The following is a 53,086-nucleotide window of genomic DNA, read 5'->3' on the forward strand; positions in this document are numbered from 1 at the left end:
GAATTCTTTATAGTTTGGTGGCAGGCCTGGCAACCACTCTGGGAGCCCTGCCCTTTATGGCGATGAAGAAGGGTATATCCAGGCGAACCCTGGATATACTTCTAGGCTTTGCGGCCGGCGTGATGCTTGCGGCGACGGCCTTTTCTCTCGTCGTACCTTCGATAGAGCTGGGGGGACCGCTGAGATTTGTTATAGGGTTCGCCCTCGGAGGGATCTTCGTCGATATAATGGACAAGCTCGCTCCGCACGAGCATTTAATAAAGGGATACGAAGGACCTCTAGAACACTCGAAAGTCAGCAAGATATGGCTCTTCGTGATCGCCATAACGCTACACAACTTTCCGGAAGGAATGGCTGTTGGAGTCGGCGCCTTCACGGCTGAGGCTCTGGTCATCGCCGTGGCGATCGGTGTACAGAACATCCCCGAAGGGGCAGCAGTTATGGCCAGCCTGGTGGGAGCTGGTTACAAACCCACCCGCGCGCTCAAAATTTCCTTTCTCACCGGAATGGTAGAGGTTGTCGGAGGTCTTCTCGGAGCGATACTCATAAGTGTGGCGAGACCGCTTCTCCCTTACGCCATGGCCTTCGCGGGCGGCGCAATGCTCTTTGTAATAAGCGATGAAGTAGTGCCGGAGACCCACAGTGGCGGCTTTGAAAGAGCCTCTACCTTTTCGCTGATATTTGGCTTCATAGTGATGGCTCTACTTGACAATATTCTTGGGTGAGGTGAAAGATGATGAAAACGACGATGAAAAAGATGAATAAGGTGCTGGACTTCGAAATACTGGTATATCTGGTCATGACACTGCTAATACCTCTGTTCGTGACCAAGGGCTTCACCCACGAGCCTTCAACGGCTAAACATTTCTTCTACGTCGTTGGCTTTGCTCTGATACTTTTGAGTGTGTTGATAAGGAAGAAACGGGTGGACTTTGAATTCAATTACGTTCATATGGCGCTTCTGGGTATAGGGGTGGCGGCCCTGCTATCTCTGATAACCGTAGCCGTGGACAACCCCCAGTACATGAGATACACTCTCGAAGTCGCTCTTTATACACTCTTTCTAGGATTGACGGCGATATATATATCCAACAAGTTCGACACGATAGAAAAAATCGAGATAACGCTGCTTTTTTTCATCATAGGCGCTTCGGTAGTGTCGATCGACGCATTGCTCAATTTCTACGCGGGGTGGGATATCTTTCTGGGGAAGGTGGGCGAACCCTTTGCCAGGGCTTCGGCCAGATCGACGATTGGAAACCCGAACTTCGTTTCCGACTATATGGGAATGACGATACCGCTCGTTTTCTATTTCATAATATCGAGGAAACCTCTGGCCTTCTTTTTTAAAGGGTTTGGAGGTCAGCTGATCTTGAAGATAACGATGGCGACACTACTGGCCCCTATGGTGGCCGCCGTTTTCGTATCGCAGACCAGGACCGTCATTACCGCTATATTCGTTGGAAACGTCGTCTTCCTGCTCGCATATGTGTTTCTCAAAAAGAACAGAAAACCCGAATTGTCCGACGACCCGGCGGCAGGAAAATTCAGAAGACTGTCCTTAATCTTTCTAGCGATTGCCCTGATAATAGTCGCAGTGCTGGCCTTTCTTTACCTGACGCCTTCTTCGCTGACCGGTCAGGGTGACATCAATATCACCGCCAGACTTGAGTACGCCCTGACCTCTTCGGGCTCTTGGAAGGAACGTTTTTCGGCCTGGAAGAACTCGATCGTTCAGTGGCTCGATAGCAACAACAGACTCAGGATTCCTTTCGGTACGGGAATAGGAACTTTTCAGCTCTACCACCTGCTTTACAGTCCGCAGGTGCTCGACAGCAACCCCGACTATATGATCGTATGGAACAACTTCAAGAGAACCCACAACGATTATATTCAAGGCCTGGGTGAGATGGGTCTGATAGGTTTTGTCTTTATAATCGCGATGGTGGCCTTTCTGGTTTTGAAGTTTTTCAAAACTCTTCTCACAATAGACAACAAAAGAGATTTACTTTTGTACGGGGCGCTCGGTGCGGGGATTTTTTCCTTCGCCGCCCACAGTTTTTTCGAATTCCCCCTCCACATGCAGCCGAATCTTATGCTTGCGCTCTTCATATCGGCCCTGGCCATGGGAAAGTACTTCACCGGAGGTTCAAGGAAGCTCGACCTTTCCAGAACCCTTCTTGCAGGGCTGTTGATTCCACTGGCCGGAGTGATAATTTTTCTAAAAGCATCCGCTTTTCTGGGTGAAGGCTACTTCAGAATGGGGCAGACAGATCAGCAGTACTACCAGGCTTACTACAACCAGGCCCAGAGTCTTGATATAGAGGCGCTTCAGGAATTGCAAAATGGCATTGACTCTTTTTCCGGAAACTACAGCTACCTGGCCGACGTCGGTGCCTATATGGAAAAGAAGGGCAACGAGTTGAAGACCAAATACCCCGGGGCCAGTCCGATCGAGCTGCTCGAAGCGGCCGATCATGAAAGACTGAGCGAAATATCCAGATTGAAAACTGAGATCAACAACCGTCTTAGACAGTACGATACCTTAATGGACAGGGCGCTTCAGTATTACGAGGGAGCTATCGAAAATTTCAAAAGATCGAACAGGATATATCCGGTGCTTGGAAAACCGCTCTGGTATCTCGCCGGACTCGGTATGAAATCCAACCATCTCGAAGAAGCAAAAAACAATCCGGAGCTCATGTTCGACGTTCTCACGGGCGAGGGTGAATTCACATCCGACATAATCCCGGAATTCAAAGGCAGTTTGGAAGTGATTCCACTTCCGGAGAGAGAGATAAGGACCCTGCCGTTTAGGGAGATAGTATCGCATAATAAAGCCGCCTTCAGCAATCTCGAGCTTGCAAACGGACTCCAGCTGTACTTCATCACCCAGCTACAGATGATACTGGATGCAGCCGATTATTATGAATCGTCGGTGATACTCTTCAGCGAAAGGCAGACGCCCAGAATACTCGGGAGGCTTTACAGCAGCGTCAACAGCGAGCTTAAGAAATACTACAACTTCATAGACGCCCGAAACTCGCTCATTCAAAGCGCCTTTGGAAGTCCCCAAGAGTTCAAGAAGATAGTTTTCGACACCATAGACATGGCCGCCGAAAAGGCTTTATACTGGTTCGACCTGGCTGTCAGACTTCTTCCGGGAACCTGGAACCGTTACCCGGACTGGGAAAATGTATATCTCGAATACATGACATCTATAGAAACCGTAGGGCGTTCTCTCGCAGAGAAAAGCCGGTTGCTCCTCTCGGTGGCCGAAAGACATGTCTGGGCCGCCGAAAACATGGGACCTGATTCACCCAGTGACACCTTTCAATACGCCATCGCCTGGGGCAACAACTACCTGTCCGGTGAAGAGCTGAACGAATATAGATTGAAATTGAGGGAGATCTACGCCGGAGTGGTGGAGATGAACCGGGAACTCATCAAAAACGGCGATTCGATCCCGGAGACCAGGAAAGAGAAAATCAACACTCTTATCGGGCTTTATGAGTCGCTCCAGATGTAATTCTGGTATACATTCAAATAGATTAGTGCTATAATATTCGAGGAGGTGTCCTGTGAAAGGGAGATACTATGTAACCACGCCTATTTATTATATAAACAGCGAACCGCACATCGGTTCGGCGTACACCACCATAGTCGCCGACGTCGTATCAAGATACAGGAGGCTTTCAGACAGCGATGTTTTCTTTCTGACGGGGACCGATGAACATGGTCAGAAGGTCCTGAGCGAGGCCGTATCGAGGAAGATGGACACACAGAAATACTGTGATATTTTGGCCGGAAAGTTCAGGCAGCTGTGGAAAGAGCTTGAGATAAGTAACGACGGTTTCGTGAGGACTACTGATGACTACCATATGAAGGCCGTTCAGTTCTTCGTAAACAAAATGAAGGAAAAGGGAGACGTTTACAAAGGCAAGTACGAGGGATGGTACTGTGTTCCCGACGAGACTTTCTGGAACAGAGAAGATCTTAAGGAAGGAAACCTCTGCCCCGAGTGTGGAAGAGAAGTAAAATGGGTAAGCGAAGAGAATTACTTCTTCAGGCTTTCGAAATACAACCAGGCCCTCATAGATCTCTTCAACGAAAACCCGGAGTTCGTTCAACCCGATTTCAGAAGGAATGAAATGATGAGGATTCTGGAAGCCGGTCTCAAGGATCTGAGCATAACCAGGACCTCTTTCGATTGGGGCGTTCCCATGCCCGAAGATCCCGAGCACGTAATATACGTATGGGTTGACGCCCTGATAAACTATCTCAGCGCTATCGGCTATCCCGACAACATGGAGATGTTCCAGCGTTACTGGCCGGCCAACGTTCATCTAATAGGCAAAGAGATAAACAGGTTCCATTCGATAATCTGGCCGGCCATGCTGATGTCGGCAGATCTTCCGCTCCCCGGTCAAATCTACGCCCACGGATGGCTTACGATAAACGGTCAGAAGATATCCAAGTCGCTCGGAAACGCCGTCAGCCCCAGAGAGTTCATAAAGATCTACGGGAACGACGCTCTGAGGTATTATTTGCTAAGGGACATACAGTTCGGCAGAGATGGCGACTTCTCCGAAGATAACCTGATCGGGAGGATCAACGCAGATCTGGCGAACGATCTGGGAAATCTCCTTCATAGAACCGTCGTGATGATCGACAAGTTCAACGGCGGGCTGGTACCACGTCCAGCGGAGAGAAACGGGACCGATGACGAATTGATTGCCCTGGCCGAAAGGACTTTCGTTACATACAGAGAGTCTATGGACGGCCTGCGTTTCACACAGGCCCTGGAAGCGGTATGGGAGCTTATAAGATTCGCCAACAAATACATAGACCTCACCGAGCCGTGGAAGCTCGGAAAAGACCCCGCGATGAAGGGGAGGATAGACACCGTACTGCACAACCTGGCCTGCGCACTGAAAAATATCTCGCTGATGATAGAACCCGTGATGTTCCACACGGCCAGAGAAATAAGGTACAGACTCGGAATCTCAGGCGAGATGAACCTCGCCGATCTTTCGTGGAGCAAATTGCCTGGAGATATGAGGGTCAGTCACGGGGAGCCGATCTTCCCGAGGATAGATCTTACTACGCACAAGAAGGTGACGGAAATGGACGAAGAAAAGGGAAAATTACAGGAGCAGGAAGAGAGTTTGATCGACATAGAGAGTTTTTCGAAAGTCGAAATGAGGGTTGCACTGGTGGAAAGGGCGGAAAAGGTCGAAAAGTCCAAGAAACTGGTCAAATTGCAGCTGGATCTTGGAGAGCTTGGAAAAAGGCAGGTCGTCGCCGGCATAGCCCAGCATTATGGCCCGGAAGAACTGGTGGGTTTGAAAGTGATAGTGGTTGCCAATTTGAAGCCCGCAAAACTCATGGGGATCGAATCTCACGGTATGATACTCGCGGCCAAGGCCAACGATACACTGACGTTGCTTACGGTTCACAAAGATATGACTCCAGGAGCGAAGATTTCATGAGGAAAGAGGGAGGTCTTATCTTTGTCTGAAGAGATCATCCACAGAAATATAGACGATGAACTGATAAATTCATACATGCTCTACTCGATGAGCGTCATAGTGGGCAGGGCCATTCCCGACGTGAGGGACGGTCTGAAGCCCGTACAGCGCAGGATACTGTACGGAATGTCCGAGCTTGGACTCAGGCACAATCAGAGCTTCAAAAAGAGCGCCCGTATAGTTGGAGAAGTGATGGGAAAGTTCCACCCGCACGGGGATGCCGCCATATACGACGCCCTCGTTAGACTTGCCCAGGACTTCTCGATGCGTTATCCCCTGGTTGAAGGCCAGGGAAACTTCGGCTCCATAGACAGAGATCCCCCTGCCGCTATGAGGTACACCGAAGCACGCATGGAAACTCTTTCCGAAGAGCTCCTCCAGGACATAGACAAGAACACCGTTCCGATGCTTCCCAACTTTGACGGTTCTTTGCGCGAACCCGACGTTCTGCCGGCAAAAGTACCCAATCTCTTGCTGAACGGCACTTCGGGAATAGCCGTCGGCATGATGACCAGCATACCTCCACACAACCTGACGGAGGTAGTGAACGCTCTGGGACTTATGATAGAACAGCCTGATTGCGACATAGATGCCCTTCTTGCCCACATAAAAGGTCCAGACTTCCCCACAGGCGGAATGGTGATGGACGGTCGGACCATATCCTCCATATACCACGAAGGAAAGGGAAGGATCATTCTGAGAGGCGTTGCCGAGATAGAAGAGATCAAGGGGAATCAGTATATAGTCGTCCACGAGATCCCTTACAACATTTCCAAGGCCGATCTTATTCAGCAGATAGTCGTTGCGGCACAAAACGTGCGCGATATTCAGATCAGGAACATAAGAGACGAGTCGGACAGGAAAGGGCTCAGAGTCGTAATCGAGCTCAAACGGGGCGCCGATCCGAACGTCGTTCTAAATCTTCTCTTCAAACACACACAACTCCAGACGACTTTCAGCGTGAACATGCTGGTGATCGACGAGAAGAAACGGCCCAAGGTGATGAACCTTAAACAGATGTTACAGGCCTTCCTCACCCACAGGGTCAGCATAATTCGTGCGAGAGTTGAATACGAACTCGAGAGGGATTCCAAGAGGGCCCACATAGTGGAAGGTCTCACCAAGGCTTTGAGATCCATCGATACGGTGGTCGATATCATAAGGAATTCTTACGACGACGAAGCCACCAAAAACCTCATGGAAACGCTCGATATAACACAGGAACAGAGCGCCGCGATTCTAGATATGAAGATGGGAAAGCTCACCGGAATAGAGGTAGAGAAACTGCTCAAAGAATACCGTGAGCTCGTCGCAAGAATCAACGAATACAGGAAGATACTCTCAAACGAAACCGAGGTTTACTCGATCATAAAATCAGAACTTGAGGAGTTGAAGAATAAGTACGGAGATGCCCGCAGAACCAGAATAGACCTGGGAAACGGTACGGACTTCGATATCGAGGACGTGATACCCGACGAGGAGATAGTGGTTCTTGTCACGAAACGCGGTTACATAAAATCCACGCCTCTGGAGAATTATCGCAAGCAGGGAAGGGGCGGAAAAGGTGTAATCGGTGTCAGGACGAGCGAGGAGGACTTCGTGGTGAATATTCTGACCACCACCAGGCTCAGCAAGACCGTGATCATCACCTCGAAGGGGAAGGCCTATGTCTTGAGCAACTATCTGATAGACCATTCTTCGAGAGATGCCAAGGGAAAACTCCTTGCCAATTACATCAAGATAGAGTCCGACGAGTCCGTCCAGGCCGTTCTCTCCATAAGGAACGAAGAAGTCGAAGGCAAGTATCTGGTAATAACGACGAAATCAGGCAAAATAAAAAAGACGCCTTTTGAGGCCTTCCTGAACGTCCGCAGCTCCGGAATCAGGGCCATAGGTCTTGCCGAAGACGACAGAGTGATCGACGCATCTCTCACCGTTGAGGAAAGCGATACGATAATCATTTCCACCAGATACGGTATGGTCATAAGGTTCCCGCTGGAACAGGTCCGAACGATGGGAAGGAGCGCGGCCGGCGTTATGGGGATAAGACTCAAGAAGAGCGACGAAGTGGTCAGCGCTAACGTTGTCAGGGCCGACGACGACAGGTTCCTCTTCACGGCCACCGAAAAGGGCGGCGGCAAAAGAACCGATATCTCAGAATATAGATGTCAGAACCGCGGCGGCATGGGAGTGAAAAACATTTACGGCCTCGAGCGTATAGGAAACGTTATAGGAACGCTGGTCGTGACGGGCGAAGACGAAATCATACTCGCTACCCGCGGCGGAATGTCCATCAGGATTCCTATCGATCAGGTCAGATCTACCGGTAGAGTCACCAAAGGGGTGCGTATCGTAGATCTTAAAGAAGAGGATATAGTTGCCAGCATGGCCGTAGTTGTGGAATGAGGGTTTCAGAGAGAATAGGGGGTGTCTGGCATTGACATTGACAGAGAAGCAAAAGAAGATTCTTGAGTTTATCGAGAACTTTATCAAGCTTTACGGCTATCCGCCGAGCATAAGGGACATCTGTCGAGACTTCGATATTTCCTCTCCCAGAGGTGTGGCCAAACACCTTGAATCTCTGGAGAAGAAGGGTTACATCGAACGTACCGGTGTTTCGAGGGGAATAAGGGTCCTCAAAAGTCCGGACGGCACCTCGATAGAACCGGGTAGCGATGTCGTGATGCTTCCCGTGATCGGTACTATAGCAGCTGGAGAAGCAGTCCAGGCTATTCAGGCCGAAGAGGAGAACATACCTGTTCCACTGTGGATGATCCGGCGCGGCTTCGAGTACTATATGTTGAAAGTCACCGGCAACAGCATGATCGACTCACATATCATCAGCGGAGATTTCGTTATAATCAGAAAGCAGGAATGGGCTAACAACGGCGACATAGTCGTGGCGCTGATTGATGAAGAGTACGCCACTTTGAAGAGATACGAGAACGAAGGGCAGAAGATACGGCTAATACCATCCAATCCAGATATGCTGCCGATGGTTATAGAAACCAGCAGGGTGAAGATTCAGGGAAAACTGTCTGGAGTTCTCCGCTGGTACAAGTGATCATCACGTAATAAAAACCGACTCTGTCCCGACAAACCTGGAGGATATGATGAAGTTATCCATAGCATCTGACCACGCTGCTTTTGAGCTAAAATCCTTTATAGCTGAGTATTTGAAGAAGACCCACGAGGTCGTGGACCTCGGCCCCGAATCGTCGGAAAGTTCCGTCGATTATCCAGACTTCGCGCGTGGTGTCTGCAAATCTGTGTTGAGCGGTGAAACCGAACTCGGGATCCTTCTCTGCGGAACGGGTATTGGAATGTCGATGGCCGCGAACAAATACAGGGGAATCAGAGCGGCCCTCTGTCTCTTTCCGGAGATGGCTGCGCTGGCCAGAAGGCACAACCACGCCAACGTGCTGGTCCTCGGTGGACGACTCATGGGTTCTGAACTCGCCACATGGACGGTTGACACATTTCTTTCGACTGCTCAGGAGGGCGGCAGACACGCCAGAAGAGTCGAAAAGATCGAATCGCTCCCCGGCGAAGATCTGGAGCGATCGAAGTGAAGATCTATTACGATAGACGCCATCTCTTTCATCTTCCTATGAAGGAACTGGATAACGGCGAATGGATAGAGAATCCCGAAAAGCCCGAAAGGATAGAGACGATCCGGAGTGCCCTCGAAGAAAAGGGCTTTGTGATAAATGAACCGAAGGACTACCATGTCTCTCATGTGTTCGCTGTTCATACGTCCGAGTACGTTGAATGGCTCAAACAAAAGAGTATGACCGTTTCGCCAAAGAGGGAGTACTTCCCCGAAGTATTCGGATACGATAAGCTGTTCGATACAGGTACACCAGTCACGACAGGCTGTTATATCGCTTCGCTCGCCGGTGTCTCGACGGTCCTCAACTGTGTTGATTCATTACTGGATGACGAGACTGTCGCCTATGCGCTCTGCCGTCCGCCCGGTCATCACGCCGGGGTAGCCACCGGAGGCGGCTATTGTTACTTCAACAACGCCGCGATAGCAACGAAGTATTACCAGAAGCACACCAGAGGGTTCGTAGCCGTACTGGATCTAGATTTCCATCATGGTAACGGAACTCAGGAGATTTTCTACTACGACGATACCGTACTTTATGTCTCCATACACGGGGACCCCAGGGTCTTTTATCCGTGGATAAGCGGAAATTCCTGGGAGATAGGCGAAGATTCAGGTGAGGGTTTCAACGTGAACTTTCCGCTCGATGGGGACACCGAGGGACCCGAATACATGAGAACTCTGACCAAAGCGCTACAGGAGATCAACGATTTTTCACCGGACCTACTGGTGGTGTCTCTTGGGACGGATACACACGTAGCCGATGGAGTGGGCCATTTCAAGCTTATAGATTCGGATTTCTCCATGATGGGAAAACTGGTTGGAGAGATTGAAACACCCAAGCTGGTCATCCAGGAAGGAGGCTACAATCCACAGGCCAATGCTGTTTCCGTTTTGAATTTCCTCAAAGCTTTGAAATAGATTGTCTATTAATAAAGAACAGGTGCGACCGTCGGTCGCACCTGTTCTTTTGACTTTCCTATTCAAAAGGCCGGACCGAAACCAAAGAAGGGCGTCCCATAGTAAAGCTTCCCATCAGCGGCGCTTTTCCCGGCCAGATAGGAGTTGTATCCGTACCCGAGTCGCACCATTCCGATTATAGGAATGCTTATATCCAGACAGACACCGAAATCCGCCACGAAGTTGCCACCGATAATGTCTCCCGTACTGACCTGTCTAAAGAAGACGAGATCTCCGAATCCAACCAGGTCGACCGGAACCGAAGCCGTCTCAGGTGTAAGCGGGTATCGCAACTGCGCCGACCCCACCGTTACCCCGTAGGAGTTTTGACCGATACCTTGAGAGCCTCTGACTCTTATGTACATGTCCGGAGATAGGAGGTAACTTCTGTAAACTCCGTAGGGGGAGAGAGGAAAGAGCTGATCGGTCTTTATTCTAAAACCCAGAACGGGATCGCCTATAGACATGAAGTGTGTATATTCGCCGCTTACAGACAGGAAGAGCTTGTTGTCCTTTCCGAACAGCCCTCTAAGAGTCAAACCCGCCCCGAACTCCGTTCCCATGGTCGGGCGAAAGATGTCGTCTCTGGTGGAGAATTTGTAACTCAATCCTGTGAACATCCCGTCGAAACTCTGAAGAACGGTTCCAGTATCGATGGTTCCATCGATCTTAGTCTTGGTGGCGACATCGCTCGTCGATCTTATATACTCGTAACCGGCTGTCACACCTACACTTTGATCAGGCGAGATGTTGTATATGGGGGTCAGGGAAAAGAGGAACTCCGTTTCCTGTGATTTCGAAGTCACTATCGTGTCTGTTGAATCGACAGTGGTGGTGAAACCGGAAAACTTCAACTTGGCTGAAGTATCCAGATTCAGGTTGGTACCGCCGATCTTAGGGATCGAATAGCCGATCGTGGTATCCAGAGATGGACTTCTGGTGGTGGTTTCCGTTCCGTTCTTGGTTATAACTACCTCTTTGTTGTTTGGAAGAGGTAGCGTGACGCTGAGGTTCGTGGATATCTTCTGACCGTATCCCCAGACGTTTAGGAGACCAAGATCGAGATAAATGTTCAGACCGTTCTGCCATCCACCACCACCGCCTATCCGGTTGTTCTTGTTGCTGTCTTCTAGGGTGATCTCCACGTCTATCGCATCTACCCCGACCGGCACCGGAACTATATCTACTTTGGCGAAGTAGCCCGTGTTGTTGAGGAAGGCGTAGGTATTCCTCAGCTCCTCGAGCGAGAGAACTTCGTTCTTCTTTATCACAATCTTGTCGTATATTAGATAGTCTTTGGTTTTTTGTGGGCCCACGAAGGAGACCTTCACATCTCTAACAGTGGGTTCTGTGATCTTGAAACTGAAAAAGCCTATCTTGGAATCTATGACGGGTTCGACCCTTATGAAGGGGTACTCCCTTTGAGTGTAGAGATCCTGCACCGCCTGTATAGCCTTTGCCGCGGTTTCATTGTCCACTTCCTGACCCTCGATCAGTCCCGATGCCATGAAGATCTCGCCCTTGGGTATCTTGACGTTTCCCTCCACAAAAACGCTCTTCAAAATGAAGGGAGAGCTGACATACTCGACAGGAACGAAGGAGATCCGCATGGACAGTGCACTGCTTTCCTTGACGTTTTCCGGAAGGGTGACCTGTCTCACGTTCTTCAGGGTACTGTTGAAAGAGAGGATCATGGCCTGGTAGATACGTTCGTCGATACCCCACTGACCGTTGGGATTGGCGTAGTAGGTCGAGTATATGGTCTGTATGGCTCTGTTTACATCCTCAACTCTGGGTATATACTTTTTCTTCGAGTTTATCCACCTTATGAGTGGAGACGTATCGTAGTACTGCTTCAAATAATTTAGTTGAGTCTTGTCGAGCAGGTATTTCACGGTATCTGCCGAGAAAGGCGCGTCTATCGTGACTTCCCATAGGTACGCCACTTTCACGGTGAAAGTGACCTTTATCTTGTCGGTTATCTTCCCCGAGACTATATCGGCCCTGTCTTTGTCGGTTGTCCATTCGATCGTGGCGAAGGGCGGTATGTAACCTTTGCTGAGAAGAACCCCTTCCATCGCTTCGAGCGTCATGGGGATTTCGAACATGAGTCTCGAAGGATTCAGCGGTTTCCCGCTTTTTATGGTAGAGGTAGCTTCCAGCGTCTCCTTCTCCACTATTTTGGGGCCTTCGAAAGCCACCACGACCTCCACGACCGGGTACTCTTTCACCTGTATGGTCAGGAGCCTTGAGCTTTCATCGTACTGGTAAATGATCGAAGAAAAGTAACCGCTCGCTTCAAGTCTTGCGACGGCCTCTTTCAGGTCGGATTCCGAGATTTCTATGTTTCTCTCGACCTTTAAAATCTCCAGGACTTCACCGTCGGAAACTACCCTGTTGTCGAGAATCGCGATTCTTGAAGGAACGATGCTCCCGAAGGCAAAACAGAACAGTGCAGCAAACAAAAAAGTAAGGACTCGCTTTTTAACGGACATCTGAATAACCTCCCAGCGAATTTTCAACTTCTTGAAGAAGATCCAGGATCATCTTCATTTTGACTGGAGTTGTGAAACAGTTGTTCCCGAGAGCCTCTCTGAACTGTGACGATTCAACGGCGTATCCGTCGTCGTCTAGACTCCTCTGTATGTACCAGTCTATCTCTCCGTTCATGGTTATTATCGAAAAGAGCGACATAGCGACATCGCCGACGGGCTGACAGTCGACATTCGATAGCATGAAGAGGGAGCTCACGGTCGTACCCTTTCCGAGACTGGACTTCAGCTCGAATTCTCCGCCCGTAGAGAGTGCGGCGAATTTCAGCATAGGAAGTCCCAGTCCGAATTTGACTTTCTTACGCTTTTGAGTATAGAAGGGATCGAGAACCGATTCCTGAAGCTCCTCGGGTATACCCCTTCCGGCATCGCGGACTGTGAAGCGGAAGGTACTGTCCCTCTGTTCCTCGATATCCAGCCACGCCTTTTCAGTCCCCGATTCAACGGCGTTCTGAGCGATATCTACAACATGATCACATAGAGTCCTCAGTCCCATATTATCTTCACACGCTTTCCTCCTGAGGTCAGCGCCGCTTTGAACTCGTTGAAAATCCTTTTCTCGGCCATCATCGAAATCGTAGGTCTCACGAGGTTCAAACTGTGAGCGTCGCTCGAGTGGATTATGTTATCGGTCTTGAGATCGATCTTCTTCAAACTTTCTCTGAAGGAAACTTCCACCGGAATATCCCTGTAATTCTCCGGTATGAAGCCCAGTTGAATTACCAGGCCCATCTTTCTATCGACGTGGGCCAGAACGCAAACGCCTCCGCGCTCTTCCACCGTGGAGATCGCCTCGTCGATACCCAGAAGCGCCGGCTGGCCCAGCCAGATGTTTTCCATAGAGGTGAAAGAGTCGTCTTCACCTGCGTAAAGCTGATAGCCGGAGATCTCGGGATCAATCTCGATTCTGTTCAGCTTCTCATCCAGCAACCACCGGGAGTATTCCTCCGCGACGGAGATGTCGGGAAAGTAAGCTAGAACATGCACATCTTCGAGAGTGTGGATTTCCATACCCGGAATCACGGCGATACCCAATCTCTTCAGCACCTCCGTGAAAACCCTGACGTTGCCGGCGCTGTTGTGGTCTGTTATGGCTATCCAGTCAATACCCCTCTCACAACAGACGCGCGCGATTTCATTAGGAGTCATTGTGATATCTGCGCACGGCGAAAGACAACTGTGAATATGAAAATCACAGAAGAAGGATTCCAAAGAGTCAGCCTTTCAATCCGCTTTTTATTAGCCGGGTTGTCACTTCGAACGATGTCTCCGCGCTTTCCAGAAGCACGATGCTATTCTCTTCCGCCTTCTTTCTGGTAACCTCTTCGAAGTGAAGGTCGTTGCAGAGAACTATTGCTTTGATGCCAACGATCGAGGCCACTGCCAGTATGTTGGTGTGAGATTGCACTGTGAGCCATATAGAATGGGCAGGAGCGTTCCCCATAACATCGCTCAGGAGATCGCCTATGTAACCACCAGTCACCTCTGCGTCAAGAGGAAGAGTTGTGACCACTTTCAGCTCACATTTTTCAATCAGTTCTTTCAGCCTCATTTCATTTCCTCCCGTTTCGGTAGAAATTCATCTCAACGACCACACCCTTTCTAGCCTCCGAGACCACTACCATTTTGTCGGAATACCTGTGCATGTTCGGCAGTCCCATTCCAGCACCGAACCCAAGCTCTCTCACATGGTCGGAAGCCGTCGAAAAGCCTTCCTTCATAGCCTGTTCTACGTTTTCGATTCCCTTTCCGTAATCTTCGACCCTCACCCTGATGACCGATTCATCGTACCAGGCGTATATGTATCCTTCGCTTCCACTGTGGATAACCACGTTAACTTCGGCCTCATAACAGGCGATCGATACCCTTCTGACCAGACTGTCGTCGTCGGTTCTGGTTTTCAAGTAACTCTTCAGCTTTGCTGAACCGACGCCGGCCATGTCCACCTCTGTATAATCGATGTGGAACAAAAAATCGGCCGACTTCTTCTCAACGTAGTCTCCGGAGATCAACGATCTGTCGAACCAGTCCACGTTTCTTTCCAGGACCTCTTTTCGGCGGGCATCGTGGACGTATATGATTCTGAACTTGTCGAGAATCGCACCTATTATGTCCTTCTTCGAGATAATCCCTAACAGCCTTCCTTCTGAGTCCACCACCGGAAACCGCCCGTATCTGTAACGGTTGAACCTCTCTATGAGTCCTTCAAGATCAACGTCGGGAGCGAAAGTTATCAAATCTTTGGTCATGTGTTTTTCGATAGGATCGGTTATATGGTTTCCTTCCAGGGCGAGAATTATATCCTCTATACTGACCAGACCGAGCAGATGATTGTCGTTATCGACTATCGGAACTCCCGATATCTTGCATATCCTCATCAGTTCTTTGGCCTGCCACATAGTTCTATCTTTGGTGAGAGATATTATGTTGGTTACCATTATGTCTTTTGCGGTTATGTCGCTGAACAATCCCCTCAGTTTCTCGAGAAGATCATCGACGTTTCTCTCAGTCAATCTGCTTCCCTTCCTCGAGAGCATCGCTTATCTGTTTTTCGAAAAGGATACCACAGGCTTTGTACATTGACATCCGGGCGTGAAGCAACGGCATCTGGAGTTCTTTAGCCAGCTCTATCGTCGTTTCGGGAACATTTCGCTTCCTGATTATCAAAACGGCCGACGCGCCAACGACCGAAGCGGTCCTGACACACTGGGGCGAGTTGAGTCCGGTCACGAGGATCATTCCGGGACCGCCGAAAGCGAGGACATCGCTCATGAGATCAGCCGCTCCCACAGATGCTATTTCGGGATTAGAATCATCAACGCTGTTCAAAGTTTCACAATTAAGGAGTTGCACTATTTCAGACAGTTTCATTCGCTACCCCTCCAACCAACAGATCTCCTTCGTAGCGGTACTTCAGGAAGGCTTCGTATGAAATTGGACACTTCTCTTTGAGTATATCGGCAATCGCCAGCGCGTATTTCTGGATTTCGTACTGTGCATGTGAATCGGCCCTCTGGTTCAGGAAATTCATCATCGATCTCAGATTTATCGTCCAGTATGCCTCTGTATACATGGATATAGGGAGTATGATCCGGGCCATCTCTCTGGCCACACCCATCGAGATCAGCTCTTCGTAAGCCTTGAAAGAATTATCCATCGATTCTCTCATTATCTCGAGGGCCTTCCGGTTGAGTTCTTTATCGTCGAAGGGTATGGATTTCTGTCTGTCTTCCGGGTCTGGGACCCTTATCTCATCGGGAAGGAACCATTCCTCTTCGAACTGGGTGTATCTCCCGCTCCTTTCGTTGATCGAGGCTATTCTGTGCCTCACCAGCTGCCTCATGACGAATATCGGCAACTTTATGTGGAACTTGAAAACCACGTGCTCGAAAGGAGAGTGGTGACCGCGTTCCATGAGATAATTGATCAATTTCCTGTCCCTGTCGGGGGTTGTCAATCCTTTTCCGTAACTCGTTCTTGCCGCCTGAACGACGCTGTAATCATCACCCAGGATCTCTACGAGTTCTACAAATCCTTTATCTAGAACCTTTATCTCCATTGAAACCTCCATCGTTTCTCAAAGCCTTTTCTATCTGTGAAGCTCTTCTTCTCTTACTAATGTATTCTAGCAGAAATAAGGCAAGGACGACTATTACACCGATCGGAACTACTGTAACGAGAACCATTTCGAAGATGACGCGGCGCCTCAACTCTTTGAGAGCGGCAGAAACCGATTCGTCGAAAGCCTCGTAACCGCTCAGTTGCAGGTAAAACCTTGCAAGGTCGTAATACTCTCTGTTTTGCGTTTCGTAGTAAGCCATTCCGAGGTTCCTCACCGCCCTGGAATTCTCGGGCCAGAAGCGTATCGATTGCTGAAATAGCTCGATCGATTCCAGCATGCTTCCCTCGTGAAATAGTGCGTCCCCCAGCGCCATCGCGGCACTGGATGCCAATCTGGGTGGAAGCTTTCTCAGTTCTATGCTCTCCAGCATCGCCCTCCCTTCACTGCCCTTTCCCGTTCTCAGGTAAGCGGTAGCCGCGTAATAGATGGAAACTGGATCGTTGAGGGCTAGAGAGTGGAAATCCTCTATGACCGATTCGAACATACCGGCCGCAAATTCGCTCTCAACCAAGTCCGGTCCCAGAAGAGATCCGAGGCCGTTTTCGAATATTCCTTTCCTGATTTCATTCAGTGGTTCAAGTCTCATGTAACTGGAGCTGGAATAGAGATCCAGCATCACTTTGTGGGGGAGGTATTGACTGGGATCCCTTCCGAGCATATCAACGGCCAGCGTGTTGATTATTTTCGATGAACGCGGATCGGAGGTCTCTAGCCAGTCGTAATAATGTAGCCTCAACGAGACTGCCTCCAAAAGAGGCCCCGGGTCGCTAAATGTCCCGAGCATATTTAGAGCCGAAACCGTCGAGGTGGAAACCATAGAATCGACCACGGCCAGGGAGCGGGCGATATCTTCCAGAAGACCGACACCCGCTAGTGAAGACTTCAGGTTGACGAACCATGTCTTGTAGTTGGGCTGTATAGTTTCCTTGAATTTCAGACCGACCGCAATCGTCAGAAGGGCCCTGGAATCGATCTCTTGAGTGTCTAGAGACTGTGCCTGTTCAAGATAGTCCTTCGAAAGGATAACGCCGGCATGTTCAAAGGCGAAAACCGCGGTACACAAAAAAATCACTGCGAAGATCGTCGAGAGTTTCAAAGCAATTCACTCCAGAAACTTCCCGGGCGAACGAGAAGAGCTTCTTCGGAGAACTCCTCCCGGTCGTCTATCAACACGTGGAGTTCGGGCACCTCTGAGAGTGTAATGACTATTCCGCTGCCTTCGACCTTTTTGGTGAGTTCAATGCTGAAATACTTCCAGTCGAATTTCCTCATCTCTTCAATCACGATGGCGGAAGCAGCAGCTTTTGTGGCGACTCTGGCTTTGTCCAGATGGAGTTCTCTCCCTCTTCCCCAGTCGTATATTCTGTAGGTCATATCGCTGGCCTGTTGAATCTCTATCACTTTCGAACCCGGTCCAAGCGAATGGACCGTACCGGCCTGCAAACATGCGAGATCCCCCCTTTCGGGCGTCAGTATCCTGAGATCCCCGTTTCTTAGATCTTCGAGCGGCTTTTCCTGCCTGGTTATTCCAGCTGCGATTCTTCCCTTCTGAAGGAAATACCAGCATTCATTCTTGCCCCAGGGATCGCCTTCCAGAGATTTTGCCAGTTCATCGTCGGGATGGACCTGAACGGAGAGCCAGTCGTTGGCACATATGTACTTCACCAGCAGGGGAAACCTCGGGAGATCTTTGTGGAAAAGAGTTTTAGTCAGATCGTTCGGGTAGATACACCTCTCTCCTTCGCAAAGCTCAGTCCTCATATTCTGAAAGTCTGACAGGAGCCAGACCTCTCCCACCGGATCTTGTGTATCGACTTTATATAGCTCGTTCAACTGACGATCTCCCCATGGTCTAGGAGAGAAGATCGGTTTACTCTTCAGTATCATTTCTATCAGACCTCCATTCCTTCAGAAAGAAGTCCATGTCATTTCTCGCTCTGGAAACCTTTTCCCTGTTTCTTTCTCTTTTTTCACGACAGGCGACAGGTGAAAGAAGACCGAAGTTGGAATAAACAGGTTTGAGGGGAGATCTTCCAGAAATCGTAACATGCTCTATTAAACTGCCAATCATCGTTGTCTCAGGTATTGAAAGTCCACCTACCCCTCTCAGATAACGCTCCACGTTTAATGCCACTACCCTACCAGAGACGATCGCTTCTACGTAGCCTTCGAGACCGGTAATCTGGCCAGCGAAGAAAAGTCCACTGTGCTGCTTTGAGCCGAGGCTTTTGTCCAGCAGGAGCGGCGAGTTGAGGTAAGTGTTTCTGTGCATGACTCCGTACCTAACGAATTGGGCGTTTCTCAGGGCCGGAATCATGGAAAAGACTCTCTTCTGCTCTCCCCATTTCAATCTGGTTTGGAATCCGACAAGACTCATTAGCGAGCCGCTTGAATTCTCCTTTCTGAGCTGAACGACGGCGAAGGGTTCCTTTCCGCTGGAGGGATCAATCAGACCCACAGGCTTCATCGGGCCGAATCTGAGTGCATCGAAACCGCTTCTGGCTATATCTTCAACGGGCTGACAGCGCTCGAAGAGATATCTGTCCGAGAAATTCTCCATCTTCGCGAGTTCTGCCTCTACCAACTCTCTCCAGAAATCGCCGTACTCTTCGCCATCGAGCGGACAGTTGAGATAGTCTCCTTCCTCGGAGTACCTGTCGGCGAAAAAACCTCTTTCGAAATCGATCGACCCGGCCTCGATTATGGGCGAGACGGCATCGAAGAAGAAGAGGTGCTCTCCAAACAACTGTCCCAGAAAGCTCTCAAGCTTCGGTGAGGTTAGCGGACCGGTGCATACTACGTTGACTCCCCTTTGAAGATCCAGAGAGGAGACCTCCTCTCTACGTATCTCGATAAGGGGAGTGGATTCGATTAGATCGGTCACTTCCCGGGAGAACCCTACCCTGTCAACTGCCAGAGCCTTTCCCGCGGGGACTCTGTGTCGGTGAGCTATCTCGAGTAACTTCGATCCGAGCTTGATCCCCTCCTCTTTGAGGAGTCCGGAGGCGTTATCGAGCGATTCGGATTTCAAAGAGTTACTGCAGACGAGTTCGGCGAAGGAACCGCTCTGATGAACTCCGGTGCTGGCAGAGGGGCGCATCTCGTAAAGTTCGACTTCGATACCCATCCCGGCTAGGCTCAGTGCCACCTCGGAGCCGGCCAGACCGCCGCCCGTGACCCTTACTTTCATTCTTTCCTTCCCATTTTTCGGTAGTATCTGAAGAGCGCTTCTTGATAATAACCGGCGTACGGGTAGAAAGTCTTCATGCCGTATTCCATGACCTTTTTGGTACTTCCCGACACTTCGAAGAGATCTTTCATCACTCTCGATATCCATATATCGACGGGAAAAGAATTCAATTCTCCGTATGCGAAGAGAGTTACACAACTCCCGACTTTGAAGCCGACACCGTCGAACTTCATCAGTTCACCGAGTTTGGCGTTGAGCGGCAGGTCGCGTATCGAATCGAAGTAGCTTTCCGATTCGAGCGTGAAGAGTTTGAGCAACCAGGGTACTCTGAAGGCGATTTTCAGCTCTTCGAGCTGTTGCTGTCCGATACGTCTGGCCTGCTCCAGATCAGGGAAGAGGAAGAAGGTCTCCCCTTCAAACTCCACCCTGTTTTCAGCGAAGATCGCCGATAGACCATCGCTCATCTTTCTGATTGTGGGGATGTTGTTTCTTGTGGAAAGTATGAACTCGACCACCATCTCGAAGGGGTCCTGCCTGAGTATTCTCAGTCCCCGCGCCTCTTCGAGCGCCTTTTTAGATATATCCGAAACTTTCGAATTCATCGAAGCGAGCTTCTTCTCGATATCGATGTGTATCTCTTCAAGATTGTCTTCAAGTCCGAGATAAGAGATCAATCCACGGTCTATATCCCTTCCCAAAAGGCTATCCGAAGAGGCCTTAACTCTGAGTTCGTTCCTTTCTTGCTTCAGCCGGATCACGGTGTTCCTGACGATTCCTGTCCACCAGCCATCTCTGGCGGTCCATCGAAAAGTCTGCCCGCAATCTAGCGTGGCATCAAGATCCAGTGGTTTATCTATTCTCAAACAGAACTTCGTCATAATCTCACCTCGAAAGCCTCCGCGATGTTTTTGAGCAACCGGAAGGCGTTGTCTTCACGGAATTCGCCCACAACTATAAGGTAGCACTCGTTTCGCATTCCATCCAGATAAACGGCGGTTAACGGCACACCACCGCTCAAGGTCGAACTCCTCGAACCGGTGGCTTTCGAAAGCGCGATAACCAGAGGTGGTATCTCCTCGAGATCGTAACCCTCTTCGAGGGATTTCCCGTTCTTATCGACGATTCGAAAGACCATCCCGCAGGTCTCTCCAAGCTCTCTAATTTTTTTGGCCAGATTCTCCATATATATCAGACTCCCCGAGTATCCTGCAATTGTATTTTCCCGCTTTCAGCCAGTTCCTTCCGTACAGCTCCGATCCTTTCTTCACCAACAGACCGGAGGGTTTTAGAACGGCCAGAAACTCCTTCAGAGAGCTTTCATCTCTTATGGGTATCTCTTCGATCCTTATTAACCTACCCCTGTATTTCCACAGGTGAACGAGATTCCGGAACTTTCCGGAGAGGAGTTCAAAATCCATTCTTTCTCGCTCTTCCCTGTCCCTTCTGGATTTTACAAGACTGGCCTCACAACCGCAATAATTCTGAACGTAGATGTCCTCGAGATACGGTTTTATCTCTTTTCTGCCGGTTCTGAAATTGCCGCCTGTATATTCGGTTCCATAAACGTTGCTAATTTCCATTCCAATCTCATTTATCGTGTCTATAGACTTTCTGGGACTGGCAAGCAAAGTACTGGTGAAGCTTTTGGCATGGATCTTTCCCGATGTCAGGGCGGCGTTTTTAAGCCTCATCTCCATGCACTTTCCACATCTGGCTCCACCTTCTTCTTCATCGAAGTATCTCTCGAAAAACGCTGAAAACTCTTCCGGATCGTACCGTCCCTCCATGTAGTTAAGGTTTAACCTATGGCAGACGGTTTTGAAGGCTTCGAGTCGTTTTTCGTATTCACTTTCAGGGAAGATGTTGGGATTGTAGAAGTAGAAAACGGCCTCCGGAAACTCCCTTTTCAAAACCGTGCTCAACAGGTCGGGCGCGCAGCAGACGTGTATGAGCGTCAAAATTCTATCAACTCCTCTATATCCTTCAGAATACTCTCACCTATCCCCTTCACTTCGAGCAACTCCTCGCATTTAGTAAAGCGGCCGTTGCTCTTCCTGTACTCGACTATTCTCGAGGCCAGCACCTGTCCGATCCCTGGAAGTCTGTCGAGTTCGCTTTCGCTCGCAGTGTTTACGTTTATCTTTCCAGAACCGGCCATTGCTACTTCAAGCGGTTTTATTTTCTCCAGAATCACCTCGATATTCGAAGGACCTATACCCGGTACGGAGAGAAGATCGGAAACGGACACAAACTTCCCGTTCTTTTCACGATGATCGATTATGGCTTTTGCCTTGGAATCACCGATTCCCGGGATCTCCTTGAGCTCTTCGAGCGAGGCCGTGTTTATGTCGATGCTTTCAGGTGAGGCCTTCGCCTTCGTCTCTCTCCCGGAGCTTTCGCCGACTTTTATCAAAGGTTTCAGCTTATCGAGCGTTTTAGCACCTATCCCCTTAACGTTCAACAACTCTTCCACGTCGTTGAACCCTCCGCTGGCTTTTCTGTATTCCACGATTGCTTTCGCCTTCGAGGGTCCTATACCCGGGAGCAAATCCAGTTCCTCTTCGGTCGATATATTGAGATCCAGCGGGAAGGTCACGGTCTTACCAGCTTCCGGCGTATTCACCGTATCGGGAACGGACTTGAGACTGCCCGAAACGGCTACAAATCCTATTAAAACAAGAACGGCTACGGAACCTATGATCTGAATCTCTTTTATCGATAACTTTCTCATCTCAACTGTCTGGGAAACCTATCGGTAATATTCCAGCCAGTTATTCTCTGAAGTGATTGTACATCCAGAGAATTGGAGTACTCTCTAGCGGCCGCCGCATCGGGGAAGATTCCCAGCACGGCAGCGTAGAAAGTTCTCCCGTCTGTGGTGACGGATTTATAGACACATGCGGGATATCCTTCGCTCCTCAGGTCAATTACCTGTGGCGCTATTCCGTCGGAAATCGTATGAGAGACCAGCTGGATACCGTAGGCAGTCTTCGATTCGTACAGTCCGGGGAGTGGGTTGTCGCCTATAAACATTACCCCATACATGTCGTTCACCCTGGTGATGAAATACTTCCCCTGACCCATCTCGACACACAACTTGAAAGCTACATCCTGTTCAACCACAACAAAATTGAAACCCGATCCCTCGACAAGGAAATCGAACGAATTGAGAATGAGTTTCCTGTAGTCGAAGGTTTCGAGAAAGAAATGCTGTTCCACCGGGATGTTTTGAACATCGCGCGGTACTTCGGTCACACCCTGTGAGATCGGTGGGAGCTCTAAGGGGGTCGCCCCGCCTGACAGATCGGGAAGGACCGAACTTCTTATCTCTTCGATTATGAGATCGTACTTTTTGTTCTCTTGCCTGAGAAGTATCGCGTAACCGGCAAGCGTGAAGACTATGCCGGAGAGGGCAAGCACGATTACAATCATTATTTTGACGACTATATCCTGTGATTCTCCGCTCATAAAATACTCCCAAATCCCATCCAGGGTCTATCCCTGACCTGCGTTTCAAAATCCCTTGCCGTTACCCAGTGAGAGCTTTCACCCGACCTGGAAGGCAGGGCGATCTTCACTCCGCCCTTCTGATTGACCAGATCGACCAGAGAGCTGACATCGATCTTAATGGACCGGTCGGGTTTCCCAAGAACTCTCAACGCCTCGTAAAGGTCTTCCTTCCCCGCTCCATCAATAAGCCCGGAGGTTCTCGCGATGTGTAGTTCCAATATGGCTCCGTAAATCAGGGCGGTGGAGTATTCTGTTCTCAGTCTTGAAGCCGATTGAATTAGATCGCCAACCCCGCATCCGACAACCATCCTGGAACTGCCCAGCGATTTAACAAAGGCTGAAGATGCCGAGTAGATGATGTCGCCCCAAAGTTCGCGGGTCACCTCGCCACCGGAGACGATATGGTTCAGGATATATTTGAACAGGCGCTCATCCAGCGAGTAAGCCACCAGCAACGGGAAAAAGATCTCCCCTCTGCGTATCTGAAACATGGTGCCGTACGTCAGCTCGGTATCCACGTATATTCTGTCGGGGAGTCCGCTCGAGTTCAACAGGTTCTTGACGAATTCGAAGTTTATACTGAAACCCGAAAGCGGGGGCATAACTTGACTGACGGTGGTCGTCGGATACAGAAAGAGTCTGTTGACCTCGCCGTGCGTGGATGCCGCGTAACCGACCAGGTCTATGAGCGAGCCCCCGCCTATGACGGTTATCGCCCTCCTCCCCGAGGTCCTGAGTACCTGATAGACTTCTAGAACACGATCTATAGACTTTATGTGCTCTCCGCCGGGCATCAGGTACTCATCTTCGGGATGTATTTGAAGAGCCTTGCGTGCACCGGAATCGAGTATTTTCAGAGACTCCGGCAGTCTTTCCAGCAACTTTTCACCGTAAATCAGCTGACAATTGCTCGAAGATTCACTGGTGAAAGCGACTCTTTTCATTGCCTTCTCTAGACTCCTTCTTCGGCTAGCGCTTTCAAGAGACGGACCGTGTTGAGAACATCGTTGTAATCCACCACTTCGTTGGGAGAATGGACGTATCTGGTCGGTACGGAAACCGTTCCGGCCGCGATGCCCTTCCCGGTGATCTGGTATCCCCTGGCGTCCGTACCGCCGAAGATAAGAACCTCGTACTGGACAGGAATAGAACGTATATCCGCCACTTCCTTCAATCTGGATACCACTCTGGAGGAGCTGACGCTTCCGCGATCCTTTATCTTTATCGTAGGTCCAGCCCCCAGCTTAAATCCCATTCTCTTGAAGGATTTTGGTGTATCCGGTCCGGCCGTTACATCGACCGCAACAGCCATATCCGGCATTATGTCGAACGCGGCAACGCTGGCCCCGACTATTCCCACCTCTTCCTGAACGGCGAAGACGAAGTAAACATCGTCGGCCGGCTCTTTGAGTTCTTTTATCGTCTGCACCAGAATGGCGCAGGCTATCCTGTCGTCCATAGATTTTGAAACGAGTTTTTCACCTAGATCTCTGAATTTCGAATCGTACGTGCCAAAGGTACCGATCGGAGCCAGCTTTTCGGCTTCTTCTTTGCTGGAGGCTCCGATATCTACGAAAATGTGATCGAAGTCGAGGTTCTTCATTATCTCGCCAGCTTCTCTGGCCGATTCACCTTCGGTGCTTACAATACCGCAGGCGCCGCTTTCAAAAATTATCCTCGAACCCAGAAGCATGTACGGTGAAACGCCTCCGAGCATATCGATTCTCAAGAAGCCTTTCTCGTCGATATGGGTCACCACCACTCCGATCTCGTCCATATGGGCGTCCAGAAGCAGCTTCTTTCCACTCTTTCCTCTTTTCATGCAAATCAGGTTTCCCAGTGCATCGACCCTCAGTTCATCGACGTAATCTCTTACTTCCTCCGCGATGGCTTCTCTTATCGCATCTTCTCTTCCGCTGGGGGAACTTATCTCAACTAGTTTCTTTATCAATTCCTTCATCTAAAGCACCTTCCCTTCTTTTACCAGAACACTGGCAAGCTCTGCTACTCCAAGAAAGTCGTTTATGTTTATTATCGAAGTCGGAGAATGGATGTATCTTGACGGGGTCGAAATGACACCGGCAGGAATCCCCGACATGGTTCTCGCTAGACGCCCGGCGTCTGTACCTCCGGCTATCCGCCTTTTGTACTGGAATTTGATCGAATTTCTTCTGGCTGTCTCGACGATGGTGTCGAAGATCCTTCTGTCCAGAACGAGGCCACTGTGCGCAAAGGTGAGAACCGGTCCCATACCGAGGTTTGTGGCCCATCGATACTCCGGGAGTTCGGGGTTGTCTCCGGCGGTGGTGTTCTCGAAAACGAGTGCCGCGTCGGGCTTGACCTGCCTGGCGGCTATTCCGCTCCCTCTGAGCCCAACCTCTTCCTGAACGACCCAGGCGAAACAGAGATCGTAATCCATAGAGAGGCCCTGTACATCGTCCAGAACTCTCAGAAGGACCTCGCAACCGGTTCTGTCGTCGAAGGCTTTGGCCACAGCGTATTCTCCGGTCTCTTCGTAAGCAGTGGAAAAGAAGACCGGATCCCCGATCCTGTGACTCTTCTGGGCCTCTTCCTTCTTCGAATAGCCGAGATAGATACGCAGTTTGTCCATGGACGGGGTTTTCAACAGCGTCGAACTTTCCTGTGTGTGGATCGCCTCGAAGCCTATCACGCCCGGCAGCATCTCCTCGCCTACGAAGACCTTCTTTCCCATCAGCACCCTCGGATCGACACCGCCTATGGCGGTGAAAGAGAGGGATCCATCTTCGTTGATCCTCTTGACCATCAGGCCGACTTCATCGGTGTGGGCCAGAAGCATCAATCTTCTGGAGCTTTTGCCGTTCCCTTTCTTTATCGCCATGAGGTTGCCCACCGAATCTTTCCAGAGCTCATCGACCTTTCCCTCTATCTCTTTCTCGATGAAAGAGGCCACTTTCTCTTCAAATCCCGAAATCCCGGGGAGTTCACAAAGCTTACACAGTCTTTCGAGCTTCATACTACCTCAACCTCCTCGAGTGAACTGAAAAATCCGGAAAGCAGTCTGGCCGAATTGAGAACGTCGCACACCGCAATCACCTCTACCGGAGTATGCATGAAGAGCTGGGGAAGGGAAAGTAGCAAAGTTGGAGTTCCGTTTCCAGCAAGCTGGACAACGTCGGCATCTGTGCCGGTATGTCCGGGACCGTAATCGTACTGAACCGGGAATCCGTTTTCCCTTGCGTAGTCGTCTAATTTCTTGAAGTATCCTTTGTGAATGTTCGGCCCTCCAACAGTTATCACAGGCCCCTTTGCTATTTCGATTCCATCTTCTTTGCTGTGATGCGTAACGTCCATGGCTAGGCCCAGATCAAGCTTAAGAGCTTCGGCAGCCGCTTTGGCGCCCATCGCCCCGACCTCTTCGCGTGTGGTGAAGATAAAATAAACTGTGGGGTGTTCACGGTACATAGATAGAAGTTTAGCCGTCTCCATGCTTATCGCGGCGCACGCTCTATCATCTAGAGCTTTTCCCGAAACCTTTTCGCCCATTTCGAAGGCCGTGAAGTCTACGACCGCGAGGTCGCCTATATTGATTCTGTCGAAGTCCTGATTGATTGAGGCGTCTATGAAGAGCTCGTCGAAGGAAGGCACGTCTCCCCTCGAACCGGGTTTCTGGAGATGCGGGGCGAGCATTCCGATAACGCCCTTCCTTTCCTTCCCGTCACGACACTCAATCCTGACTTTCTGGGAAATCAATATCTTCGGATCGACCCCTCCGAGCGACTCGAATCTGGCGAACCCCCTTTCATCTATGGCCGATATTACCAGAGAGACTTCATCTATGTGTGTGAAGACTCCCACCCGTCTGGAGTTACCCTTTTTAACGGCGATAAGGTTGCCTATCTCGTCTCTGTAGATCTCGTCCACGTATGGACCCACTTCGGCTTTGATCACTTCGTGAACTCTGTCTTCATAACCTACAGGTCCGAAAGCGTTGGAAAGTTCGATCAATAGTCGAGCTGTGTTCAATTTGTTCCCCCCTTTACTTCGAACTTGACGTTGTCTGCCTCTTCGACGACGATTCTACCCGTTCTCACGTGAGCAACCGATGGAACATCGAAGCGGTCGTATTCCTGTGTTATATAGTTTCCTATCTGCAAAAGAGAAGGTGAGAGATCGATGGCGGCTATGATACCTTCTTCACCCTGGGAATATCCGGCCCTCAAGACTCCCCGGGCAGTTCCAAAGACCACTATACTTCCTCCCGAGATCACCTCTGCACCTGGATGAACGTTGCCAACGATAACCACATCGTAATTGTGAACAACAATCTGGCCGGACCTCAAATTCCTCCGGATGATCTGTGCGCCTCTGACTTCCGTGATCTTTTCCCTTACCAGATCGTATTTCTGACCGACTTTGACGTCTTTCTGTTCCATACTTCCGACGAGAATATCCTTCACGTGGACTCCGAGATCGCTCAACAAAGATACGATTTTGACTATATCGTCTGGTTTACTGGTTTCCTGCGTGAGCATCAGGGATATCTCGTCCCCTTCAGAAAAGAAATCCTTCGCATCAGAGAACTTTCTCATTATGTCCTGTCGTAACTCTTCGACACTTCTGTAAGAATCAATAAGAAGAATCAATCCTTTTTTCGTCATTCTGAAGTCTATTGGCATACAGATCACTCCTTTCTTCAAGATTTTATCACGAAAAACAGCTCTTAAAGTTTAGCCGAAACGGTCGATGGGCTGATGTCGGTGCGGATAATTCCGTTCAGGGCCTTGACCGGAGAAGCATAATAGTGTAATATAAATTACGTGCTTACGCCCTCATCGTCTAGTGGCCTAGGACACTGGCCTTTCACGCCGGCGACCGGGGTTCAAATCCCCGTGAGGGCGCCAGTGGTGGAAGCGTAGCTCAGAGGAAGAGCGTCTGCCTTACAAGCAGAAGGCCACAGGTTCGATCCCTGTCGCTTCCACCAGATTGATGGCGAGGTAGCTCAGCAGGTAGAGCAGCGGACTGAAAATCCGTGTGTCGACGGTTCGATTCCGTCCCTTGCCACCAGAGTTAAAGCTAGTTGTTACAACGCCCCCTCGACAAGGGGCGTTTCTTCTTTTAAAATGTAGTGTAAAGTAGCTGCTATAACCTGTAAATAGGAGGGTAGATGGTGAACAAACAGGCCAGGTTGCTGAAGATAACGAAGCTTCTCCAGGACTCGAACGGCGCGATCAGCGGAAGCGAGTTGGCGAGGCTGACCGGCGTCAGCAGACAAATGATCGTCAAAGATATTGAAGAACTACGCTACCAGGGTTACAGGATACAATCCGGCCAGAAAGGTTACTCTCTATCCACGCAAAAAAAGTGCAGAATGACTCTGTCTGTAAAACACGGAGATTCGGATATCGTGGACGAACTCTCCACGATCCTATCCGAAGGTGGAGCTGTGATAGACGTAGTGATAATGCACCCGGTCTATGGGGAGATTCGGGGAGTGTTGAATCTGCACGACTTCGACGACCTGAACAGGTTCATCGCCTCTCTCAGGTCAAGCGAGGCCGTTCCTCTCCTGGCGCTTTCAAAGGACGGCGTGCATCTACACACGATTGAGGCGGATTCCGAAGATGGTCTTGAAAAAATCAGGGCAGCACTCGAAAAGAAAGGATATCTGGCTGTCCGGGGGGTGGGTTTATGAACATCGACGAGGTTATACAGAGAAACATTTCTTCTGGAAGGAGATTGAAGCTGCTCGCTTTAACTTCACTCGAATGGATGCTGGTCGCGGGAGGGGTTATGGTCACCTCGCTAACGCTTCCCTCGATTATCGAAGGACTTTCGGGGACCGTGGGAGACTCGACGACCATGGCAAGTTCCGTTTTTATCGGTATGCTGGTGGGCGCGCTCGTATCGGGGGCGATATCCGACAGGTTTGGAAGAAAGTGGACCAACCTTTGTCTGCTGATACTCGCCGCGGCAGGAACCGGTCTCACTGGATTCGCCCCATCGATGAGACTGTTCTCGGTGTTCAGATTTCTTTCCGGTCTGGGTTACGGTGGACTTCTTCCCGTTGTCAACGCCTATCTCACAGAGTTTTCTTCAATCAAGATAAGGGGGCTCTACCTCACGCTTCTAGAATCGAGCTGGGCTCTTGGAAGTATCATGGTTGGAGCCTTCACCATGCTTACGCTTGATTCCCTGGGCTGGCAATGGTCATATTATTTCCTCTTCATTTTCGGAATCCCCCTGATAATGATCGGCCTCTTCCTTCCAGAAAGCCCCAAATTCGAGTTCATGAAGAAGGGGAAGAAGGCCCTGGAGAAAATACTCAAAACCTCCATAAAGGAAGAAGTGGAGATGCACGAAAGGGAAAAGCAACCCCTTCTAAGTATCTTCAAAAAAGGTCTGGCAAGAAGAACTCTCATGATATGGTTCAGCTGGTTCACAGTAAGCTTCGTTTATTACGGAATCTACACCTGGGCGCCCAAGATATTCGCTTCAAAGGGGTTAACCCCTGTCTCATCGCTGTGGTACACTTTTTTTATGCTCATCATGCAGCTTCCGGGCTACCTTACGGCTGCCTTCCTCATAGAGAAGATCGGAAGAAAAACCACCCTGACTTTCTTTTTCGTCGCCACCGCGATTTCGGCGCTGATAATGGGGTTGGTTACGAGTTCGGGCTTTCTAATCTTCGCAAGCATTCTGATTTCTATGTCTGTCCTCGGAACCTGGGGAATGGTTTACGCTTATACACCGGAACTCTATCCAACGGAGATGAGGGGATTGGGGAATGGCACTTCCGGAGTGATGGCCAGAACGGCCGGCATAATCGCCCCGTATTTCACGAACTTCTTCATGGGCCGTACGGGCAGCGTTCTATACGTAATGATCTTCATGTCGGTCATGAGCGTTCTGGCTGCGATAATAGTGGCTCTTTTTGGAGTTGAGACGAAAGAAAAGATAATAGAATGATCTCCTGGCGACTTCCCTTGAGGATCTTATGGGTGGTAGTATTGTCTTCGGGAGGTTTTGGAGATGGCGATGAGACCTGAAGATGTGCTATTCATGATGATTCTATTCGGGAGGGGAATTGTGAGCTCCGGAGGTTCCGCAACCGATGTTGAAGTGGCCCTGGAATCGATCGGCAAAAAGAACGGTTTCAAGACCGAGGTTGCTTCGACACCCACGGTAATTCATATATCTCTCATCGAACCGGACGGGAGAAGCTGGTCCAGGATAGAACGGATAAAAGTTGAGCGGCCTGATTTTTATAGAATAACCGCTTACAGAAACCTTCTGAGGGAGTACCTCGATGATGAAACTTCCTGGGTCGATATCGTCGAGAGCCTTAAGCTCCTCGAATCAACCAGGGAACGTTATCCTCTCCTGCTGAGGAGTATTTGCTCGGGCATCGCAGCCATGGCCTTCTCCTACGTGTTTGGCGGTAACTTACTTGAATCGGTATTTTCTGGCGTGATAACCGCTCCGATTTTTCTTTTGCTTTCGCTGATCCCTTCCAACAGGATGTTGATAGATTTTCTGGCGGGGTTTATGACTACAATTCTGGCAGTTCTCTGCGGTTACTTTTTTGATCTCAATTCTTCGAAAATAATCGTCGGTTCGATAATGCCATATGTCCCAGGTATTCTTATAACGAACTCGATTCTCGAGCTGGCCAACCGGAACCTCGTGTCGGGCAGTTCGAAGTTCACCGAAGCGATACTCATACTCGTCTCTCTGGTGTTCGGTGCAAGTTCGGCCTTTTTCGTAGCAGGTGGTCTGGTATGATTCTCAGAGTGCTGGCCTCGCTCATTGCCGGAGCGGGATTCGCTATCATCTTCAGTGTTCCTGCGGGCATAATACCTCTCGCTTCGTGCGTTGCCGCGCTCGGCTGGCTGGTCTATGAATTCACCTCTGGTTTGCTGGGGCTGGCTCTTTCGGTTTTTCTCTCATCGTTGATCATAGGGATTCTTTCCAGGTTAATAGCGACACTGAAGCACTGGCCCCTTCAGCCCCTTATAGTGGTAGGAATAGTTCCTCTTGTTCCCGGTTCTTCGGCTTTCTACGCCATGCAGAGTTTCATGTCAGAAGATCTCTTCAGAGCTTTTGAGTACAGCTATCGGACCTTTTCCAGTGCCTCAGGCATTGTCATAGGGCTGGTGGCCTCATCAACAGTATTCAATATAATAGAGAAGATTATTGAGCTATCAAACAAAAATAACAACATATAGCGGCCTTGTAGTTAAATAATATGTATGATTTTATAATAATAATGAAAGCAACTTTTATCTTTAGCATATATGCTTTGAATTAAATGACTTATTTACTGGTATTTTTGCTGAAGATTCCGTGATTGGGGTTTTATACTTTCGATACACGCTGATTTTATTGTTTATTTGACCCTTGAAATATTGACTTTCCACTTTAAAAACTGGTATAGTGAACACAAGTACTCTTTTTTGCTGTTTGCCGACCAGAATGGGGGTGCTGTCATTGAAGAGAAGACTAACCAAGTGCCCGGTTTGCGATGGAGATCTCAAGATAACTGAATACACATGTCCTTCATGCAAAATAACCATAAGAGGGGACTTCTATCAGGACGAGATAGTCTCACTTTCCGAAGAGCTGCTTGACTTTCTAAAAGTTTTCATCAAGAATAGGGGAAATCTCTCCGAATTGCAGAAAGAGCTGAACATCTCGTATCCCACGGCCAGAAGCAAGCTGGAAGAGCTGGTCACCAGCCTGGGTTATGAAGTCGCAGGTCGGCAGGTTCAGGAGGCTTCTAAAATCATAAAGAAGCTCGAAGATGGTTTGATCGAGCCTGAAGAGGCCGTTAAGCTACTCAACCGTATGAAGGGCAAGCGTTGAAACCACCCCTGGCTTTCAATACATTTTTCACCTGTGCCATGTTTTCCAGAGGAGTCCCGCGGGGTATCTCACAACCGGCGGCTATAAAGGTTCTGCCGTCGGATACATCCAGACATTTCTCGACTGAATCGGCGACCTTTTCCACGCTGCCCTTGAACATGACCGATACCGGGTCGAAGTTACCGCATATCGATATCTTTCCTCCTCCCAGCTCCACCGCCGAAGCGAAATCGACCATCCAGTCAACATCGATTATATCGGCCCCTGTGTTTATCATTAAAGAAAGAATCGGTGTTGTATCCCCGCAGATGTGGAGTTTGACCTTTGCGCCCGCCTCGTGAACACGCTTGATCAGAAGCTTTTCGTAGGGAAGTCCGAATTTGGAGTACGATCTAGGTCCGATAACCGAACAGATCGCATCGCCTATGCCTATGAAGTCGGCCCCCGCCCTCACCTGTTCTAGGGCGAAGATAGTCTCCTGCTCGAGACAGAATTCCAGTAACTCCACGACGAACTCCGGTCTCTCGAAGAAATCCTCCATAATTCCGACCGGAGTTCTGAGGTCGGCAGCCAGGGCGAGCGGCCCTTCGACCCATCCGAGAACCGGGTATTCTGCCGAGGCGTGATTGTTGTAAAAATCGATGGCACCGATTCTGTCGCTCATCCTCCTTCCGGTGGAGGGTTCGACCACCTTCAGCTTCAACGGCTCCGCTGCCGAAAGCAGTGGAAGGCCGAAGTAAGGGATATCGTCTCCTGGAAAGATCACCTCTCCCCCGAGGTCGTTAACCTCTCTGGCAGGATCGGAAATGGCGCTGACCATATCTATTCCGAAATCCTCGCAACACCTGATGTTTCCCTCGCAAAGGACCCTGAAATCGGTGGCGTACTCTCTGTAGGTCTTGCCGATATATTTCGCCGCGAAGGCCATTATTATGTTCAAATTCGGTACCTGATCCACGCTTCGTCCTTCGATTCTCGCAAAGACTCTCTCCCTAGAAGTCAAAACCGCACCTCCTAAAAATAAGAGACTTGAATCCTCTCCCATATAGATTGTAATATCTTTTCTGAGAGAATGTAGAATAAAATTAAAGTGGATAATCATTTCGGTTCTGGAAGGGGTGTTTTCGTTTGCGGGTTGTGAAGGCGATATTCACCGTGCTCTTCGTTTTGCTCATCGCGGTCATAGTGCATGCGATCTTCAGTGTTACAATGGCCAGAATATACCTGGGACGCATGGACCAGGATGGCGAATACATAACCGTTGGAGAAGAAAAGCTGTATATCGAAGTCTCCGGAGCGGGCGATCCGATAATATTAATACACGGCTTTTTGGGCTCTTACCTCGATTTCGATGCTATAGTGGATGGGCTTTCGACCTTCAGAAAGGTCTATGTGATCGATCTGCCGGGGTTTGGCCTTTCCAGAGCTTCTCTGGAGGGTGATTACAGCAAAAAGGGTTATGCCGATCTTGTGAGCGGCTTGATGCATATTCTCAATTTAAATCTGGCCGATGTCCTGGGTCACTCCATGGGCGGGGAAGTTGCTCTTAATCTTGCTTATTATCACCCGGAGAGAGTGAAGAGTCTCATACTGGTCGATTCGATGGGATACTCGAAGATGAATTTCTTGCCGTCTCTTGTTGAGGATAACGAGTTTCTGAACCATGTGCTCATGAGGTATGGCTTTCAGACCTATCTGGTTCAGCGTTTTCTTTATAGACAGAAACTAGGGGACGTTTCGAAGTTCAACCGTGAATCCTTCCATTTGAGCTTTTCGCTGATAAATCATATCTCCCCGGCCTTTCTTTACAGGTTCAATTTGCAGGACGATAGCGGAGCGCTTTCAGGGAAGATTCGAGATATAAAGTCCAGAACTCTGATCGTCTGGGGAGAGAAAGACAGAATAGCGCCGGTTACAGACGGCGAAAGGTTCAAAATCGATATCCCGGGCAGTGAGCTAGAAATTATAACGGGTGTCGGTCACTCGCCAATGCTGGAAAATCCGTCTCTCTTTCTGGAGAAGTTGAAGCTTTTCCTGAAATAAACACGAGATCATTACAGTGGCCGTGAAACGGCAGGAGGCTTTCATGGGTAAATTCGCCCGACCGGAAGTTGTTGTCAGCAGGTGCCTGGGATTTGAAAGCTGCAGGTACAACGCTCAGACCGTACCTAGCAATTTCGTATCGACTCTGGGTAATTTCGTCAATTACACAACTGTCTGCCCCGAAGTAGATATAGGGCTCGGCGTCCCGAGGGCACCCATCAGGCTGATAGCCCTGGATAGTGTGGTCAGGTTGATTCAGCCTTCCACAGGATTGGATGTAACGGAGAAGATGAACGCCTATGCCTCTTCCCTTCTCTCTTCTCTCGAAAATGTCGATGGATTCATTCTGAAGGCTTTATCTCCGTCCTGCGGAATCAAGGACGTCAAGGTTTACCCGGGTGCGGGAAAGGTTATGGCTACGGGAAAAGACAGCGGTATTTTCGGGGGAGAGGTTGTAACCCGCTTCGGCCACCTTCCGGTAGAAGACGAGGGGAGACTCACCAACTTCGTTTTGAGAGAACACTTCCTCACCACGCTCTTCACCGTGACCCGATTCAGAGAGCTCAATCTGAACCGTTCTATCAAAGGCCTCGTGGATTTTCAGAGCGATAACAAGCTACTCTTCATGTCCTACAATCAAAACGAGATGAGAGCTATGGGGAGAATAGCCGGAAATCTAGAAAAGAAAGATCTGAACGAAGTCTTCGATCGATACGCGCCACACTTCTACCGTGCGATGTCAACGCCGCCGAAACACACATCTCACATCAATGTTTTGATGCATGGATTGGGCTACTTTTCACGATATCTTTCATCGTCGGAGAAGAAATTCTTCCTGGACTCTCTGGAAAGATACCGCCAGGCTAAAATCCCCCTGAGCGTTCCGCTCCATATATTGAAATCGTACGTAGTTGCCTTCGAGAACGAGTACCTGGCGAGGCAGACCTTTTTCGAACCGTACCCCGAAGAGCTTGTGGAAATAAGCGACTCGGGGAAAGGGAGGGCTTTGAAATGAAGCCCCGGACGTCGGCATGAGAAGAGAGGGCATTCACAAAGCAAACAACATCTCTTCGAAAACGGGGAGATTCGTGCTCTACTGGATGCAGGCTTCTCAGAGAGCGGTTGATAACGACGCACTCGATTATGCCTGCGAAATCTCGAACTACCTTTCTTTACCGCTTCTCGTTTTATTCGTTCTTCACGGCGAATACCCTTCGGCCAACCGGAGGAGCTTCACTTTCATGCTGGAGGGTCTGGAAGAAACGGAAAAAAGACTGAAAGAAAGGGGAATCACCTTTCTCTTGAAGGCCGGAAATCCTGTGGATAAGGTTCTGGAAATTGCTAAGAACGCATCGGTTCTGGTGTCGGATGTCGGATATCTCAGGCACCAGCAGTTCTGGAGAGAGAGGATCGCCCATAGAGTGGAGTCCCCCTTTTTCGTTGTAGAGAGTAACGTTATCGTGCCAGTTGGACAGGTAAGCAGAAAAGAAGAATTCAGTGCGGCCACTATTAGGCCGAAGATAAGTCGTCTCCTTATTGATTACCCGGAAAGCCGGCCGGTCGAAAGTCGTCGTTTGAAGGGTCTTGGTGTAGAAGACTTCGAGACTGTTTCTCTATCGGCCTGTTTGAAAGATCTGAAGTTCGTGGACGATGTTCCGGCGGTTTCCAGTTTCAAAGGTGGAACTTCGCAGGCTATCGAGATGCTGGAGAGCTTTCTGAGAGACAAAATTGATATCTTCTGCCGGGAGAGGAACGACCCGAACAGCGATGCATTATCGAATATGAGTCCGTACCTTCATTTCGGTCAGATATCGCCTTCATATATTGCCAGGAAGATCACCGAAAGAGAATCGCCATGCGCAGAGGCCTATCTGGAAGAGCTAATAGTCAGGCGGGAGCTGAGTATGAATTTCACTCTGTATAATCCCGACTACGATCGCTTTGAAGGTCTGCCGGCGTGGGCGAAAAAGACACTGAACGAACACAGGGAAGATATGAGGGAGTACATTTACTCTAGAGAACAATTCGAGAGTCGCTCCACGCACGATCCTTACTGGAATGCGGCTCAAAATGAGATGGCGCTCACCGGAAAGATGCACGGGTACATGCGCATGTACTGGGGAAAAAAGATACTTGAGTGGAGCGAATCGCCGGAAGCGGCACTTGACACGGCTGTATATCTAAACGACAAATACGAACTTGACGGTCGCGATCCCAACGGTTACGCCGGCATCATGTGGTGCCTTGGAAAACACGACAGGGCATGGGCCGAGAGAAAAGTCACCGGTAAAGTTCGGTACATGAATTCGGCCGGTTTAAGGCGCAAGTTCGATGCCGACGGATACGTCAGGAGAATAGACAGACTCACTCAATCGACGTAGAAGGTGCCCGAGAACTGCTCAGTTTTCACTATCGAAGAATCGACTTCGACATCCATATTCACTAGGATTCTGTACTCTCCGACCATTAAATCCAGTAGCCTGAAAGCGATAAACGGATAGGTGAAAGCCTGTGTGACGTAATCATTTTTGCCGGGACTCTTCAACTTTGCCTGTACCTGTATCTGGTCGCCGGAGAGTTTTACGTTCTGTATCGATAGCTGGTAACCTCCGGTCGGCTTTGAACCGGCTTTGATTATTACGACAGGCTCAATTCCGGTCAGCGGTGTTTCTACGAACTTCCCTTCCTTTTCCAGACCAATTTCGATTCCGGCGGAAAGCCTATCCTTAGCAACCAGATCGACCAAAAGGTAATTCACCACTGTCATATCTTCGCCTCCATCTGCGGAGATCATGGCTTCGATCCCCATAACTTTCAACGAGTATCCAGAGGGATATGATACGAGCAGCGGTTTCAGAGTGTAGTACATTCCCTCCCGGACGAGCGTCAGTTTCTTCGAATAGGAATCGTTTTCCGAATATATCTCCAGAGAGGTTTCAAGTGTCTCTTCCTCACCCGAGGGTTTGAAGAGCCATCCTCCAAGAACGATGATCGTGCTATCGGAATCGGTGTTGGAAATCACTGTGTATCCGATGCTGGAAGTCCTGCTGCCTGCCTGGTTCTGAAACTGAAAGGGTTGATCGCTTTCCAGCGGAGTAATGTTCACCAGAAAACTGCTCCCGAGGAGCGCGGTAGAAACGATCAGAACCGTGATCAAAATTGTAACCTTCACAAGATACACCTCCCTATCCTGACTATATGACTGCAAGAAGTCGTAGCCGGTTTAAGCAATTGATCATAACACCTCATTTGTAGTATTCAAAAGCCTCCCAAAGACTCGAAAAGCCTATAAACGCTTTTCGTAATTGATCGCTAGAGTTGTATTATAGAGATACGGGGTACTTTACCCCAACTTTACGGGAGGTGTTTTTATGAATAGGCGTTCTTTCTTTGTCATGTTTCTCTGTCTTGTCATTCCGATTTCGTTGCTTGTTGGAAAAACTATCGAGTTGCAGTTCTGGACTCACGAGGATCCAAACAGAACTGTGATCGAAAACCGCTACATCGAAGAGTTCCAGAAAATGTACCCCGATGTGGTTATCAAGAGAGTGACACAATCTTCCACAAAAATCCAGGAGCTTGTTCTCACAGCATTTGCGGCGAATCAGGGTCCGGACATCTTCAATATGTCCATCGAAGATGAGTATGCTTATATAGTTAACCAGCGCGTGGCCTCGGTCAACTATGAAGCTGCCGGATACGAAAACAAAGAGGCCCTGATAAACGCTTACCTTCCAGGCACGCTTGACCCTGTAGTCTTTGAGGGAGAGATCTACGGTCTGCCTCTGGAGATAACCAACTGGTGTATCCTGTTGAACAAGAAGGTCTTCAAAGATGCCGGACTCGACCCGGAAAAGGACTATCCGAAGACCTGGGAAGAGATGGTCGAAGTGTCCGAGAAACTAACCATCAGAGAAGGTCAAATAATAACTAGAAGAGGTTTCGATTTCAGGTATCCGTATTATCTGGTCGCTTTCATCCCCATGGTGGAGCAGCTTGGTGGAAAGCTGATAAGCGACGACGGTAAAACGGCGATTGTCAATGACGAGGCCTGGTTGAAGTTCCTCGACTTCATGGCCGCGTGGGGACCGAATGGTCTTAACTTGGGATCTCCAACCTACAAGAACGCCAGAAGCCTTTTCAACATGGACAACAACGATATAGGAATGTGCACAACCGGTCTCTACCAGCTGGCAAGGATCAAGGCCGACAATCCAGCTTTCTACGATAGCCGCGAATGGATGGTAGTCCCCTTCCCGCAGTTCGAGAACGCCGTGAATTACGTGCCGGCTCATTACTACGGCCACTACTACATGGTGAATGTTCAGAAGCCGAAGGAAAACCAGGAGATGGCATGGAAGTTCATTGCCTTCATGTTGAGCCATCCCGAAGAATACCTTGATAAAGTAGCGATAATACAGCCGACGAATGAATTGCTGGAATCGGACACTTTCAAGAATTATCCCTACTCGGACGTATTCATCTCCGACCTTGAGAAATCGACCGTTGTTTATTTCTCCGAATACTCGGCGAAGATACAGTCACTAGTAAAAGAGGCCGTAGAATCTGTCATGTTGAGCAACGCCTCGTCTCGAGACGCGTTGAACGCGCTCAGAAGAAAGGTTCAGGAAGTCCTCGACGACCAGTATTGATGATTGATTTCGTGCCCGCCGCTTTGGCGGGCCGTTTATTCTTTTCGCGAAAGGAGTGGGTTCACCCTTGAGGCGCATTCTCAAGAAAGGAATAGAGCACAAGAAGGCCCGGTGGGGATGGTTTTTTGTGTTACCGTCGATGGCCTTCTTCGCAGTTTTTTCCTTTTATCCGATAGTGAACGCCCTGTATACGAGTCTTTTCAGAAAAAGGCTGCTTTCGCTGCGGCCCCCTACTTTCATTGGACTGGAGAATTACGAATATCTACTCAAATCTCCCGATTTCTGGAACTCGATCAAGGCAACCTTCATCTTCACACTTGGAACTTTTATACCCATACTGGTCTTCAGCCTTCTGCTTGCGGCCTTCATAATGTCCAGGAAGAGATTCCAGAAGTTCTTCCAGATGGCTTTCTATTCACCGGCCGTCCTTTCCTCCGTTGTTGCCGCGGCGATATGGTTGCTGATATTGGATCCTAGAGGGCTGGCCAACATGGGCGCTAATTTTCTACTGGGAACTAAGGGCGTCGATTATAAATGGCTGGCATCGGCTAACATGGTGAGGTTTTCGACGATACTGGTTTACTTCTGGAAGTATATAGGTTATTTCACAATAATATACATCACGGGATTGGCGAGTATCCCGCAGAGTCTGCACGAAGCGGCAAAGATAGACGGCGCAAGCGGGTGGAAGGACTTCTGGCATATAACGATACCTCTTTTAAAACCTACAACAGTTCTGGTTTCGATAATGTCTATGTTGCAGTGCCTGAAGACTTTCAGTACCCAGTACCTGTTCACGCAGTCGGGGGCTCCGCTGGAGCCGATAAACGTTATCACTCTCAATATCTACAACACGGCGATCAGAGATCACAACATCGGAAGAGCCAGCGCGATGAGTATCATTCTCTTTATCATAATGCTTTTCTTCACCTGGCTTCAATTCAAAGCCAGCAGGTCGGGTGGAGAAGTAGATTATATGTGAGGTGGATTGTGAAGATAATTAAAGGACAATCTTTGCTTGTGGATGTAATAATTTGGGCCCTTCTCATAGCCACCGCACTGTTGATACTATCTCCCATAGTTTTCATGTTCACCGCTTCGTTGATGCCCGCCAGGGATATAGTCAAGATGCCTTATCGCTGGATACCCGAAGAGCTGTACCTTGACAACTACGCACAAGCGATAAGAGGGAACGACGGAAGCTACATATACCCCCGTAATATATTGAACTCCTTCATCGTGGCAGGTCTGGTGTCGGTCACGACCGTCTTGCTGTCGGCCCTCACCGGCTATGGACTGGCGAAGTTCCCATTCAAGGGAAGAAATCTCGTCTTTTTACTGATCATGGCGACAATGATGATACCCTTCGAGGCGATCATGATACCGCTTTATCTGGTGGCCACTTCGTTGAACATCCAGAATACCTACATAGGACTGATATTGCCGTTTTTGACCAATGCTTTCGGTATCTTCTTGATGAGGCAGTATCTCATAACCTTCCCCGACGAGATACTGGATGCGGCGAGAATAGATGGATCGGGAGAACTGAGCATTTTCTGGAGGATAATACTGCCCAACAGCGCGCCGGCCGTGGCCACTCTCGCGATCCTAACCTTCAGGAGCCAGTGGGACAACTTGCTCTGGCCGCTGTTGATATCCCAGAGCGAGGAGATGAAGACGATACCTCTGTACATAGTCAAGTTCGCCATGGAGAAACATACCAACGAGGGAGCCATGATGGCGGCGGCTTCAATCGCGAGTATCCCCATTCTGATACTCTTCATAACTCTTTCGAAGTACTTTGTGAGTGGCGCCTCTCTCTATTCGTCTAGAAAGGGTTAATCTATACCGTACACAGGTTTCACTATACCGAAGAAGGCGCCTTTCATACTGAAAAGTTCCTGGAAGGCGCCCATTTCGATAATAGACACCGAATCGCTGAACCTACAAAGGAGATAATCTTTACCGTCTTCCCAGTTTTTTGCAATTACCGCTTGAACCGGCGAAGCGTCGAAATCGAGCGATGTGATCGGTTTGAGATCGAGAACGTCGAAGAAAGATATCGTACTTTCCTGAGGCTCCACAACGGCGACGTATTTTTCGCTAACAGCAACATCGAGCGCGTAATTGGCAGTCAGTTTTCCCGTTACTCGAAGAAGCCCGTCGGAAAACTCGAGCACCAGTGCGCCTTCACTTCCGGCGGCGACGAAGAACCTTTCGCCGGAAGCGACGATCGCACGTACAGTAATACCCGCTTCCACCCTGTCGATTCCCGAAGGAAAGAGTCGCTGAATCTCTTCGAATCCTTCAGGGCCACGCTTGAAAAGGAAAAGTCCGTCAACTTCCGTTCCCGCGAGTATGGAGTTTTCGTGATAGGCTAGGGAGTTCACCCAGCCTTTGACCGGCAGGGTCTGAACCAGCTTGTAAAGGCGTGGGCCGTAGAATTTGTAGATTTTCAAGCCGTGTGTTCCGTCGGCCACAAAGACCTCGAGCGTCTTTGCGTTAACATCTATCGCCTCGCAGTGGAAAGTGTGCACATGTGTAACCGGTTTCAGGGATAACCTCGACACCAAGGCGAAGCCCCGATCTCTCAACACATTGAAAACGAAGCCGCCAGACTCGACACCGCCGCTTGAAAGGGATGTGACAGGCACTATACTGATGCGCCATTCACCGTCCGTGTGATTCACATTGACCAGGCCCTGAAAGCCAAACCCGAAGAAATAATCCGTTGCCGATACAAAAATGGCGGTAATGAGAAAGACAGCCAGCAGAATTTTTCTCATAGAACCACCTCCGTCTATAGTCTATTACAAAACCACTATCGAAGTATTCGCTTTCGAGAGTGGTGGTCTCAACCTTACTCTGGTCGCTGAAACCTGACGACTTGAGAGATATAATTGTATCGGGGTGATACAATGAGCAAGAGAGAGTATCTCCGCAAACTTCTGGCCAATGGACGCGGGGCCGATGAGATAGCCGATCTTTTCGGTCTCACCACCGAAAAACTCCAGGCTTACCTGGGTGAGGAGGAACGATCCAGACTCGCATTATCGCAGGTGAAGTCTGACTTGAAAAGGCTCGAAGAATTTCCCTTGGATAGCCTTGAGAGCATTTTGCTTTTCTCTTTCAGAGTGATTCTCGAATCCATCGGTTTTCTCTTCGTAGACCTCGAGCGCGATCTCTACGATTCTTCGAACGATAGAACCTCAAGGTTGATAAAGCGTCTTCTTGACGGAGCCTATCTCCTTCTGGCCATAAACAGGCTTGAGTTAGTGGGCGCGGGCATTCCCGCTCTGCGCAAAGACACCAGATTTTCTAGAGCCTGCCAGAACAAAGCCTTTATTGCGGAAAAACTGCTAGATATAGCCGAGAGAATCGAGCGAGATCTTGGCGGAGACCTGTGAGTGTTGTGGGAGTTGTTCGAAAGCGGCAAAGATAAGTGTAGTATAATCAACCTGGATGATGATCGAAAAGAGGGACAGTCTTGTCTGATTTAAAAGATCGCGGGTTAAAGGGGTTTCTTTCGGCGGTTGATGTTTTTGAAAAAGCCGATGAGAGTTTCGAGGGGAAAGGCTGGAGAGTGATAGCCGAAACTCAGTCTGCAGCAATTATAGCTTCCAGGGCTCCGTCCATTTTCTCGATTTTCGGCAAGTTGTTCGAGCCGAAATTCCTTTTTCTATACAGGGGACCAGGGGGCGATGTCCTTGCTTCTCAGTCGGAAAAGCTTGCCGATCTCTCGCAGGCCGTTCTCGATGCAGCCCTGTTTCAGAAGGATTTCAACGACAGTTTCGTAGATCTTTACTCGCTTTTCAAAGAAGCGCCGGACATGTTCGAGAAGACCATCGGCCACTACGCTACGCACATCTCGCAGGGAGATAAGGATCTGTTTTCCGCTTTGAGAGAGCTGAAGATTCTCTACGAGAGAGTGAAGAAGAAGTTCGGCCAGTACGCCGTTAAGCTTTCTTTGAACAACCTGGTTACATCGATCTTCAAGCTGCGCTGTTCCTTCCTGCCATCGATCGAGGAAGATATGGTGGATTTTCTCGAGCAATTCCCGCCCGGACCGGAGGGAATGGAAAGCTTCATAGAAAACCAGATCCTCCTGGCGGCAGGAGAACCGGAAGAAAGCGAAATAGCCGTCCAGCTTTCCAGAGTTGAAACGGTGATTCACGAACTGCAGAAGTACTCCTCGAGCTACCTACAGTGGTTCACTGTACCGGAAGGAGTCTTCGTATCGTATCTGGAGAAGGGAATGCAGAGGATTCCTTCGCTGGAGGCGTGGTTCGAGGGTGTAAAGGATGCAAGGACAAGGTACGGTCTTTTGCAAACTCACTGGGAACAATCGCGACATTGGTACTTTGAAAAGATAGGAGCCGGTTTGATAGCGTTGTTTCAAAGATCCATGACTGGCCAGACGTGCTGGACAGTAGTGGAGGAGAAACAGATAAAGGATCCCCTCTCCCACGCCGGCGAGACGGTGCGTTATTCGGCGATAAGGACCGATTTCAAAATAGTGCGCAGCGACGATCAGGAAGGTTCCTACACGCTCTGTTCCATAGATGAATTGAACGTAACTTCCAGTGGCCTGAAGAAAGCGGCGAAGACCTTTCCATATGAAAACATAAACTGCAATTTCAACGAGCTGAAAATTTCGAAAGAGGCCTTTCTTGACAGCAAAGATGCCAGGTTCGCCGGATACATCTGGAAATTTCTTCTTCCCGGTGGCGGTCAGGACAGAGAGGCCAAAAACAACGAAAGAGTTGAATGCTTCGTATATTATGTGATTACGATACTGTCAAAGGGCTTCGGCACACCGCTTCTGAAGCTTTTCTTCGCGAAAGAGGAAACTGCAAAGCTGTTCCTGGAATTTTTGAAGGAGGCCGCCATACTGGGAAGCTGGAAGGAGTATCCGCAGAACGGACTTCCAGCCTCTCTGAAAGCCAAGCAGAGGACTCACGAATCGGACGAGAGAAACATCGGAAGTCAGAACCCTGATGTATCGGTCGTGCCGGCAATCGAGAGGTTTCCCGAGATCCTTGCCACGATCGATGAGCCGGAAGCGGTCGAAGAGAAGAAGCCATTCACGCTAGCCGGGGAACTGGTGGAGAAGATAAACTCTCTCCATTATGAATTGGAGTGGTCCGTGAAAAGCAATCGTGAAACCGTCCTGCATTATTACTTCCCCGAAATGACCACAGAAGAGGTCGGAACAATCGCTGAAGAAAAGCTGCCGGTAGCCGGAGAGAAAACGGATAGTCTGAAGGAACTTGAGAACAAGATAGAGGCGCTTTCGGGAAAGACGCTACAGACGGTTTGCAAAATTCTGGCGTGTGAACCGGAACGGGAGTACACACTCGAAGAACTCGGTCTAAGCTTCTGGAGCGTTTTCGTAGTCGCCCCAAAGATTACAACCGGTGGAAAGCCTCTGATCGAGGTTATTAGCGGCGAGAAGCCCCGGGTCATATGGGGTCGTAACTTCGATTCCAGGGTTAAGGACGTTCTCAAGAAGAAATTCTCTTTTGAAAGCTAAGCGAAAGGAGAGCTACCAGTGGATTACCATCCGATGTTCGAAGCGATAAGGGCCGGAGCGGCCGTTCCGGTCGATTATATAAAGGAGATCCTCACGGGTAGAGACAAGTATCAGGTCGAGATAGAAAACGATATCGACTATATACTCACAGGCAGGAGCAAAGTACGAGTCTTTCTGGGCCAGTACGGGCTGGGAAAGACCACCCTCGCCAGATATGCCGAGTACCTGGCCAGAGAGAAAGGGATGATGATCTCCAGTCTTGCCGAAAAGGATTACGACACACTACACAAGCAGGACGAGTTCTTCAGGTCTGTCATGAAAAATATGTCTCTGGTCGGTATAAGCGGAAATCCCCTGAAAATCTTTCTGGGCGCCTGGGCTGAGAGGATCATCGAAGAGTTGAAGGATCAGGAAATACCGGCCGAAGAGATAATGCCTGTGAAGGAGTACCTTTCGAAGAGAGACCACTACGATCCCGGCGGAATGTTCTCGCAGTTCTGCGCAGCTTATGTGGTTAGCACGGCAAAAGGCGAGACAACAGAGGAGTTTTACGCCTATCTCGTCGGTGACAGCATTGACAAAAGATCCATGAAAAAACGTGGTATCTACCATTTTCTTCAGGACGACGGATGGAATTTCCTGAGATCCTTCACTTCCCTCATGGACACGCTACAGGTTCCCGGGATGGTAGTTATAATGGATGAACTCGAGAGCATAATGAATAGGAGGCGCGATGTTAGAGAGCGCACTTTCAACCAGTTAAGAGAGATAATCGACAGACTTTCGGCCGGATTCCTTCAACGCACCTACTTCCTGTGGCTGGGAACGGATGTATGGTTCGAGAACAAAAACAGGGGAATAGCCTCGTACCACGCTCTGTACGACAGGATGAAGAACATCACGGGCGATGACAGCGGAAAGTCCCTGATTCTTTCGCTCAAGCCTCTTGAACTCGATGGATTTAAGATGCTGGCAAGAAAACTGATCAAGCTTTACAGAGAATGCTATTCGTTCGACGGTGGAAAGGAAATCGAAGAGCTGCTCGTGAAGTCTCTTAAACAGCAGTACACCGGAGTGGATGGCAAAATAAGACCCACCACGAGAGAAGTGACCAAACTGACAGTTGAGTTCCTCGATAGTATGCGTCAGGGTCGAAAACCGGAGTCTTCTGATAAAAAGCCGGTGAAGGCGGTAGATGAACTCTGGTAATCGATCCGAGAATTGACCAGAAGATTCTGGATCTCCTCTCTTATCGATTCCACTGGAAAGAGCTCAGAGAGATTCAAGGCAAGACTATCTCGCCGATTCTCGATGGCGATAATATACTTTTAATAGCGGGCACAGCCTCTGGCAAAACCGAAGCTGTCATGATTCCGGTGTTGAACAGGCTGTTGGATGCGGAGGCCGGCCTGAAGTGCATATATTTTGCGCCGCTCAAATCTCTCATAAACGACATAGCCTCCAGACTCGAGGTAATGCTGAGTCCTTTCGGCCTCTTCGTGGGCAAGTGGCACGGCGATCTCTCCAGGTGGGACAAGGAAAGTGCTCTTAAGAACTCTTCGATTCTGGTAACTACCCCCGAATCGGTTGAAGGCATTCTTTCGGGTTCAAATGCCTGTCTGTTCGAAAATATAGAGTTCATCATCATCGACGAGGTTCACGCTTTCATAGAATCGCCGCGCGGGGCGCAGCTGGTGTCGATTCTGGAAAGATTGAGAGTTCTTTCGCAGGCCGACCCCCAGAGGATAGCCATGTCGGCGACTGTGGGAAACCCGGACAGGATGATGAAATGGCTGAGCGGAAGCTCCGAAAGGCGCGGCGTGATAGTCGCCGAAGGCAAGAAGGTTTCCAGGAGCATAGAGGTCTTCACAGACGGAGAAATCGAACCCGTCGATTATCTGTTGAAGCTTTTGAAGGGAACCGGAGAGAAGATACTCGTTTTTTCTTACTCCCGATCGAAAGCCGAAGAGTTCGCCGCGATAGCGAAGTCGCTAGGACTCAATGTTCCGGTACATCACAGCTCTGTATCGAAATCTCAAAGGGGCCAGATCGAAGATGAGTTCAAGAATAATTCTGACCTGAGGGCAGTGGTCGCGACTTCGACTCTCGAGATGGGAATCGATATAGGCGACATCGACAGGGTGGTCTTTCTCGAGCTTCCCTCTTCGGCCGCCTCCTTTCTCCAGAGGGCCGGACGGTCGGGACGTAAGAAAGGGAAGTCAAAAATAACGGTTTTCGTAAACGACAGTCAGAGCTGCTACAACCTCCTTGGAATACTCAAGAAACTGGACGAAAATACAGTGGAACCTGTAGAACCAATCGACTTCTATCCACAGCTTCTGGCTCATCAGCTGATAGGACTCTCGTACTGGAGGGGCTTGTTGAGTGCCGGGGATCTGGACTTCCTCAAAAGAGCCTTTCCCTTCACCCGAGTGGGCAGAGATCACTTCAAAATGCTGGTTGATCACTTAATAGAAAGAGAGTTTCTGACCGAACGCGACGGCATGATCGTTCCCGGGGCCTCCGCTGCCGAAATCTTCGGTAGTGGCCGATCAAAGATGGATTTCGTTGTTCTTTTTCCCGGTTCCCTGGAATACTCCGTGGTGCTTTCCGGAGAAGAGATCGGCAGAATACATCCGCTGATACTGAATGGACAGGAGGGCGAGGGTGGCGAGAATTCGTTCATACTGGGTGGAAAGTCTTACCTTGTAAGAGAAATCGATCGGAAAGAGAGAGTCGTTCATGTGGTTCCCGGACGCGGGGGAAGGCTGCCGGGTTGGCTTGGTGGATCTTCGGCGGTCACGAAGAGTTTTGCCCGTTCAATAATGAACGCGATGATCGATCTTCCTGACTACGAAGAAACCCTGCTATCAGAGGGAACCCACAAGAGGCTGGAAGAAATCTCCCGCGACGTCGTGGCGGACGGAAGGATCAGGCTGATTTCAGAAAAAGAGGGAAACACCGTAATCACTTACGCGGGAGATATGTCCAACATTTTCCTCGTTACCTGTTTGAAGGCCGTGTTCGGTGTCGAGCGGACATCTTCGAATTGGCGAGATGTAAAGATAAAGGATAAACTCGGCACCGAGGAGCTGGCCGATATGTTACTGGCGCTTGCAAAAATGGACCATTCAGAGCTGAAAACTTTCCTGTCGCTTTTTTTAATGGGGGAACCGGGCCGGCTGAGAAAGATGTACGATCTGTTCGGCGATAAACTCTACGATTACGCTCCGGAGAATTTAATAGCGGAATTCGTGGTACGCAATATCTTCGATCCGGGACTACTAAAGGAACTTGAGGACGTTGACTGTCAATTGATCTGACCGCGCTCTTTAAAGCGGTCAATTCAAGCTAACCGATATGAGCGAGCCGAAACTCGAAGGCGACTTCACAAAAGCGATTTTCGATGTTATACTATATTGTACACAATATAATGGATATCAATTGGAGGTAATTGCTTTGAATACAACTAAGATTAATGTGATCTTCCACTCTATACATGGTCACATATACAAACTGGCTCTGGCCGAGGCGGAGGGAGCAAAATCCGTTGAGGGAGTAGAAGTGAAGATTTACCGGGTCCCGGAAACCTTGAGCAGGGAGATACTCGAGAAGATGAAGGCCGTCGAATCGGTGGAGAGTTTTTCATATCTCCCCGTTGCCGACCTAAAAACTCTATCCGAGGCGGACGGTCTTATCTTTGGAACTCCGACCAGATTCGGTATGATGACCTCTCAAATGCGCAACTATCTGGATTCCACCGGTTCACTCTGGTCGAAAGCGATCCTGGTTGGAAAGCCCGCGACGGTCTTTACGTCGACATCGACTCAGCACGGCGGTCAGGAAGCGGCCATACTCAGTTTTCACACCACGTTGCTCCACCACGGTATGATTCTGCTGGGACTGCCTTACGTTCACAGCGAGATGTTCGAAGTGGAGAAAGTGTCGGGAGGAGGTCCATACGGCGCATCGACCCTTACCGGAAGCGACGGCAGGAGACAGCCGAGCGAGGCCGAACTGAAACTGGCTTTTGAACAGGGAAAGTATCTTGCCACGATAGCTTCAAGGCTCAAAAACAAATGATAAGGAGGCCACGAAGGGCCTCCTTACCACATCATGCAATTTATTCCTCGTCGAAATCCTCTTCAAGCTCCACTACGGAATCGTTCAATCTTTCGAGATCGGCTTTGAGTTCCACTATCGAAGATTGAAGTTCGGGAAGTCTTGAGATTACCTCGTCGAGACCGTCAACCCAATCTTCGATGCTTGATCTGAGCTCAACGACTTCGTCCTGTTCCATGTCTGGAAGGGATTCGAATAAATCTTGAACATCAGTATTCTCAAGTTCATCAAACAGTTCTTCGACAAGATCGAGTATCTTTTCAATGTTCTGCACCCGTGCCACTCCTTTCAGGTTCTTCTATACTGACCGATGTTATCACAACTCCCGTGAGTTTTCTACTGTTTGGAATGCAGTTTTTTTTCGACAATGAATCGATACTCACTACCACAAACCAGGGAATTTCCAAAAGAAAAAGGCGGCCCATCGGCCGCCTTTGAAGCTCCGTCTATCTATTATCTCTCTGGAAAACCGTAACCGATCAGTTCGTTCCACCAATCGGGGTAAGCTGCGGTTCTGAAATTCACATAACCCAGAGCGTAGTTACCGAGGAGTCTGTCGCCGAGGAGTTTCCACTCTTCGAACCATGCTACCGCGTTCATGAACGCGTAGTTGGAAACGAAGTCGATGGCAGCTTCCGGATCAGTCTTGTACATCTCGGTCGCTATTGCCTGGACCTGCGGTGTCAACTTGTAGAGAACTTCGAGTTTGGGATCCCTGTAGTTTCTTATGTCCTGGATGGCGAGGTTGTAGTGAAGCTCAGCCATCTGCTGAACATAGGAACTTACCCACCAGCCGGAGTCTCTTCTGAACTCTTCATATCTGCTTCCGGTTTCGTAGAACTTCGGTAGGTCTCTCATGATGGGCCAAAGTGGGACTATGTATGCGGTATCCGGTGCGCCGTAACCGTACCATGCAACGCCCTTGAATGGATCGGCATAGGCGGAGTTAGTCTCACCGATGTGGACGTAGCAGGTTCTGTGCATGTTGATGCTTCTCTCCCATGTTCCGGTTCTACTTGTGTTGGCGTATCTGATAGGATCGCCCCAGGGACCGGCGGCCGGTCCTACCGTAAGGTCGTATTCCGTACCCTGGTAGTAATCGCCCTTGATAACGAAGATATCGTGAACTGTGAGAAGTCTGTCTGGCTTTACAGAGAGGGGGAACCTTACGTCGTGCGGACTGAGACCCAGAGATGGTGCAACCAGGTCGAAGGCTCTCCATTCTCTTCTTGTTGCGTAAAGGTTGTCATTCGGAGCGTATATCTCCGCTATATTGAACGGTTTGCCGGAAGCGGGATCGTACCATCCCTGCTCAACGGCGAAGGACACGATGTTCGGAGAGGCCATTACATTTTCGGTGTCGTTGAGGTCGACTTCCATGATCCTGGCCCTGTTGGCCGCCACAGTGAAATGATCGGAAGGAATTCTAACTGCGACCCATATATCTCTTCCGTAGAACTCGGCTATCCAGCACTCTTCACCATCCGCAACGGTCATAGTCTCTCCGCCGCCACCCACGGTGCTCCAGCCGTACTGCTCAACGAGATCGCCCATAATTCTGACGGCTTCTCTCGCAGTTGCAGCTCTCTCAAGAGCGATATCCTGCGCCGTCCAGCAATCGATGATGCCCATGCTGTCCGTCCAAAGAACTTTTCTTACTTGCTTACCGTAATCTGTGCTTGTATCGATGGAGAAAGTAGATTCACTGATGGCGACCCCCTTCTCGTTCATGAAGGAGTACCTTGAGTGGAAATACTGGTAGGTGTGGGGGACCTGGGGAATTTGACCAATCAGTGTTCCCTTGGTGCCTACATTGACATCGGGGTAGTTACCGTAATCGATGTAGTTGTGAGAATCGAGGACGATATCTCTCATCGAGCCTTCTGGCCAGTCCATGGCCGGAATTATCCAGAGACGGAAATCGGCGCTGGTCGAATCGTCGTTGTGAGTGATTATCGTGGAACCGTTTACCATGGCGTCTTTACCGACACCGAGAATGGTACAGGCTATTGCCGCACTTCCAAGAGTTACGAGGAATACAATAAGAACTACTAATGCCTTCTTCATAAAAGTACATCACCCCATCAAAACAGAAATATGACTTTCTTGATGTTCCGAGTTGCTATGTAGAGCTGTTCGGCTAAACCTCAAATATCACCTCCAGTATAGAGAATGCAGAGTCTTTGCAGACTCTGCATTATAATAATTATTACTTTTCTGCAGGGAAGTTCTCGTTAACGAACGTTAAAGCATCTCTCCACTCTTTCGGATAGTTCGTTCCGCCGAAATTCACCCTATCTGCCGCGTATTTACCCATGAACATATCTCCGAGCCTCAACCAGTCGGCCTGCCATGCAACTGCGGTGTTGTATGCGTAGTCGCTTATTATGGCTATGGCGGCATCGCGGTCCGTTTCATAGACTTCGGCAGCCAGTTCTTGAATCTTCGGTACAGTGTTGTATATCGCTTCCATCTTGGGATCTCTGAAGTTCCTTAAATCTACGATGGCATCACTGAATCTGCGTCTGGCCATTTCCTGCACGTAAGTGCTCGTCCACCAGCCGGAGTCTCTTCTGAATATTTCGTACCTGCTCCCGGTTCTGTAGAACTCGGGAAGTTCAGCCATGATTGGCCATAATGGCGTTTGATACGATGTACCAACGGCACCGTAGCCGAACCATACGAGAGCGCCTATTTCGGGCGGTAGCCAGCTCTTGATCTGGCTTATCTGCAGGTAACACGTCAGAGGTATTCCGATCGGTCTCTGTCTTCCGCCGGTTGTATAGCTGGCGAAAGGATCGCCGAACGGTCCCGCACCGAATCCCTTGGTTAGATCGAATTGCGTACCTTCGTACCAGTCACCGGAGATGGTGAAGATGTCCCAAACTGTGAGTTTCTTATCGGGCTTTATCCAGAGAGGATAGTGGACTTCCAGATATTCGAACCCCATCGACGGTGCGAGAAGGTCGAAGGCTCTCCATTCACGGATGTTGCCTCTGGTTCTCGGTGCGTAAACATCCACCGGTCTGAAGGGTTCTCCCGAGTTCGGATCATACCAGCCCTGCTCGACGGCGTAGGAAATCAGGTTGGGAGAATGCATAACGTTTTCGGTGTCTTCGAAATCCACGTCACGAATACGGAAAGTGTTCGCGCCAACGTAGACGCAGTCATCGGGCATCCTTAGAGCTATCCAGAGATCTCTCCCGTAGAACTCGCAGATCCAGACTTCGTTTCCATCCGTCACATTGATGATTTCACCCGAGCCGTACCAGCCGTATTCCTCGACGAGATCGCCCATGATTCTGACGGCCTCTCTGGCGGTTGTAGCTCTCTCAAGAGCTATATCCTGAATCGTCCAGCAATCGATCATGCCTCTGGCTTCTCTGAGCTCTCTTCTGGCGCTAGATGTTGATTCGCCCATCGCCACTCCCATTTCGTTGATGAAGGAATACCTGGAATGGAAATAACGATATGTGTGTGGAACCTGCGGGATCTGGCCTACCAGAATTCCCTTGTTGCCGTTATCGACGTTAGGATAGTCGCCGTAATCGATATAGTTATGAGAATCGACAACGATATCTCTCATCGAACCTTCGGGCCAATCCATAGCCGGAATTATCCACAGCCTGAAGTCCGCGACGCTCGAGTCGTCGTTGTGTGTAATGACAGTGGAACCGTCGGCCATGGCATCCTTACCAACTGCGATGATTGTACAGGTAAGAGCTGTCCCGCTCAAAAGGAACAGGAAGACGGTCAATAACAGGAGCACTTTCAACTTGATTTTCATGCTTTACCCCCTTAAGTCTTTTGGTTTTGGTGCTGTGCATACTTACCCTATAGGGCCCGATAATTGAATCAGTTCTTAAAAACTCTCGATGGATCTGCTTTGCTCGGGTCGTGTAGGTAATAACCCGTACCGTTTTCCATTACTTCGGCATAACCCGGGAAGGACACAACCAGGGCCTTTTCAGGGAAAAACATATTCATCCAGTTCACAGCTTCGAGAGTTCCCGAAAGATGTCTCCCAACCCTGTAATCGAGGGGAGCACCGATAATAACATTTCCGAGAGGATCCGTGAAACCTTCCTTGATATCGTAATCGCAGTAAACTAAGCCCTTCTCGGCGGCGGTTTGTACGAACTCATCGATACCGTCGACCATGAGCTCTTCTGTCATCCTTCCGGCGACCCTGTCGATAAATGGCTCGGGCGTTTCCATCAGGAGCGCAAGGGCATCGCTGAAATCTCCAACTTCTCTGTGCGTAAGGCCTTTGAGGTTCTTCGGAGAGGCTTCGATTTTCATAGGGAACTGAGTTGCGCTGAGCATCATCGCGGCCATCATGCCTATATCCATGGCGTCGTCGTGCGCTACGTATGTGCTGACCACAGGATACATGAGAGAGGCTTCATGATAATCGAAGAAGATATCGATATCTTCGTTCCTTATGAGCTCCATTATCGCAAAAGAGATCCGTTCGGTCAGTGTTCCGTTCGCACGTCCAGGGAAGGTTCTGTTGAGATTGCGAATATCCTGATAGGCGAGGTTTTGGCCGGAGGGGTAATGAATGTACGTGTATGGATCTGGCCATTGGTCGAGGGGATTGGTTCCCCTATCGCCTATTCTGTACTTCTGACTTCCCCAGGGAGTTTCAACAGAAAAATACTTTGGATAGGCATTCCCCAGCATACCGAGTGTTGAAGCGCTCATGTTGGCGTGCGGTATTACGTACACCTTACCGCTTTCCACTTTGATGTTTTCCATCACCACATAGGCCGCAACGGTTGTAATGGGTTCATATGGATGGGTACCGCCGAGAATCAACATCGAACCGCCCGGAACCCCGGAGTCGTATATGTATATGGGAGTATCTCCCCAGGTCCCCTTCAGACTCGGCAGGTATTCGCTGAGCATTATCAT

At 49.5% G+C, this 53,086-nt stretch carries 50 protein-coding genes and 3 tRNA genes; 26 read left to right on the forward strand and 27 right to left on the reverse strand.

Annotated features, from left to right (window positions below; all coding sequences use genetic code 11):
- Positions 1 to 2: 2 nt before the first annotated feature.
- The 7 genes from PKX57_RS02915 to PKX57_RS02945 are packed head-to-tail and all read left to right on the forward strand — an operon-like array spanning position 3 to position 10,062.
- A complete protein-coding gene (locus PKX57_RS02915; protein ID WP_472415970.1) occupies positions 3 to 725 on the forward strand; it encodes a ZIP family metal transporter in 723 nt (240 codons plus the stop codon).
- A 23-nt stretch (positions 726 to 748) separates the two neighbouring features.
- Positions 749 to 3,529: an O-antigen ligase family protein gene (locus tag PKX57_RS02920; RefSeq protein WP_472415972.1), complete on the forward strand. Its 2,781-nt coding sequence runs from the start codon at positions 749 to 751 to the stop codon at positions 3,527 to 3,529.
- A 52-nt stretch (positions 3,530 to 3,581) separates the two neighbouring features.
- A complete protein-coding gene (metG, locus tag PKX57_RS02925; protein ID WP_213922255.1) occupies positions 3,582 to 5,492 on the forward strand; it encodes a methionine--tRNA ligase in 1,911 nt (636 codons plus the stop codon).
- Between the two features lie 21 nt (positions 5,493 to 5,513).
- Entirely contained in the window at positions 5,514 to 7,937 is a 2,424-nt protein-coding gene (gene gyrA, locus PKX57_RS02930) for a DNA gyrase subunit A (protein WP_213922254.1), read from the forward strand.
- A gap of 31 nt (positions 7,938 to 7,968) precedes the next feature.
- Positions 7,969 to 8,595 (forward strand): transcriptional repressor LexA, encoded by a 627-nt coding sequence (lexA, locus tag PKX57_RS02935; protein ID WP_213922253.1) that lies wholly within the window; start codon positions 7,969 to 7,971, stop codon positions 8,593 to 8,595.
- Positions 8,596 to 8,644: 49 nt separating this feature from the next.
- Positions 8,645 to 9,103 (forward strand): ribose 5-phosphate isomerase B, encoded by a 459-nt coding sequence (gene rpiB / locus PKX57_RS02940; protein WP_213922252.1) that lies wholly within the window; start codon positions 8,645 to 8,647, stop codon positions 9,101 to 9,103.
- Positions 9,100 to 10,062: a histone deacetylase family protein gene (locus tag PKX57_RS02945; RefSeq protein ID WP_213922251.1), complete on the forward strand. Its 963-nt coding sequence runs from the start codon at positions 9,100 to 9,102 to the stop codon at positions 10,060 to 10,062. The genes rpiB and PKX57_RS02945 overlap by 4 nt, the downstream gene beginning before the upstream one ends.
- Before the next feature lie 62 nt (positions 10,063 to 10,124).
- Here the strand turns inward: PKX57_RS02945 and PKX57_RS02950 are convergent, their stop codons facing one another.
- Genes PKX57_RS02950 through minC form a run of 20 tightly spaced genes read right to left on the reverse strand, consistent with a single transcriptional unit; the run spans position 10,125 to position 27,633 of the window.
- Entirely contained in the window at positions 10,125 to 12,596 is a 2,472-nt protein-coding gene (locus PKX57_RS02950; protein ID WP_470745669.1) for a BamA/OMP85 family outer membrane protein, read from the reverse strand.
- Positions 12,586 to 13,149 carry an ATP-binding protein gene (locus PKX57_RS02955; RefSeq protein ID WP_213919631.1) on the reverse strand — a complete coding sequence of 188 codons (564 nt, stop codon included), beginning with the start codon at positions 13,147 to 13,149 and terminating at the stop codon, positions 12,586 to 12,588. The genes PKX57_RS02950 and PKX57_RS02955 overlap by 11 nt, the downstream gene beginning before the upstream one ends.
- On the reverse strand, positions 13,140 to 13,865 hold the full coding sequence (locus tag PKX57_RS02960; protein ID WP_470745668.1) for a PHP domain-containing protein: 726 nt from the start codon (positions 13,863 to 13,865) through the stop codon (positions 13,140 to 13,142). Before PKX57_RS02960 ends, PKX57_RS02955 begins: the two co-directional genes overlap by 10 nt.
- 4 nt (positions 13,866 to 13,869) lie before the next feature.
- On the reverse strand, positions 13,870 to 14,205 hold the full coding sequence (locus PKX57_RS02965) for an iron-sulfur binding hydrogenase (RefSeq protein WP_213919629.1): 336 nt from the start codon (positions 14,203 to 14,205) through the stop codon (positions 13,870 to 13,872).
- Position 14,206: 1 nt separating this feature from the next.
- Positions 14,207 to 15,190, reverse strand: a complete 984-nt coding sequence (locus PKX57_RS02970; RefSeq protein WP_213919628.1) for a CBS domain-containing protein — start codon at positions 15,188 to 15,190, stop codon at positions 14,207 to 14,209.
- Positions 15,159 to 15,524 carry a hypothetical protein gene (locus tag PKX57_RS02975; RefSeq protein ID WP_213919627.1) on the reverse strand — a complete coding sequence of 122 codons (366 nt, stop codon included), beginning with the start codon at positions 15,522 to 15,524 and terminating at the stop codon, positions 15,159 to 15,161. The genes PKX57_RS02970 and PKX57_RS02975 overlap by 32 nt, the downstream gene beginning before the upstream one ends.
- On the reverse strand, positions 15,511 to 16,212 hold the full coding sequence (gene thyX / locus PKX57_RS02980) for an FAD-dependent thymidylate synthase (RefSeq protein WP_213919626.1): 702 nt from the start codon (positions 16,210 to 16,212) through the stop codon (positions 15,511 to 15,513). Before thyX ends, PKX57_RS02975 begins: the two co-directional genes overlap by 14 nt.
- The gene (locus PKX57_RS02985; RefSeq protein ID WP_213919625.1) at positions 16,190 to 17,371 is read right to left on the reverse strand and encodes a hypothetical protein; all 1,182 of its coding nucleotides are present in this window, start codon (positions 17,369 to 17,371) and stop codon (positions 16,190 to 16,192) included. Before PKX57_RS02985 ends, thyX begins: the two co-directional genes overlap by 23 nt.
- A complete protein-coding gene (locus PKX57_RS02990) occupies positions 17,368 to 18,108 on the reverse strand; it encodes a type I phosphomannose isomerase catalytic subunit (protein WP_472415974.1) in 741 nt (246 codons plus the stop codon). The genes PKX57_RS02985 and PKX57_RS02990 overlap by 4 nt, the downstream gene beginning before the upstream one ends.
- A 37-nt stretch (positions 18,109 to 18,145) precedes the next feature.
- Positions 18,146 to 19,465 (reverse strand): methylenetetrahydrofolate--tRNA-(uracil(54)-C(5))-methyltransferase (FADH(2)-oxidizing) TrmFO, encoded by a 1,320-nt coding sequence (trmFO, locus tag PKX57_RS02995; protein ID WP_472415976.1) that lies wholly within the window; start codon positions 19,463 to 19,465, stop codon positions 18,146 to 18,148.
- Complete coding sequence (locus PKX57_RS03000) at positions 19,462 to 20,343, reverse strand: DNA glycosylase (RefSeq protein WP_213919622.1); 882 nt, start codon at positions 20,341 to 20,343, stop codon at positions 19,462 to 19,464. The genes trmFO and PKX57_RS03000 overlap by 4 nt, the downstream gene beginning before the upstream one ends.
- Entirely contained in the window at positions 20,340 to 20,648 is a 309-nt protein-coding gene (locus tag PKX57_RS03005; RefSeq protein ID WP_213919621.1) for a hypothetical protein, read from the reverse strand. Before PKX57_RS03005 ends, PKX57_RS03000 begins: the two co-directional genes overlap by 4 nt.
- Positions 20,623 to 21,423: an epoxyqueuosine reductase QueH gene (locus PKX57_RS03010; protein ID WP_213919620.1), complete on the reverse strand. Its 801-nt coding sequence runs from the start codon at positions 21,421 to 21,423 to the stop codon at positions 20,623 to 20,625. The genes PKX57_RS03005 and PKX57_RS03010 overlap by 26 nt, the downstream gene beginning before the upstream one ends.
- Positions 21,420 to 22,196, reverse strand: a complete 777-nt coding sequence (locus PKX57_RS03015) for a helix-hairpin-helix domain-containing protein (protein WP_213919619.1) — start codon at positions 22,194 to 22,196, stop codon at positions 21,420 to 21,422. The genes PKX57_RS03010 and PKX57_RS03015 overlap by 4 nt, the downstream gene beginning before the upstream one ends.
- Positions 22,193 to 22,933 (reverse strand): sporulation protein, encoded by a 741-nt coding sequence (locus tag PKX57_RS03020; protein ID WP_213919617.1) that lies wholly within the window; start codon positions 22,931 to 22,933, stop codon positions 22,193 to 22,195. Before PKX57_RS03020 ends, PKX57_RS03015 begins: the two co-directional genes overlap by 4 nt.
- On the reverse strand, positions 22,930 to 23,919 hold the full coding sequence (locus PKX57_RS03025; protein WP_472415978.1) for a dehydroquinate synthase/iron-containing alcohol dehydrogenase family protein: 990 nt from the start codon (positions 23,917 to 23,919) through the stop codon (positions 22,930 to 22,932). Before PKX57_RS03025 ends, PKX57_RS03020 begins: the two co-directional genes overlap by 4 nt.
- Positions 23,920 to 23,927: 8 nt before the next feature.
- The gene (locus PKX57_RS03030; protein WP_213922774.1) at positions 23,928 to 24,935 is read right to left on the reverse strand and encodes a M20/M25/M40 family metallo-hydrolase; all 1,008 of its coding nucleotides are present in this window, start codon (positions 24,933 to 24,935) and stop codon (positions 23,928 to 23,930) included.
- Positions 24,936 to 25,970, reverse strand: coding sequence for a M42 family peptidase (locus PKX57_RS03035; RefSeq protein WP_213922775.1), 1,035 nt, complete (start codon positions 25,968 to 25,970; stop codon positions 24,936 to 24,938). It abuts the gene before it with no gap.
- The gene (locus PKX57_RS03040; RefSeq protein WP_472415980.1) at positions 25,967 to 26,980 is read right to left on the reverse strand and encodes a M28 family peptidase; all 1,014 of its coding nucleotides are present in this window, start codon (positions 26,978 to 26,980) and stop codon (positions 25,967 to 25,969) included. Before PKX57_RS03040 ends, PKX57_RS03035 begins: the two co-directional genes overlap by 4 nt.
- Positions 26,977 to 27,633, reverse strand: coding sequence for a septum site-determining protein MinC (minC, locus tag PKX57_RS03045; protein WP_169699699.1), 657 nt, complete (start codon positions 27,631 to 27,633; stop codon positions 26,977 to 26,979). The genes PKX57_RS03040 and minC overlap by 4 nt, the downstream gene beginning before the upstream one ends.
- Before the next feature lie 149 nt (positions 27,634 to 27,782).
- Between minC and PKX57_RS03050 the strand changes: the two genes are divergently transcribed.
- From PKX57_RS03050 to PKX57_RS03085, 8 genes are all read left to right on the forward strand, one after another.
- A tRNA-Glu gene (locus PKX57_RS03050) sits at positions 27,783 to 27,858 on the forward strand.
- A gap of 5 nt (positions 27,859 to 27,863) precedes the next feature.
- Positions 27,864 to 27,938, forward strand: a tRNA-Val gene (locus tag PKX57_RS03055).
- Between the two features lie 7 nt (positions 27,939 to 27,945).
- Positions 27,946 to 28,021 (forward strand) — tRNA-Phe (locus PKX57_RS03060).
- A 100-nt stretch (positions 28,022 to 28,121) separates the two neighbouring features.
- Positions 28,122 to 28,649 (forward strand): 3H domain-containing protein, encoded by a 528-nt coding sequence (locus PKX57_RS03065; protein ID WP_213920892.1) that lies wholly within the window; start codon positions 28,122 to 28,124, stop codon positions 28,647 to 28,649.
- Positions 28,646 to 29,923 carry an MFS transporter gene (locus PKX57_RS03070; RefSeq protein ID WP_213920893.1) on the forward strand — a complete coding sequence of 426 codons (1,278 nt, stop codon included), beginning with the start codon at positions 28,646 to 28,648 and terminating at the stop codon, positions 29,921 to 29,923. The genes PKX57_RS03065 and PKX57_RS03070 overlap by 4 nt, the downstream gene beginning before the upstream one ends.
- 63 nt (positions 29,924 to 29,986) lie before the next feature.
- Positions 29,987 to 30,739: a threonine/serine exporter family protein gene (locus tag PKX57_RS03075; RefSeq protein ID WP_213920894.1), complete on the forward strand. Its 753-nt coding sequence runs from the start codon at positions 29,987 to 29,989 to the stop codon at positions 30,737 to 30,739.
- The gene (locus PKX57_RS03080) at positions 30,736 to 31,182 is read left to right on the forward strand and encodes a threonine/serine exporter family protein (RefSeq protein ID WP_213920895.1); all 447 of its coding nucleotides are present in this window, start codon (positions 30,736 to 30,738) and stop codon (positions 31,180 to 31,182) included. Before PKX57_RS03075 ends, PKX57_RS03080 begins: the two co-directional genes overlap by 4 nt.
- 253 nt (positions 31,183 to 31,435) lie before the next feature.
- A complete protein-coding gene (locus tag PKX57_RS03085; RefSeq protein WP_472413956.1) occupies positions 31,436 to 31,819 on the forward strand; it encodes a DUF2089 family protein in 384 nt (127 codons plus the stop codon).
- On the opposite strand, the gene PKX57_RS03090 is transcribed toward PKX57_RS03085, so the two are convergent.
- Positions 31,794 to 32,822 (reverse strand): uroporphyrinogen decarboxylase family protein, encoded by a 1,029-nt coding sequence (locus tag PKX57_RS03090; protein ID WP_213920897.1) that lies wholly within the window; start codon positions 32,820 to 32,822, stop codon positions 31,794 to 31,796. The genes PKX57_RS03085 and PKX57_RS03090 overlap by 26 nt on opposite strands.
- A 134-nt stretch (positions 32,823 to 32,956) precedes the next feature.
- On the opposite strand from PKX57_RS03090, the gene PKX57_RS03095 reads away from it, so the two are divergent.
- The 3 genes from PKX57_RS03095 to PKX57_RS03105 are packed head-to-tail and all read left to right on the forward strand — an operon-like array spanning position 32,957 to position 36,243.
- Positions 32,957 to 33,862, forward strand: a complete 906-nt coding sequence (locus tag PKX57_RS03095) for an alpha/beta fold hydrolase (RefSeq protein WP_470745666.1) — start codon at positions 32,957 to 32,959, stop codon at positions 33,860 to 33,862.
- Positions 33,863 to 33,905: 43 nt separating this feature from the next.
- Positions 33,906 to 34,877 carry a DUF1722 domain-containing protein gene (locus PKX57_RS03100; RefSeq protein ID WP_213920899.1) on the forward strand — a complete coding sequence of 324 codons (972 nt, stop codon included), beginning with the start codon at positions 33,906 to 33,908 and terminating at the stop codon, positions 34,875 to 34,877.
- A gap of 16 nt (positions 34,878 to 34,893) precedes the next feature.
- A complete protein-coding gene (locus tag PKX57_RS03105) occupies positions 34,894 to 36,243 on the forward strand; it encodes a deoxyribodipyrimidine photo-lyase (protein WP_213920900.1) in 1,350 nt (449 codons plus the stop codon).
- On the opposite strand, the gene PKX57_RS03110 is transcribed toward PKX57_RS03105, so the two are convergent.
- The gene (locus PKX57_RS03110) at positions 36,231 to 37,034 is read right to left on the reverse strand and encodes a protease complex subunit PrcB family protein (protein WP_213920901.1); all 804 of its coding nucleotides are present in this window, start codon (positions 37,032 to 37,034) and stop codon (positions 36,231 to 36,233) included. The two genes, PKX57_RS03105 and PKX57_RS03110, sit on opposite strands and share 13 nt — an antisense overlap.
- A gap of 199 nt (positions 37,035 to 37,233) precedes the next feature.
- On the opposite strand from PKX57_RS03110, the gene PKX57_RS03115 reads away from it, so the two are divergent.
- The 3 genes from PKX57_RS03115 to PKX57_RS03125 all read left to right on the forward strand — a co-directional run bounded on the left by PKX57_RS03115 (position 37,234) and on the right by PKX57_RS03125 (position 40,356).
- Positions 37,234 to 38,514: an extracellular solute-binding protein gene (locus PKX57_RS03115; RefSeq protein ID WP_213920902.1), complete on the forward strand. Its 1,281-nt coding sequence runs from the start codon at positions 37,234 to 37,236 to the stop codon at positions 38,512 to 38,514.
- Between the two features lie 139 nt (positions 38,515 to 38,653).
- Positions 38,654 to 39,496 (forward strand): carbohydrate ABC transporter permease, encoded by an 843-nt coding sequence (locus PKX57_RS03120; protein WP_472414647.1) that lies wholly within the window; start codon positions 38,654 to 38,656, stop codon positions 39,494 to 39,496.
- Between the two features lie 8 nt (positions 39,497 to 39,504).
- On the forward strand, positions 39,505 to 40,356 hold the full coding sequence (locus PKX57_RS03125; protein WP_213921093.1) for an ABC transporter permease subunit: 852 nt from the start codon (positions 39,505 to 39,507) through the stop codon (positions 40,354 to 40,356).
- Here the strand turns inward: PKX57_RS03125 and PKX57_RS03130 are convergent.
- Complete coding sequence (locus PKX57_RS03130) at positions 40,353 to 41,300, reverse strand: hypothetical protein (RefSeq protein WP_472415982.1); 948 nt, start codon at positions 41,298 to 41,300, stop codon at positions 40,353 to 40,355. The two genes, PKX57_RS03125 and PKX57_RS03130, sit on opposite strands and share 4 nt — an antisense overlap.
- A gap of 132 nt (positions 41,301 to 41,432) precedes the next feature.
- Between PKX57_RS03130 and PKX57_RS03135 the strand changes: the two genes are divergently transcribed.
- The 5 genes from PKX57_RS03135 to wrbA all read left to right on the forward strand — a co-directional run bounded on the left by PKX57_RS03135 (position 41,433) and on the right by wrbA (position 48,130).
- The gene (locus PKX57_RS03135) at positions 41,433 to 41,921 is read left to right on the forward strand and encodes a hypothetical protein (RefSeq protein WP_213921095.1); all 489 of its coding nucleotides are present in this window, start codon (positions 41,433 to 41,435) and stop codon (positions 41,919 to 41,921) included.
- A gap of 80 nt (positions 41,922 to 42,001) precedes the next feature.
- Positions 42,002 to 44,047: a hypothetical protein gene (locus tag PKX57_RS03140; RefSeq protein ID WP_214048241.1), complete on the forward strand. Its 2,046-nt coding sequence runs from the start codon at positions 42,002 to 42,004 to the stop codon at positions 44,045 to 44,047.
- Between the two features lie 18 nt (positions 44,048 to 44,065).
- A complete protein-coding gene (locus tag PKX57_RS03145) occupies positions 44,066 to 45,256 on the forward strand; it encodes a BREX system ATP-binding domain-containing protein (protein ID WP_214050044.1) in 1,191 nt (396 codons plus the stop codon).
- Positions 45,257 to 45,282: 26 nt separating this feature from the next.
- Positions 45,283 to 47,370 (forward strand): DEAD/DEAH box helicase, encoded by a 2,088-nt coding sequence (locus tag PKX57_RS03150; protein WP_472414648.1) that lies wholly within the window; start codon positions 45,283 to 45,285, stop codon positions 47,368 to 47,370.
- A gap of 136 nt (positions 47,371 to 47,506) precedes the next feature.
- Complete coding sequence (gene wrbA / locus PKX57_RS03155; protein ID WP_470745664.1) at positions 47,507 to 48,130, forward strand: NAD(P)H:quinone oxidoreductase; 624 nt, start codon at positions 47,507 to 47,509, stop codon at positions 48,128 to 48,130.
- Positions 48,131 to 48,170: 40 nt separating this feature from the next.
- On the opposite strand, the gene PKX57_RS03160 is transcribed toward wrbA, so the two are convergent.
- The 4 genes from PKX57_RS03160 to PKX57_RS03175 all read right to left on the reverse strand — a co-directional run bounded on the left by PKX57_RS03160 (position 48,171) and on the right by PKX57_RS03175 (position 53,086).
- Positions 48,171 to 48,443: a hypothetical protein gene (locus PKX57_RS03160; protein WP_213922498.1), complete on the reverse strand. Its 273-nt coding sequence runs from the start codon at positions 48,441 to 48,443 to the stop codon at positions 48,171 to 48,173.
- Positions 48,444 to 48,622: 179 nt separating this feature from the next.
- Positions 48,623 to 50,236 carry a dipeptidase gene (locus tag PKX57_RS03165; protein ID WP_472415983.1) on the reverse strand — a complete coding sequence of 538 codons (1,614 nt, stop codon included), beginning with the start codon at positions 50,234 to 50,236 and terminating at the stop codon, positions 48,623 to 48,625.
- 142 nt (positions 50,237 to 50,378) lie between these two features.
- Positions 50,379 to 51,956: a C69 family dipeptidase gene (locus tag PKX57_RS03170; RefSeq protein WP_214047663.1), complete on the reverse strand. Its 1,578-nt coding sequence runs from the start codon at positions 51,954 to 51,956 to the stop codon at positions 50,379 to 50,381.
- Positions 51,957 to 52,024: 68 nt separating this feature from the next.
- On the reverse strand, positions 52,025 to 53,086 hold the full coding sequence (locus tag PKX57_RS03175) for a M14 family metallopeptidase (RefSeq protein WP_472415985.1): 1,062 nt from the start codon (positions 53,084 to 53,086) through the stop codon (positions 52,025 to 52,027).

Source organism: Mesotoga sp., assembly GCF_035363035.1.
Taxonomy (GTDB): domain Bacteria; phylum Thermotogota; class Thermotogae; order Petrotogales; family Kosmotogaceae; genus Mesotoga.

What these genes read in the sequence shown, in the direction of transcription:
- PKX57_RS02920 (WP_472415972.1), top strand. Translation starts at nt 749, where the DNA reads ATGAAAAAGATGAATAAGGTGCTGGACTTCGAAATACTGGTATATCTG.
- rpiB (WP_213922252.1), top strand. Translation starts at nt 8,645, where the DNA reads ATGAAGTTATCCATAGCATCTGACCACGCTGCTTTTGAGCTAAAATCC.
- PKX57_RS02950 (WP_470745669.1), bottom strand. Translation starts at nt 12,596, where the DNA reads ATGTCCGTTAAAAAGCGAGTCCTTACTTTTTTGTTTGCTGCACTGTTC.
- PKX57_RS02955 (WP_213919631.1), bottom strand. Translation starts at nt 13,149, where the DNA reads ATGGGACTGAGGACTCTATGTGATCATGTTGTAGATATCGCTCAGAAC.
- PKX57_RS02965 (WP_213919629.1), bottom strand. Translation starts at nt 14,205, where the DNA reads ATGAGGCTGAAAGAACTGATTGAAAAATGTGAGCTGAAAGTGGTCACA.
- PKX57_RS02970 (WP_213919628.1), bottom strand. Translation starts at nt 15,190, where the DNA reads ATGCTCTCGAGGAAGGGAAGCAGATTGACTGAGAGAAACGTCGATGAT.
- PKX57_RS02975 (WP_213919627.1), bottom strand. Translation starts at nt 15,524, where the DNA reads ATGAAACTGTCTGAAATAGTGCAACTCCTTAATTGTGAAACTTTGAAC.
- thyX (WP_213919626.1), bottom strand. Translation starts at nt 16,212, where the DNA reads ATGGAGATAAAGGTTCTAGATAAAGGATTTGTAGAACTCGTAGAGATC.
- trmFO (WP_472415976.1), bottom strand. Translation starts at nt 19,465, where the DNA reads ATGAAAGTAAGGGTCACGGGCGGCGGTCTGGCCGGCTCCGAGGTGGCA.
- PKX57_RS03000 (WP_213919622.1), bottom strand. Translation starts at nt 20,343, where the DNA reads ATGACGAAGTTCTGTTTGAGAATAGATAAACCACTGGATCTTGATGCC.
- PKX57_RS03005 (WP_213919621.1), bottom strand. Translation starts at nt 20,648, where the DNA reads ATGGAGAATCTGGCCAAAAAAATTAGAGAGCTTGGAGAGACCTGCGGG.
- PKX57_RS03015 (WP_213919619.1), bottom strand. Translation starts at nt 22,196, where the DNA reads ATGAGAAAGTTATCGATAAAAGAGATTCAGATCATAGGTTCCGTAGCC.
- PKX57_RS03020 (WP_213919617.1), bottom strand. Translation starts at nt 22,933, where the DNA reads ATGAGCGGAGAATCACAGGATATAGTCGTCAAAATAATGATTGTAATC.
- PKX57_RS03025 (WP_472415978.1), bottom strand. Translation starts at nt 23,919, where the DNA reads ATGAAAAGAGTCGCTTTCACCAGTGAATCTTCGAGCAATTGTCAGCTG.
- PKX57_RS03030 (WP_213922774.1), bottom strand. Translation starts at nt 24,935, where the DNA reads ATGAAGGAATTGATAAAGAAACTAGTTGAGATAAGTTCCCCCAGCGGA.
- PKX57_RS03035 (WP_213922775.1), bottom strand. Translation starts at nt 25,970, where the DNA reads ATGAAGCTCGAAAGACTGTGTAAGCTTTGTGAACTCCCCGGGATTTCG.
- minC (WP_169699699.1), bottom strand. Translation starts at nt 27,633, where the DNA reads ATGCCAATAGACTTCAGAATGACGAAAAAAGGATTGATTCTTCTTATT.
- PKX57_RS03065 (WP_213920892.1), top strand. Translation starts at nt 28,122, where the DNA reads ATGGTGAACAAACAGGCCAGGTTGCTGAAGATAACGAAGCTTCTCCAG.
- PKX57_RS03070 (WP_213920893.1), top strand. Translation starts at nt 28,646, where the DNA reads ATGAACATCGACGAGGTTATACAGAGAAACATTTCTTCTGGAAGGAGA.
- PKX57_RS03075 (WP_213920894.1), top strand. Translation starts at nt 29,987, where the DNA reads ATGGCGATGAGACCTGAAGATGTGCTATTCATGATGATTCTATTCGGG.
- PKX57_RS03080 (WP_213920895.1), top strand. Translation starts at nt 30,736, where the DNA reads ATGATTCTCAGAGTGCTGGCCTCGCTCATTGCCGGAGCGGGATTCGCT.
- PKX57_RS03100 (WP_213920899.1), top strand. Translation starts at nt 33,906, where the DNA reads ATGGGTAAATTCGCCCGACCGGAAGTTGTTGTCAGCAGGTGCCTGGGA.
- PKX57_RS03105 (WP_213920900.1), top strand. Translation starts at nt 34,894, where the DNA reads ATGAGAAGAGAGGGCATTCACAAAGCAAACAACATCTCTTCGAAAACG.
- PKX57_RS03115 (WP_213920902.1), top strand. Translation starts at nt 37,234, where the DNA reads ATGAATAGGCGTTCTTTCTTTGTCATGTTTCTCTGTCTTGTCATTCCG.
- PKX57_RS03120 (WP_472414647.1), top strand. Translation starts at nt 38,654, where the DNA reads ATGGCCTTCTTCGCAGTTTTTTCCTTTTATCCGATAGTGAACGCCCTG.
- PKX57_RS03130 (WP_472415982.1), bottom strand. Translation starts at nt 41,300, where the DNA reads ATGAGAAAAATTCTGCTGGCTGTCTTTCTCATTACCGCCATTTTTGTA.
- PKX57_RS03135 (WP_213921095.1), top strand. Translation starts at nt 41,433, where the DNA reads ATGAGCAAGAGAGAGTATCTCCGCAAACTTCTGGCCAATGGACGCGGG.
- PKX57_RS03165 (WP_472415983.1), bottom strand. Translation starts at nt 50,236, where the DNA reads ATGAAGAAGGCATTAGTAGTTCTTATTGTATTCCTCGTAACTCTTGGA.
- PKX57_RS03170 (WP_214047663.1), bottom strand. Translation starts at nt 51,956, where the DNA reads ATGAAAATCAAGTTGAAAGTGCTCCTGTTATTGACCGTCTTCCTGTTC.
- PKX57_RS03175 (WP_472415985.1), bottom strand. Translation starts at nt 53,086, where the DNA reads ATGATAATGCTCAGCGAATACCTGCCGAGTCTGAAGGGGACCTGGGGA.